Annotated in this window: 53 protein-coding genes (1 of these 53 running past the window's edge); 30 read left to right on the top strand and 23 right to left on the bottom strand. The window is 40.8% G+C overall.

Features of this window, described 5'->3' with window-relative positions:
- Positions 1 to 694 precede the first annotated feature (694 nt).
- Both J4E76_RS09180 and J4E76_RS09175 read right to left on the bottom strand, forming a co-directional pair.
- A complete protein-coding gene (locus J4E76_RS09180) occupies positions 695 to 2,101 on the bottom strand; it encodes an amidohydrolase family protein (RefSeq protein WP_208503362.1) in 1,407 nt (468 codons plus the stop codon).
- 89 nt (positions 2,102 to 2,190) lie between these two features.
- Entirely contained in the window at positions 2,191 to 3,348 is a 1,158-nt protein-coding gene (locus J4E76_RS09175; RefSeq protein ID WP_208503361.1) for an SAM-dependent methyltransferase, read from the bottom strand.
- 209 nt (positions 3,349 to 3,557) lie between these two features.
- Here J4E76_RS09175 and J4E76_RS09170 point away from each other — a divergent pair, with 209 nt between their 5' ends.
- From J4E76_RS09170 to J4E76_RS09155, 4 genes are all read left to right on the top strand, one after another.
- The gene (locus J4E76_RS09170) at positions 3,558 to 4,607 is read left to right on the top strand and encodes a PD40 domain-containing protein (RefSeq protein WP_208503360.1); all 1,050 of its coding nucleotides are present in this window, start codon (positions 3,558 to 3,560) and stop codon (positions 4,605 to 4,607) included.
- 320 nt (positions 4,608 to 4,927) lie between these two features.
- Entirely contained in the window at positions 4,928 to 5,641 is a 714-nt protein-coding gene (locus J4E76_RS09165) for a hypothetical protein (RefSeq protein WP_208503357.1), read from the top strand.
- Positions 5,642 to 5,722: 81 nt separating this feature from the next.
- Complete coding sequence (locus tag J4E76_RS09160) at positions 5,723 to 6,265, top strand: RNA polymerase sigma factor (protein WP_208503355.1); 543 nt, start codon at positions 5,723 to 5,725, stop codon at positions 6,263 to 6,265.
- Positions 6,255 to 7,439, top strand: a complete 1,185-nt coding sequence (locus J4E76_RS09155) for a hypothetical protein (protein ID WP_208503353.1) — start codon at positions 6,255 to 6,257, stop codon at positions 7,437 to 7,439. Before J4E76_RS09160 ends, J4E76_RS09155 begins: the two co-directional genes overlap by 11 nt.
- Here the strand turns inward: J4E76_RS09155 and J4E76_RS09150 are convergent.
- On the bottom strand, positions 7,436 to 8,107 hold the full coding sequence (locus tag J4E76_RS09150; protein ID WP_208503351.1) for a pyridoxamine 5'-phosphate oxidase family protein: 672 nt from the start codon (positions 8,105 to 8,107) through the stop codon (positions 7,436 to 7,438). The genes J4E76_RS09155 and J4E76_RS09150 overlap by 4 nt on opposite strands.
- 80 nt (positions 8,108 to 8,187) lie before the next feature.
- On the opposite strand from J4E76_RS09150, the gene J4E76_RS09145 reads away from it, so the two are divergent.
- From J4E76_RS09145 to J4E76_RS09120, 6 genes are all read left to right on the top strand, one after another.
- Complete coding sequence (locus tag J4E76_RS09145) at positions 8,188 to 9,663, top strand: PLP-dependent aminotransferase family protein (protein ID WP_208503350.1); 1,476 nt, start codon at positions 8,188 to 8,190, stop codon at positions 9,661 to 9,663.
- A gap of 99 nt (positions 9,664 to 9,762) precedes the next feature.
- Positions 9,763 to 10,107: a YciI family protein gene (locus J4E76_RS09140; protein ID WP_208503348.1), complete on the top strand. Its 345-nt coding sequence runs from the start codon at positions 9,763 to 9,765 to the stop codon at positions 10,105 to 10,107.
- Between the two features lie 117 nt (positions 10,108 to 10,224).
- Positions 10,225 to 11,478, top strand: coding sequence for an RNA polymerase sigma factor (locus J4E76_RS09135; RefSeq protein WP_208503346.1), 1,254 nt, complete (start codon positions 10,225 to 10,227; stop codon positions 11,476 to 11,478).
- 70 nt (positions 11,479 to 11,548) lie between these two features.
- Complete coding sequence (locus J4E76_RS09130; RefSeq protein ID WP_208503345.1) at positions 11,549 to 11,971, top strand: response regulator transcription factor; 423 nt, start codon at positions 11,549 to 11,551, stop codon at positions 11,969 to 11,971.
- 100 nt (positions 11,972 to 12,071) lie between these two features.
- Positions 12,072 to 12,596 (top strand): DUF4199 domain-containing protein, encoded by a 525-nt coding sequence (locus J4E76_RS09125; protein ID WP_208503342.1) that lies wholly within the window; start codon positions 12,072 to 12,074, stop codon positions 12,594 to 12,596.
- 5 nt (positions 12,597 to 12,601) lie between these two features.
- A complete protein-coding gene (locus J4E76_RS09120; RefSeq protein WP_208503340.1) occupies positions 12,602 to 13,210 on the top strand; it encodes a DUF1684 domain-containing protein in 609 nt (202 codons plus the stop codon).
- A gap of 2 nt (positions 13,211 to 13,212) precedes the next feature.
- Here the strand turns inward: J4E76_RS09120 and J4E76_RS09115 are convergent, their stop codons facing one another.
- Together J4E76_RS09115 and J4E76_RS09110 are read right to left on the bottom strand one after the other, a co-directional pair.
- Positions 13,213 to 13,965, bottom strand: a complete 753-nt coding sequence (locus tag J4E76_RS09115) for a DUF5995 family protein (protein WP_208503339.1) — start codon at positions 13,963 to 13,965, stop codon at positions 13,213 to 13,215.
- Between the two features lie 48 nt (positions 13,966 to 14,013).
- On the bottom strand, positions 14,014 to 15,030 hold the full coding sequence (locus J4E76_RS09110; protein ID WP_208503337.1) for a VWA domain-containing protein: 1,017 nt from the start codon (positions 15,028 to 15,030) through the stop codon (positions 14,014 to 14,016).
- 107 nt (positions 15,031 to 15,137) lie between these two features.
- Between J4E76_RS09110 and J4E76_RS09105 the strand changes: the two genes are divergently transcribed.
- Positions 15,138 to 15,539, top strand: coding sequence for an OsmC family protein (locus J4E76_RS09105; RefSeq protein ID WP_208503334.1), 402 nt, complete (start codon positions 15,138 to 15,140; stop codon positions 15,537 to 15,539).
- On the opposite strand, the gene J4E76_RS09100 is transcribed toward J4E76_RS09105, so the two are convergent.
- Complete coding sequence (locus tag J4E76_RS09100) at positions 15,536 to 17,758, bottom strand: DUF5916 domain-containing protein (RefSeq protein WP_208503332.1); 2,223 nt, start codon at positions 17,756 to 17,758, stop codon at positions 15,536 to 15,538. The genes J4E76_RS09105 and J4E76_RS09100 overlap by 4 nt on opposite strands.
- Before the next feature lie 111 nt (positions 17,759 to 17,869).
- Between J4E76_RS09100 and J4E76_RS09095 the strand changes: the two genes are divergently transcribed.
- From J4E76_RS09095 to J4E76_RS09075, 5 genes are all read left to right on the top strand, one after another.
- Positions 17,870 to 18,100 (top strand): hypothetical protein, encoded by a 231-nt coding sequence (locus J4E76_RS09095; protein WP_208503330.1) that lies wholly within the window; start codon positions 17,870 to 17,872, stop codon positions 18,098 to 18,100.
- 71 nt (positions 18,101 to 18,171) lie between these two features.
- Positions 18,172 to 20,241, top strand: coding sequence for a PAS domain-containing hybrid sensor histidine kinase/response regulator (locus J4E76_RS09090; protein ID WP_208503328.1), 2,070 nt, complete (start codon positions 18,172 to 18,174; stop codon positions 20,239 to 20,241).
- 21 nt (positions 20,242 to 20,262) lie between these two features.
- Positions 20,263 to 20,874, top strand: a complete 612-nt coding sequence (bioD, locus tag J4E76_RS09085) for a dethiobiotin synthase (protein WP_208503326.1) — start codon at positions 20,263 to 20,265, stop codon at positions 20,872 to 20,874.
- The gene (gene bioA / locus J4E76_RS09080; RefSeq protein ID WP_208503324.1) at positions 20,867 to 22,168 is read left to right on the top strand and encodes an adenosylmethionine--8-amino-7-oxononanoate transaminase; all 1,302 of its coding nucleotides are present in this window, start codon (positions 20,867 to 20,869) and stop codon (positions 22,166 to 22,168) included. The genes bioD and bioA overlap by 8 nt, the downstream gene beginning before the upstream one ends.
- Positions 22,165 to 22,908, top strand: coding sequence for a hypothetical protein (locus tag J4E76_RS09075; RefSeq protein ID WP_208503322.1), 744 nt, complete (start codon positions 22,165 to 22,167; stop codon positions 22,906 to 22,908). The genes bioA and J4E76_RS09075 overlap by 4 nt, the downstream gene beginning before the upstream one ends.
- Here J4E76_RS09075 and J4E76_RS09070 read toward each other — a convergent pair.
- Positions 22,905 to 23,708: a cupin domain-containing protein gene (locus J4E76_RS09070; protein WP_208503320.1), complete on the bottom strand. Its 804-nt coding sequence runs from the start codon at positions 23,706 to 23,708 to the stop codon at positions 22,905 to 22,907. The two genes, J4E76_RS09075 and J4E76_RS09070, sit on opposite strands and share 4 nt — an antisense overlap.
- A 225-nt stretch (positions 23,709 to 23,933) precedes the next feature.
- On the opposite strand from J4E76_RS09070, the gene J4E76_RS09065 reads away from it, so the two are divergent.
- Positions 23,934 to 26,354 carry a PKD domain-containing protein gene (locus J4E76_RS09065; protein ID WP_208503318.1) on the top strand — a complete coding sequence of 807 codons (2,421 nt, stop codon included), beginning with the start codon at positions 23,934 to 23,936 and terminating at the stop codon, positions 26,352 to 26,354.
- On the opposite strand, the gene J4E76_RS09060 is transcribed toward J4E76_RS09065, so the two are convergent.
- On the bottom strand, positions 26,348 to 27,106 hold the full coding sequence (locus tag J4E76_RS09060; RefSeq protein WP_208503316.1) for a LytTR family DNA-binding domain-containing protein: 759 nt from the start codon (positions 27,104 to 27,106) through the stop codon (positions 26,348 to 26,350). The two genes, J4E76_RS09065 and J4E76_RS09060, sit on opposite strands and share 7 nt — an antisense overlap.
- 156 nt (positions 27,107 to 27,262) lie before the next feature.
- Here J4E76_RS09060 and J4E76_RS09055 point away from each other — a divergent pair, with 156 nt between their 5' ends.
- On the top strand, positions 27,263 to 27,640 hold the full coding sequence (locus tag J4E76_RS09055) for a MotA/TolQ/ExbB proton channel family protein (RefSeq protein ID WP_208503314.1): 378 nt from the start codon (positions 27,263 to 27,265) through the stop codon (positions 27,638 to 27,640).
- Between the two features lie 43 nt (positions 27,641 to 27,683).
- Here the strand turns inward: J4E76_RS09055 and J4E76_RS09050 are convergent, their stop codons facing one another.
- The 4 genes from J4E76_RS09050 to J4E76_RS09035 all read right to left on the bottom strand — a co-directional run bounded on the left by J4E76_RS09050 (position 27,684) and on the right by J4E76_RS09035 (position 32,621).
- A complete protein-coding gene (locus J4E76_RS09050) occupies positions 27,684 to 28,571 on the bottom strand; it encodes a M48 family metallopeptidase (RefSeq protein WP_208503312.1) in 888 nt (295 codons plus the stop codon).
- A 212-nt stretch (positions 28,572 to 28,783) separates the two neighbouring features.
- Positions 28,784 to 30,103 (bottom strand): dihydrolipoamide acetyltransferase family protein, encoded by a 1,320-nt coding sequence (locus J4E76_RS09045; RefSeq protein ID WP_208503310.1) that lies wholly within the window; start codon positions 30,101 to 30,103, stop codon positions 28,784 to 28,786.
- 73 nt (positions 30,104 to 30,176) lie between these two features.
- Positions 30,177 to 31,424: a competence/damage-inducible protein A gene (locus tag J4E76_RS09040; protein WP_208503308.1), complete on the bottom strand. Its 1,248-nt coding sequence runs from the start codon at positions 31,422 to 31,424 to the stop codon at positions 30,177 to 30,179.
- 18 nt (positions 31,425 to 31,442) lie between these two features.
- Positions 31,443 to 32,621 carry an O-succinylhomoserine sulfhydrylase gene (locus J4E76_RS09035; protein WP_208503306.1) on the bottom strand — a complete coding sequence of 393 codons (1,179 nt, stop codon included), beginning with the start codon at positions 32,619 to 32,621 and terminating at the stop codon, positions 31,443 to 31,445.
- Between the two features lie 94 nt (positions 32,622 to 32,715).
- Here J4E76_RS09035 and J4E76_RS09030 point away from each other — a divergent pair, with 94 nt between their 5' ends.
- Positions 32,716 to 33,156: a DUF5004 domain-containing protein gene (locus tag J4E76_RS09030; RefSeq protein WP_208503304.1), complete on the top strand. Its 441-nt coding sequence runs from the start codon at positions 32,716 to 32,718 to the stop codon at positions 33,154 to 33,156.
- Here J4E76_RS09030 and J4E76_RS09025 read toward each other — a convergent pair.
- Positions 33,151 to 33,471, bottom strand: a complete 321-nt coding sequence (locus J4E76_RS09025; protein ID WP_208503302.1) for a hypothetical protein — start codon at positions 33,469 to 33,471, stop codon at positions 33,151 to 33,153. The two genes, J4E76_RS09030 and J4E76_RS09025, sit on opposite strands and share 6 nt — an antisense overlap.
- A 119-nt stretch (positions 33,472 to 33,590) precedes the next feature.
- On the opposite strand from J4E76_RS09025, the gene J4E76_RS09020 reads away from it, so the two are divergent.
- The 5 genes from J4E76_RS09020 (at position 33,591) to J4E76_RS09000 (ending at position 39,058) form a co-directional block, all read left to right on the top strand.
- A complete protein-coding gene (locus J4E76_RS09020) occupies positions 33,591 to 34,382 on the top strand; it encodes a DUF6503 family protein (protein ID WP_208503300.1) in 792 nt (263 codons plus the stop codon).
- A gap of 326 nt (positions 34,383 to 34,708) precedes the next feature.
- Positions 34,709 to 35,206 (top strand): nucleoid-structuring protein H-NS, encoded by a 498-nt coding sequence (locus J4E76_RS09015; RefSeq protein WP_208503298.1) that lies wholly within the window; start codon positions 34,709 to 34,711, stop codon positions 35,204 to 35,206.
- Positions 35,207 to 35,227: 21 nt separating this feature from the next.
- A complete protein-coding gene (locus tag J4E76_RS09010; RefSeq protein ID WP_208503296.1) occupies positions 35,228 to 35,809 on the top strand; it encodes a hypothetical protein in 582 nt (193 codons plus the stop codon).
- A complete protein-coding gene (locus J4E76_RS09005; RefSeq protein WP_236017352.1) occupies positions 35,806 to 36,639 on the top strand; it encodes a hypothetical protein in 834 nt (277 codons plus the stop codon). The genes J4E76_RS09010 and J4E76_RS09005 overlap by 4 nt, the downstream gene beginning before the upstream one ends.
- Positions 36,626 to 39,058, top strand: a complete 2,433-nt coding sequence (locus J4E76_RS09000) for a leucine-rich repeat domain-containing protein (RefSeq protein WP_208503293.1) — start codon at positions 36,626 to 36,628, stop codon at positions 39,056 to 39,058. Before J4E76_RS09005 ends, J4E76_RS09000 begins: the two co-directional genes overlap by 14 nt.
- Here J4E76_RS09000 and fabF read toward each other — a convergent pair.
- A complete protein-coding gene (fabF, locus tag J4E76_RS08995; RefSeq protein WP_208503291.1) occupies positions 39,055 to 40,299 on the bottom strand; it encodes a beta-ketoacyl-ACP synthase II in 1,245 nt (414 codons plus the stop codon). The two genes, J4E76_RS09000 and fabF, sit on opposite strands and share 4 nt — an antisense overlap.
- The gene (locus tag J4E76_RS08990) at positions 40,292 to 40,897 is read right to left on the bottom strand and encodes a TetR/AcrR family transcriptional regulator (protein ID WP_208503289.1); all 606 of its coding nucleotides are present in this window, start codon (positions 40,895 to 40,897) and stop codon (positions 40,292 to 40,294) included. The genes fabF and J4E76_RS08990 overlap by 8 nt, the downstream gene beginning before the upstream one ends.
- 140 nt (positions 40,898 to 41,037) lie before the next feature.
- Between J4E76_RS08990 and J4E76_RS08985 the strand changes: the two genes are divergently transcribed.
- The 4 genes from J4E76_RS08985 to J4E76_RS08970 all read left to right on the top strand — a co-directional run bounded on the left by J4E76_RS08985 (position 41,038) and on the right by J4E76_RS08970 (position 48,491).
- Complete coding sequence (locus J4E76_RS08985) at positions 41,038 to 41,592, top strand: DsrE family protein (protein ID WP_208503288.1); 555 nt, start codon at positions 41,038 to 41,040, stop codon at positions 41,590 to 41,592.
- A gap of 66 nt (positions 41,593 to 41,658) precedes the next feature.
- Positions 41,659 to 42,201: a DsrE family protein gene (locus tag J4E76_RS08980; protein WP_208503286.1), complete on the top strand. Its 543-nt coding sequence runs from the start codon at positions 41,659 to 41,661 to the stop codon at positions 42,199 to 42,201.
- Between the two features lie 62 nt (positions 42,202 to 42,263).
- The gene (locus J4E76_RS08975) at positions 42,264 to 44,651 is read left to right on the top strand and encodes an ABC transporter permease (RefSeq protein WP_208503284.1); all 2,388 of its coding nucleotides are present in this window, start codon (positions 42,264 to 42,266) and stop codon (positions 44,649 to 44,651) included.
- A gap of 153 nt (positions 44,652 to 44,804) precedes the next feature.
- Positions 44,805 to 48,491: a hypothetical protein gene (locus tag J4E76_RS08970; RefSeq protein WP_208503282.1), complete on the top strand. Its 3,687-nt coding sequence runs from the start codon at positions 44,805 to 44,807 to the stop codon at positions 48,489 to 48,491.
- Here the strand turns inward: J4E76_RS08970 and J4E76_RS08965 are convergent, their stop codons facing one another.
- Positions 48,492 to 49,529, bottom strand: a complete 1,038-nt coding sequence (locus J4E76_RS08965) for a zinc-dependent alcohol dehydrogenase family protein (RefSeq protein WP_208503280.1) — start codon at positions 49,527 to 49,529, stop codon at positions 48,492 to 48,494.
- Between the two features lie 84 nt (positions 49,530 to 49,613).
- Here J4E76_RS08965 and J4E76_RS08960 point away from each other — a divergent pair, with 84 nt between their 5' ends.
- Complete coding sequence (locus tag J4E76_RS08960; RefSeq protein WP_208503278.1) at positions 49,614 to 50,051, top strand: cytochrome B; 438 nt, start codon at positions 49,614 to 49,616, stop codon at positions 50,049 to 50,051.
- 3 nt (positions 50,052 to 50,054) lie between these two features.
- On the opposite strand, the gene J4E76_RS08955 is transcribed toward J4E76_RS08960, so the two are convergent.
- The 7 genes from J4E76_RS08955 to J4E76_RS08925 form a co-directional block, all read right to left on the bottom strand.
- The gene (locus tag J4E76_RS08955) at positions 50,055 to 50,570 is read right to left on the bottom strand and encodes a hypothetical protein (RefSeq protein ID WP_208503277.1); all 516 of its coding nucleotides are present in this window, start codon (positions 50,568 to 50,570) and stop codon (positions 50,055 to 50,057) included.
- The gene (locus tag J4E76_RS08950; protein ID WP_208503275.1) at positions 50,563 to 51,240 is read right to left on the bottom strand and encodes a hypothetical protein; all 678 of its coding nucleotides are present in this window, start codon (positions 51,238 to 51,240) and stop codon (positions 50,563 to 50,565) included. The genes J4E76_RS08955 and J4E76_RS08950 overlap by 8 nt, the downstream gene beginning before the upstream one ends.
- A gap of 33 nt (positions 51,241 to 51,273) precedes the next feature.
- Positions 51,274 to 52,728, bottom strand: a complete 1,455-nt coding sequence (locus J4E76_RS08945; protein ID WP_208503273.1) for a M20 family peptidase — start codon at positions 52,726 to 52,728, stop codon at positions 51,274 to 51,276.
- Positions 52,729 to 52,748: 20 nt separating this feature from the next.
- Positions 52,749 to 53,810, bottom strand: a complete 1,062-nt coding sequence (locus tag J4E76_RS08940; protein WP_208503271.1) for an AI-2E family transporter — start codon at positions 53,808 to 53,810, stop codon at positions 52,749 to 52,751.
- Between the two features lie 75 nt (positions 53,811 to 53,885).
- Positions 53,886 to 54,737, bottom strand: coding sequence for a ChaN family lipoprotein (locus tag J4E76_RS08935; protein WP_208503269.1), 852 nt, complete (start codon positions 54,735 to 54,737; stop codon positions 53,886 to 53,888).
- A gap of 6 nt (positions 54,738 to 54,743) precedes the next feature.
- Positions 54,744 to 55,505, bottom strand: coding sequence for a hypothetical protein (locus J4E76_RS08930; protein WP_208503266.1), 762 nt, complete (start codon positions 55,503 to 55,505; stop codon positions 54,744 to 54,746).
- A gap of 2 nt (positions 55,506 to 55,507) precedes the next feature.
- Entirely contained in the window at positions 55,508 to 55,960 is a 453-nt protein-coding gene (locus J4E76_RS08925; protein ID WP_208503264.1) for a hypothetical protein, read from the bottom strand.
- 168 nt (positions 55,961 to 56,128) lie between these two features.
- Here J4E76_RS08925 and paaN point away from each other — a divergent pair, with 168 nt between their 5' ends.
- Positions 56,129 to 57,671, top strand: partial view of a phenylacetic acid degradation protein PaaN gene (paaN, locus tag J4E76_RS08920; RefSeq protein ID WP_208503261.1) — the 5' portion only. Its footprint extends 134 nt past the window's final position; the window shows 1,543 of its 1,677 coding nt (coding positions 1–1,543); it begins with the start codon at positions 56,129 to 56,131; its stop codon lies beyond the right edge, outside the window.

Raw genomic sequence — 57,671 nt, 5'->3', positions numbered from 1 at the left:
CCAACAAGGGCGAGAGTCTGTGTATTGCCGTCATTCTGAATGAAGCGTGGCGGAATGAAAGAATCCGTCTGTTGATATCACTGCCCAAATGAACTTATAGAAGGCTTGCCACAGGGACGGATTGCCGCATCAAAATCTTTGCTGCTGTAGGATTCTCCAATCGCAATACTGAATTCAATTCAGTGGCCTTGAATTGATAGTTTGTTGGTAGTGGCTACGATCCTTGTTTATTCAAGCGAAATTTCTAATCAGTATTTGTGCTATGATCGTCAATGTGATAACGGTCACTATAATTGCCTTCTCGGAAGGAATTTTACTTTTCTTAAAAAGTAAATTTTTAGAGTCAAAGAGAGGCAAAATGAAAAATAAGAAACCACCTAATTGGAGGTATAGACCAAATGATGCTGTATTAGGGGATAAGTGCCCTAATGATGAGGTTAACGGATCAAATAATAATGAATAATTGAAGTCGAGTAGGTAGAAGAATAAACTTAAGAGGAGTATTTTTTTCTGGAGCCACCCACAAGCAAAAATGGACATAACTATTCCAGTTAAACCCAAAAACAAATCCAGCCATGCTGGTTCTGGATTAATAACACTAGATAAGGCAAAGCCTAATATTAAGATTAGCGAAGAAAGGTAGGTTATGATTTTGGATCGTTGTTCTCTAAACATTTACTTCAGATATAATAGTTTACTTTTCCATGCTATCAAGCATAGCTTTTAAGTCAGCGGAACTATAGGTTTTGGAGTGTAGGACAAGGGTGTTGATCTTTTGTGTATTTGTGATGTCATCCAACGGATTGTCATCAAGTATTAATATATCTCCTGACTTACCGACTTCTAGGCTGCCATAGAAATCTTCCACTCTCAAGAACTTTGCTCCATTAATGGTTGCTGCTTTTAGGGCTTCCAAAGGCGAGAGTCCTGCTTCCACCAAGGCGGCTAGTTCCTGATGTAATGAAATACCCTGGTAAGTATATGAATTGGAAGCACCAGAGTCTGACCCTGCCAAGAGTGAAACGCCTGCGGCACTCATTTTTGGTACTAGGTTTTTAAAAGCGGTATTCAAACGATGGCGCATGGCCACAAAGTCTTCGGAGGCTCGAGCGGCACTTCTGATTCTACCTTGGTATGTTTCAATAATGCCATTTCCGATGTACTGTAAGTATTCGTCATTGCTATGGTCATCACGATCTAGGTAGGACAGGGTGTTTCCTATATGCATCGTTGGGGTCACGTAGGTGTCATTATCCACGAGCATTTTGAAGGTTTTTTGTGCTTGTTCTTCGGAGTAAGTATCCATTAGGGTAGTCATAGATCCCCAAAAGCCAGCTTTGCGATTAATATTATCGTCTGTCACCTTTTGCTCTGCTGAGGAGGAGCCCTTCAATATATAATAGAGATGTTCGACCGAACCGAGACCTGCAGTAACGGCATCTTCTAGCATTACTGTAAAAGGCATATGTCCCGAAGTTCTAATCCCTCTTCTTTCCGCCTCTTCTAAAATCCAGATATAGGCCTCTTTAGTAATCCGGCTATCATAGAGTTTGATAAAGTCCACATTCATTTGCTCTAGCGAGTCTATCGCAATGACTGCATCTTCTTTTGTTACTACAGGAATTGAACCGGCCCATGTAGCTCTGGGCCCATCCAGTTTAGGTCCTGAAGTATAGATCTTTGGCCCGATTAGTGACCCGTTTTCTATTTCTGATTGCCATTTGAAAATTTCCGAAGTCATATCTCCACCGGCTTCACGCACCCCAGTAATTCCATTGGCAATAAATAGAGGGAGTAGGTTCTTGTTTTCTGCGATCAATTCATCACCACCTCGAAAGTGGACATGCATATCCCAAAGTCCTGGAATAACATATTTTCCGGTCGCATCAATTGTTTGCATGGCAGAGTGATTTGAACTCCCTCCACCTATATAAACGATGGAGTCGTTCCTAATCCCCAAACTCATGTCAGTACTGACTTTACCAGTATTTACATCAATGACATTAGCATGTTGAATGAGTATGTCAACTTGTTCTATCTGTTTTGAGGAACAACCGAATAGGAGTAAAGCCGAAATGATGGCAGGAATGAATCGCTTCATGGACAGCACTGTTTAAGGTATAACCTAAAAGTATCAATTCAATTGACAGAATAGAACCAGTATTTCTTTAGTGGTAACCGAGTAGAGTGTTAAACTAAGCTTTCCAAGTAATGCTGAGGAATACCGAACTGCTTTTTCAATTTGTCGATCTCCCCTAGGTATTTCTGAGGGTCTGTTGCTTGCTTCTTTCTTTGGCCTACAATCATCAGGTTCTTACCCGTGTGCTCTGTAGATATAAATTCAAAAACTTTGGTTTTATAACCATTGGCCTCCATGATCAAAGCTCTGATGGCATCGGTGACTATTTCTGCCTGACGCTCCTTTAAAATGCCATGCTGTAAGAGACTGTCAAGCCCATCGCTTTCGGTCATGGACTTTCTTATTTGCTTATGACAGCACGGTGCGCAAATGATCAACTCTGCATTAGCAGCCATCCCTTTGGCAATGGCATCGTCTGTGGCGGTGTCACAAGCATGGAGCGCAATTAAGATATTGGTCTTGTTGAGTTGATAATCTCCAATGTAACCTAGTTCAAATTGGAGCTTATCAAAACCAACTTCTTTGGCTATGCTGTTACACTTGTCAATCAAATCCTGGCGTACTTCTACACCTGATACCGATGCGTCAAGTTTTAGCTGATTGGTCAAATAGTCGTATAGCGCAAAAGTCAAATAGCCCTTGCCCGAACCCATGTCCACCACCTTGATGGAATCCTTATTAGAAACCATTTCATGGTTTTTTAAAAGACTTTCAATCACCTCTACAAACTTGTTGATTTGCTTGAACTTGTCTCCCTTGTCCTTTAAGACCCTTCCGTTTTTGTCGAGCACTCCTAGAAGTTGAAGGTATTCTACTCCTTGAATCAGATGCCTTTTTTCTTTGTCATGTCCACGATTTGGAGCGGACTTAAAAGTGGCTTCTTTCTGCTTTAATCTCGATTTGGCCCCACTTCTCTCATAGGCATAGTCCGATGCTGTGGTAAAGAGATTCGCTATTTCGAACTTATTATTCAGCAAGTCTTCTATAGTCGATAGACCGTCTTGAACCTGCTGGTTTTTCGTGACATCGTTGGTTTTGTGCCGATAGACAAATGAGAGTTGCGACTGTCTCTTTATGGTCGCCAAAGAGATAATAACTTTCTTAAGCATGTCTTTTGAATCGATCGGTTTACTCAAGGTCAATCTCACAAAAGTATCTTCTTGAATACTAGAGTTTACATGCTGAAGTAATTGGATCTCGTTGGACATAAGGCAAAGATACATTTATGCTTATTATGTGGCGGGCTGATCTGGACAATCTCGGTCCTGTTGAATACAATTGTCGAAAAAGGGTCAAAGGGTTAGCGCCTTAAGGTATCGAATGACAATCATCGTATCTTAAGTATTCATTAATCCAATTCCCTTTGAAGCGTTTTCTAGATCACGTCAGTCTATAAATGAAACAAGACTAATCTATTATGAGAAAGCTGTTAGGAACTCTATTTTTTATTGCAATCGCAATTGTTGTCTCCTGCGACTCTGATTCTGATGATCAACCATTCCAAAAAGAGAGTGATCTCGTTTATGAGCGGAGAGGGGGAATCTTTGGAATGCTGTCGAATGGATCGGATACTGTGAGGATAAGTCCGACTGATGTGAATCTTAAGATCGACATTGATGGCAGCAATCCAATTTCTCCTGATGGCTCAATGCTGATGACCATTGATGATAATAGAGGTTTAGTCTTAGTCAAATTGGATGGCTCTGGAGTTTCAACGCCAGTCAGTTCGGAAGCCTACTATGCGGGCTGGTCTCCAGATGGAAATAAAATACTTTATGTCAAGAAGGTATCTAGTTCGTCACTTTCTGATATATATGTTGTGAACTCAGATGGTACTAACCCTCAAAACATCACGCAGTCTCCGGCTAATTATCGGTCCCCTCGATGGACTAACGATGGTCGAATAGTCTTTACCGTCTCAGCTAGTAATTCGGCCTTTGAGCTTGCCATTATTAATGCAGATGGTAGCGGCCGAAGTAACATTGTAACTGGAATTGAAGCCATATCCGATTTCAGATTATCCAACTCTACAAGCAAGGTAGCGATCAATGGGCAGATGCCGAATTCGAATCAACGAGGTATTTATACGCTCAATCTTGACGGATCATCGCTCACTCTTTTAACTGAAGTGAATTCAAGAAGAATTCATGACTGGTCTCCGGACGATTCTAAGCTACTCTACACTACACAAAATGCGACAGGCGAGTTCTGGAATGTCTTTGTGATAAGTACGGATGGTAGTGGCACACCTGTTAATCTTTCCAATCGGACGGAAACTAGTGACAAAGGATGGAATCCGTCTTGGTCGATTACGGGTTCAGAGGTAGTATTCTCAATAAGAGATTTTTCGAACTTAAGAGGCTATGATATTTATAAAGCCAATGCCGATGGTTCAGGGTTGACTAACCTGACTAACTATTCTGAGCCTATCGGTGGACACTTCAGTGCTTTTTGGTGTCCGTTTTAAATATCACAAGTTAATTTCTAAGGTGCTGAAGCGTTTGGGACAAAATCAAAGTCTATAGAAGTAGAAACCATGTTGAAAGCTTACTGATTAGTCGGATGCCTTAATAATAGTGGTGATGTCCATTGCGGTTATTGGTTGATCAGAGAATGTGATGAAGATGATGGGTCATCGTCTATTTGCAATCTAGATTTTCAATACGCATTTGACTATCATGGATTAAATGTTGATAGATGAAACGCAGCCGCAATAGAAAGAGTATGTTATTAAATCATTTAATGAGACCGCTTTTTCGAATAAAGAACTGCTGTAACCTTGGATATATGAATATAAGAACGATAGCTCTTTTGTTAATACTACCTATTTTTTCGTGCGATAGATTCGCTGAAGATGCACTACCCGTATTGGATGCTCGGTTTGAAATCAATGCCAATGCAACATTCATTATTAATCCTGCGCAAATAATGAATCGCCAAATAGGAGAGGTGAGATTGGTCTCTTCGCCCTCTCAAGGAAGTGTTGAAATAATAGATGGTCAAGCGTTTTTAAAATATACTCCCAGACCAGACTTTTTAGATGGAGAAGACTTGTTTAAGATTTCAGCTACGGATCTAAATGGGTTTGTCAGAGAAGTCAATGTTGTATTGGAGGTTGATCAGAGCGTTTGTATTTACAAATCGGTCTTCGATTATGTTCCAGTAGAACGGAGTAGAAGTGTGACGGTTGATCTTTTTGAGAATGACTCCTTTTGTGGCAATGTGTTGGACGTTCAATCTGCAACAATTGTACAGTCCAACATACCGACAGCAGACTTTACTAATTTAGATTGGATTTCTTTGTCAATAGACCCAAACACGAATCAGGCACTTTTACAGGTAGATGCAGGCTTGGATGTTGGGGTTGTCAAGCTTTTGTATGAGATAGGCGTCAATTTGAAAGCGGGTAATGAGACCTATTTTGAAGGGAGTTTAGCGATTAACCCAAACTCATTTGAACACTATTTTGTAGCCGAAGTGACAGTAGAAGTTATCCGATAGAAGGTAAAATAAATATTAAACAGCTTCCATAGAGTTATGGAAGTAGTCGAGGTCATACCATTGTGTATGACTTACTGATTTATGCAGGATTTAGGCCATTTGATTGACCAATGCATCGCAGGAGAGCAGAAGTCACAGCGTGCGCTTTATGACTACCTAAAAGGTAGGTTGATGGGGATTTGTGTTCGATATCATCTTAATAAAGAGGAAGCTAATGATGTCTTTCATGATGCGATTATTCGGATTTTCAAGAATTTGGAAAAGGCTCGTGAAGTGAGAGATTTTAATGCTTGGGCTTCTAGGGTCGCTATTAATGTTGCCATAGACGCTTATAAAAAGAGAAGGTCTAACATTACCGTGTCTATAGAAGAAAGTGAAGTATGGCAGTTTAGCTCAGAAGAATTAGATGCTGTTTCTAAAATGAGTGCTAGCGAGATAATAGTCTTACTTCAGAAGTTGCCAGAGAGCCAAATGATCACCTTCAATATGTTCATAGATGGTTACTCACACAAGGAGATTGGGGAGAGGCTGGCAATTGCCGAGAGCTCTTCGCGGACCTTATTAACACGGGCAAAGAAGAAAATGATTAGGCTAATCAGCAGAAGGGAGGAAAGTGGAAAATAGCTCAGATCAGAAAGCAAGGAAAGTTTTCAATGATAAATTGAAAGGCTTTGAAGCGCCTGTCGATGGTGCCATGTGGTCTCAGGTTCAATCTCAAATCGGAGCCGTGAGTCCTGTAAGGCGGTTTTGGAAATGGTCGATATTATTGCTCATTCTTCTATTGTCAATTGGTTTTGGATCTGGTTTATTTAATCAAAAAGCAATTGATAGTAATCCAGCGGATGATGTTCAAAAGTCTATCGAACCGAATGAGTTAGTTATAGCCTCGGACACTGTTCAGAAGGAGGTACAAGAATCCATTCAACAAGATGCAATGAGTGCTGAGGGGGATTTGACTCAGCATGAGAGTGTTGTTCTTACTGAGCGTGTTCTGGAAGATGTCTCGAAAAAAGAGGAGGTCAGAGCTCAGGTGGAAAAACCTTTAATCGAACGCTCAACGGACTTCATATCCATGACATCCAATAAAAGCGTCACCTCAATGGTCATGCTTGAACGAATTTCACCATTGTATTCTCCTTTAAAAATTGAGCCGTTTGAGATGATCAATCAGCCTACGGCTGAAGAGGTTAAGACTAAAAAGGGTATTCAACTTAGACCTTTTGGGGCTGTCACTTTCAACTATCTATACTTTCAACCCAATACAAGTGACGATATATTTTTTGATAGTGAGTCTACTGCAAATACCTTCTCCATCAATAGAGTAGGACTGAGACCCGGGTTTGAAGTAACCATCCCAATAAGTGACAGGCTAAGCTTAAAAAATGATGTCTATATGAACCTGAGACAGTTTAGAGTTTCCCTGCGCTATATTGAAAATGCCTCTCAATCGGAGAACATAATTTTTGAACGTTTATCAAAAACCTACTCTCAATTTTCTCTAGGCTTGGTCTCTGGCATTAATTACCAACTAATGACTATTGCTGAAAGACGGGTTGACTTTGACCTTGGGATATCGTTTGAACGATTCTTGAAAAATGAGCTCAGCGATGAGGGCATATTGGGGTCGCCTAATGCTCTGTTTAGTGCCAATATTGGATTATCAGTTTATCCACGACCGGCAAGCAGAAGTTGGATTATACGTCCATTCGGCTTTATTTCTTTGAATAGCCGAGCAGCAGAATATCCGGTGAATATTACGCCATTCGGCTTTGGAATACAATTCTATAAAAATCGCTAATCTTGAGTACTGTGATTCGAAAAAGTGAAATTCTTCACCGATTCAGGGGTGTCAAGACCAGGTTTACAATCAGCGTTTCTGACCACTTTTCCAGGAAGTGTATCTATCTCTAAAACACCAGCCCAAACGTCCAGGTCATGGTCAGCCACCTCATCACTAGCGCCCACGTCTCTCACTTTGGCAGATGCTTCGTCAATGTCTATGGCGACTACCAAGGTACCATTCAGTTCTTTCTCATTTGGGACTCTCGCTTCTGCCCAGCGACCTGGGATTATGTTTTCGGTGATGATTTCCAGTGCCTCCATCTTGGCATCTGAATCTTCAATAAGATGTGCTTTTCCGAATACCGTGACCGAACGATAATTGATGGAATGATGAAATACCGACCGGGCTAAAACCAAACCATCCATGTGACTGACAGTCAGACTTGCTAACTCTTGATCGAGAAGAGAGAGTAACATCCTGTTTTTATTTGATCCGTGGATCAGGATTTGATCTCCCTTTCTACCATAACCAGTTGGAATAACTATCGATGTATTGCCATGGATATAGGGCACATAGCAAATGAAATGTGAATCAAGGATATCGTAAACCAGCTTTTTATCGTAGTGAGCTCTTTTTGGCCCCCTAACGATTTTATTGAGTGATGTCTTAGCAAATTCGGTCATAGTGGTAATCTTATAATCTAAATATCATGTAATATTGGACTAGCATTGTGATCCAGTTTGAGATTATTAAGTAGTCCACTATGATAGCACTGAAAAACCTAATTGAAATTGATCGGTCTGCTGATACCCCAATATATCTGCAGATTAATAATGCCCTCATTCACCTAATTAAGAATGGCATATTGGAAAGCGGCTTAAAACTTCCTGGAAGTCGGAGTCTGGCCATAGATCTAAATATTCATAGAAAGACCGTGGTAGCTGCTTATGACGAACTGATTAGTCAGGGCTGGATTGTTGCATTGCAGTCAAAAGGTACTTTTGTGAGTAATGAATTGCCCGAGGTTAATCCAGGAGGTAATCTTGAAGGAGGTAGATTTTCTAGAAACGCTCCATTTGAGTTCAACGCCATAGAAAGTCTCCACAGGTCTGAGCCAAGCCTGCCTAATGGTTTGACATTAGATGAAGGAACACCAGATATCAGAATCGCACCTGTGACAGAAATCTTTAGGCATTATAGAAGCATTATTTCCAGGAGTTACAATACAAAACACTTGGGTTATGGCTCTTTTTATGGAGATCTCTCGTTGAGAGAGGCACTTGTGAATCATTTACAAGAAACCAGAGGCTTAAGGTGCAGCGTGGATCAAATATTGATTACCAGAGGTAGTCAAATGGCCATGTATCTGTCAAGTCAATTGTTACATCGGAATGGTGGGGTTTCAATCGTTGGTGATACGAATTACATTGCCGCTAATTTGACTCTTGAACATGCTGGAGCTGAGGTTATGACTGTAGCGGTAGACGAAAAAGGGCTTGTGACAAAAGAAGTTGAAATACTATGTGAGCAACACAAAATAACCTCTGTTTATGTGACTTCTCACCATCATCACCCCACCACGGTTACCATGAGTGCTGAAAGGAGAATGCACCTTGTGGAATTGTCGAGAAAGTATGGATTTGCTATTCTGGAAGATGACTACGATTACGACTTTCACTATCAACGAGCACCGCTCTTACCTCTGATTAGCATTGCTTCCAATGGCAATGTCATCTATATGGGCGCATTGTGTAAGATTGTAGCTCCGGCAATTCGAGTAGGATATATGGTAGCTCCGAAAGATTTCATAGAATCTGCGGGCCATTTGAGGCGGGTTATCGACAGGCAGGGAGATGCAGTTATGGAACGAGTGATTGCCCAGATGATATTACATGGAGATTTGCAGAGACATAGTCGAAAAGCTTTGAGGTTATACCACACTAGACGAGATCACTTTTGCACACTACTTTCAGCCGAGCTAGGAGACTATTTGAACTTTGAAGTTCCTGAGGGTGGGATGGCAGTTTGGGCCTTACTAAATAAGAGTCTGAGTTGGACTGAAATAGCAAGAAGTGCTGAGGAGCAAGGCTTGGAAATCCCGAACTATTTAAATTACGATCGAGAAAAATTAGGTCATAATGGAATGCGACTGGGCTTCGCGTCACTTAATTTAGACGAACAAAAGCGAGTTATAGGTATTTTGAAAACATCAATTCTCGAACAAATGGCTAGTTTTTAAAAATAATTTTTGGATTTTGTCCCTATTCAAATCAAGAAGCGTCTTAAGGGTGAATCGCGATTTTTTAAACAGATTTTTTTAATTCAAAACAGAAATAAGATGCAAAAGTATTTATACCTATTTAGAGGAGGTGATGCCAGAATGGCCTCTATGTCTCCAGAAGAAGTTCAAGCGCATATGGCCGAGTGGGGTGTATGGATGCAAGGTTTAGCAGAAAAAGGTCAACTGATAGATGGATTGCCGTTGAAAGCTGAAGGTAAACAAGTTTCTAAAGGAGGTAATGTGGTGACTGACGGGCCTTTTGCTGAAGGTGCTGAAATTGTTGGTGGATATCTAATGATTAACGCCTCATCTTTGGAAGAAGCCACCGAACTGTCCAAAGGATGTCCAATTCTCGATTCAGAGGATGGACACATAGAGGTAAGAGAAATCTCTAATATGTAAGACATATCATCAGAAGAAGTCATAATCACTTGACTTCTTCTGATACTAGTTAGTGATGAATATTCACTAGGTTAGTTACTCTTTGTTTCGACACAGTCAATTGATGACTGATTTTTTATGTCCAATCCAACGGTTAATAATACACTAGATCACTTATTCAGACATGAATATGGTAAGCTGGTATCATTGTTTGTAAACCGATATTCACCGCATCTTATTGATAAGATCGAAGATTCGGTTCAAGAGGCATTATATAAAGCTGCTAAAATATGGTCATATCAGCCAATGCCCGAAAACCCTTCGGCATGGTTGTATCGGGTTGCGAACAATCAATTGATAGATTTCTTAAGAAAAGACAATAAGAATGCTGATTGGGAACATCATGAGGACAGAATCATTGAGAAGGAAACCACAGAGCTTGAATTACCAGAGAAGAAGGTGATAGTAGACGATCAGTTAAGAATGATCTTTGCCTGTTGTCATCCGGCAATGAAGCCAACCGAACAGCTAATGCTGAGCCTTAAGCTACTATGTGGTCTTTCTATCAGGGAGATCGCGCGTGCCTTACTTAAGAACGAAGAGGCAACCAAGAAGGCAATCACTAGAGCCAAGAAAAAATTCAAAGATGAAGTCGGTATGTTAAGTGTACCGAATGATGAGGAAATAACATCGCGACTAGCAGAGGTATTACAAGTAATCTACTTGCTCTTTAATGAAGGTTATAAAGCAACGGAAGGAGCCAAGCTGATAAAAACCGAACTTTGCGAAGAAGCCATCCGCTTGGCTTTTCTACTGACCAACGAGCCAAACTGTGATAAGGGAGAACTGAATGCCCTTATATCTATGATGCTATTTAAAGCAGCACGCTTTCCTGCACGGATGGATGCCGAGGGTAATTTGCTGACGTTGGAACATCAGGATAGAAAACTTTATGATGAGGAGTATATAAAGTGGGGTTGGGACTTTCTCAGACAGTCTTCGAAGTTTGAGAATACTTCAGCTTACCAATTAGAGGCGGCTATCTCTGCCTATTACACAACCGCCAGAACTTATGAAGTCACCAACTGGAAGACTATTCTTGGCTTATACAATTCATTGGTAAAAATCAAGCCAATTCCCGTTGTAAAAATGAGCAGGGTGGTTGTGCTGAGTAAGGTTGAAGGTCCTGCTAAGGCCTTGAAAGTTATGGAATCCATCGAACTGGATATTAAAGGGAATCAATCTTTTCAAGCCCTAAAAGCCGACCTGTATGCAGATTTGGGTAATTGGTCGCTAGCAAGAGTATTCCTTCAAAAAGCAATTACCCAGGCCCAGAATATTGCCGAGCGGAAGTTTCTCGAGAAGAAGCTTCAATCGTGGATTGGCAAGTAAATACATTGGTTCTGGTCAAGAATCTTGCCTCGCTCATATGGATTAAGGTCTAAATTGAATTAATTGCAACATGCTTAAGACCGTCCTCCGATTCGGTTTAATAATCATTGCTTTGCTCGTGCTTTTCCAATTGAGCAATGCCTCTCTATTTGTTCCATCAATTCCTGCGGATGTGGTGATTGGCATCACTGCTGTGATACTCATTGGCTTGGGCATATATCTTGGAGGTAATATGAAGAAGGACAGGGTGGTGGAAGTATCAGCACCAATAAGTATTGACACTGAAAAAATAATAAGTCTGGGTATTAGCGAGAGAGAGCTCGAAGTATTGCAACTCATCTCTGAGGGCCTTTCAAATCAAGAGATTGGTGAGCGACTTTTTATATCCGAAAGCACTATAAAAACACATGTATCGAGCCTTTTCGTTAAGCTAGATGTCAAGCGAAGAACCCAAGCTGTTACACGGGCCAAGGAGTGGAGAGTAATCATTTGACAGGCTCCTACTTTCGTATGATTTCGTAGATTGGTACTTAAGTATGATGTCCATACCTAGACATGTGAGTTGATTTGAGCAAATAAAACAACAATTCGATATGAAAAGGATACTTAAGATTTATTCACCCTATGTATTAGCCATTTTAGTGGGTATTCCAGTACTGTCAGGCCTGATAACTGGTTTTGGGCCAGAATCATTTAGTTCTGGCGAGATTATTGGATACTCTTCAATGATTGTGGCCATGGGCCTAATCTTTTTTGCAATTAGAAATCATAGAGATAAGGTCAATGATGGAGTTATTTCTTTTGGCGAGTCGATGAAAATCGGTTTGTCACTTTCCACTTTAGGCGGACTGGCTTGGGGATTATATAACTTTGTTTTCGTTACCTGGATCATGCCGGATTTCAACGAACAGTATGTTGCCTATGTGGAAGGACTTGAGGTTGGGACACCAGCCTTTCAAGCCAAATATGATGCACTTATGAGTGGCAGTGAAAGCTTTATGTACACCCCGATTGGAGGAACTATATTGATGTTTATGACGGTTTTCTTAATAGGTTTTGTAATTACCGTTATCAGTTCCTTGGTTTTACAATCAAAACAAAAAATGGCCGAGGCTTAACGAAAATGAAGCAATTAAAGGTTTTCTTAATCATGATATTCTTGGTTCTCCTGAGCCCTTTATTGGCTCAGGAGAATACTTTTTTAGATGAGATAGAAAAGTACCGAGAAGAACAGAATGCAGAATTCCTTAACCCTGACAAGTCACCATTGACCCCTGAACAACGAACCGAGTTTACAGGACACTCATTTTTTGAGGCTGATGCGGCCTATCGAGTCAATGCACGATTTGAGCCTACCCCTAATGATAGACCTTTCCCTTTGGGAACTAGCAAGGGCGGAACTCAGCTTTATAAACGAATCGGTATACTGCATTTTGTTCTGAAGGGTGAACCTTATACGCTCGAAGCGTATTTGCAGGTTCAGCGTTTTAGAATACCAAATCAAAAGCCTATCGTTTTTCTTCCTTTAGTTGATGCAACCACTGGAACATCAACCTACGGAGGTGGACGGTATCTTCACTACGAAGGAGTGCCTGAAGGAGAGGAGTGGATTATTGATTTTAATAAGCTTTATAATCCATACTGTGCCTATAGTGATAGATATGAATGTCCTATGGTTCCCGAACCCAATCACCTTCCAATTCCAGTTGAGGCAGGTATCAAAGGAAGTTGAGATTAGGAGATTCCTTCCAACACAGGTGCAATTCGACTTACTTTTTTCCATTCGAAGACCTTGATGAATCTGGCTATGCTCGACAGAAGAATTCCGGGGTTGGCAATGTCACTGCCCAACCATGCTATGGATGCATCACGTTTTTTTAATAGAGACGTCCTTTCATTCACATCTGCGATAGCATAAGAACAGGCAAAGTCCCAAGCACCGTCTCGAGCTAGTTGAATACTAAAGTCTACCAGCCTTTCATCCAGTCGGCCAGCGATTTTGTCCATGACGCCAATAACAGGAGATACCTTATCAATATCTGATTGGACACCATCGACCATGGAAGAGAGGATATCATTGATTTTATAGAAGTCGGCTTTAAGGCTGTCAATATTATCACCAGCGATTTCAGCGGCCGCAATGCCTAAGTCGAGGTTAATGTGTGCATTGATGCCTAGCAACAAGTGTTGTAGAACGATAGGCCAAAACCTATCTTCTTGATTGAAAGAGACAGCCCAGCATGCGCTGGGCTCTTGCCCTTCTTTAAACTGCGTATAGGCTTCTAAATACCGATTAGCGAAAACTACATCGAGTCTTTCCATACGAGGATTGTCTTCAAACTCTTTATTTTCGATAGCCACTTTAATGGCTTTAGTAACTGCTCTATAGAGAATAGGGAAGTAGGCCAGTTTCGATCCTTGATTCACTTCATCAGCCACAATTTGATCTAAAAATGAAATGACTTGGTCTATGGTTTTTGCTTGCATTGTGTGAGTATTCTCTAATGAAAATAGAGAATACTCCTGAGATTGTGACTATTGAAGTGTACAACTTCCATTAAAATCAGACGCATCGAACAAGGTGTTCGCACGACCGACCAATGTGCCTTTGGTGACTTCAATGGTTAATTGATTATTGCCCGACCTTTTTGGTGAGCAGTATTCCAACAAATAGTAGCTATTGGCTCGACCATTGATAAGGTCACCGATCTCTCTAAAACTGTCTAGGAGCTCACCAATATTCGCAGCAGAGACAAAGCTGGTCTTTCCTACTTCTCTCAATACTTGTTCGTCTATTTCACCTCCCAAACCAATGGTGTAAATGGAAATGTCTCTGTCGGCATTAGCAACGGCTCCAAGTGCCTGGCCCTTGGTATTTCTATTGGCTTGATCAGTTCCATCGGTGAAAATCACCAAGGCACTGGAAGCAATTTCATCGAGGTTTCTTGTCTGGGTCAACTTTTGATTAGCAACTTCAAGACCCTGAATTACGGCTCCATATAAATTGGTAGAGTTATCAGAACTCATTTCAGATGATATGTTGTCTATGGCGGCCTTGAGTTCTACAGCGCTTGTTGAAACGCCCTGCAATTGCTTAATGTTCTCTGCGCCATCGAACCACCAAATGTCCATTTTAATGGCTTGTGATGATGGCTCGTCACTGGATGGCACTACTTCGTCAATAAAGCTCTTCGCTGCTTGCTTTAGGCCTGCCAGGTTTTCACTTCCTAAGACACTACCACTTAAATCCAGCATCAATGTAATGTGATAATCAAAGACTTGCTCGTTAGGCTGAATCTTTCGGGTAGCTTCAAACTCGGAGATAACGGCACCATTCTCGTATATGATAAAATCGTCCTCTGTTAAACCGGCAACACCATTGCCAGCGGCATCTTCAACCCGGAAAAAAACGGAGACATTGGATGGTAGATTTATAAACTGATCTTCAATGGTTACCGCTAAGTTGACATTCTCAGCATCATCGCTACCACAGGATGTGGTTAGGCCCAATAGTAAGGCCGAGAGGAATAAAATGAATTTTGATTGTTGCATGGTTCTAAGGTTTTGAGTTCACCGCTAAAACCTTGAAACTTATTTTCATATTGTACGGTTAGCCATTTAATTCGACTAAATTTGAGTCCTGCTTATTTAATGACAATATGAAGACAACTACCACGTTACTAGGAGATTATCAATTCGAATCGGTCAATGAAAATGGCAATGTCGTGCAGATTGATATGCGTGCTCCTGAGGAAAAAGAAGCTCAGTCACCGACCGAATTAGTTTTGTCTGCGCTAGCCGGTTGCGCATCAGTAGATTTGGTACAAATGTTGAAAAAACGCAAACGAACAGTCAATAACTTAACGGTTGAGACTGAAGGTGTTAGAAGAGATGAGCATCCAAGAGGCTTTACTCAAATTTCGTTACATTTTATATTAGATTCTCCAGACGCAACTCAAGCGGAGTTCGAAAAATTAGGACATATGGCTGCAACAAAATACTGTTCTGTTGCAGGTTCTCTAAGTGCCGAGATGGATCACAAATTCACTATCAACCGCTAGAGGTTCAGCCAGTAGGTCATCTTAATTACCAGAGCCCTATTTTTGTTTACAAAGTCATCAGGGAAGTAATTGTCTGTATAGGCTATAAAAATGTCTGAGACAGGTTTAAACCTCCATTGTAGGCGCGAATTGATATTGATGTTATCAATTTGACTGTTGTATTGGATGAATGTAGTCCAGAATAGCGACTTATTGAATGTAATGTCGAATCGAGGGCCGATTAGAAAAATATCGGCATCACCATAAGGATCAGGAAGTCTAATATTATTGTAGTTGAAGTCTAGACTGACGAGTCCATAGGGTTGAAAACGATAATTGATATTTCCACCGAGGCTGTATCGATTGCCATTAAAATACTCTCCGGCACTAGCCCTTAATGTGTAGAAAAAGAACTGTCGTGTGTCTGAATTGTAGCTTGCCTCAAAATTAGTAAATGTGTAATCGGTACCTTCCGGAAGTTCCAGGTTACCTTCACGTGTAGGATCAAAATCGCCAAAGAGGTAGATGAAATTTCTTACAAAACTGGCATTGAACCTTCCTGTGTTTTTTAATTGAGTATCAACGCCCAGTCTAATTTCTGAGTCTGTAGTTCCATTGGCGTCATTTTGGAAGACCTCGTAAGAGACGAGAGGATTAAACTGCTGGAAAGGCCCTTTTTCAGGGTAGAAATTCTTTCTTACCTCCAAACTGGCAAATTCATAACCTCTTCGTCTAGCAAAACCCACTTGAGGGTTGTAATTGTCCCCGACCTTCTGAACTCTACTCTGTACCCTCCAATCTATGGTGGAGTATGCTAAACTAGCAGCAGTAGCATAACTATCATCTAGCCCCTCTTTGTCAAATGATTTATGATAGAAGATTTTTCCATTCCATACATTATCCGAAGATGCCAAGTTATAATCCACACCCACTACTCTGTTGTATTGGTCGAAGTTGGTACCATTTTCATTACGGAAATCCTGTTTGTTGATGAGGATGAAGCCAATGTTTGATCGGCTGAAGACCTTTCTTTGTAATGCCGCAACCGTATAATTGATTTGTGGGAGGTTGATATCTCTTTCCTCATCGGCTTGCATACTGAGCACGCCAATTCTCCAATTGTTATTCAGTTTGCCGCTGAGTCGAGCACCGAAATTTATCTTGTTCTGGATGTTCTGTCCGGTGGATTCGTCTCTTGATACACCAATCCTTCGAGAAAAGAAAGGCCGTAGTCCATCTTGACCAAATTGCCCGAAGAGGTCAGCGTTTTCTAAAAAGAACTGTCTCCGTTCTGGGAAGAATATTTCAAATCGATCGAGGTTTGTTACCTGTCGATCAACTTCAACTTGCGAAAAATCAGGATTGACCGTTAGGTCCAAATTCAGAGCAGGACCTATTCCTAACTTAGCGTCAAACCCGAAATTGCCTGATGATTCTGAGGTCCGAGGCAGCTCATCAGTATCTCCTGTGGGAATATATCCACCACTACCAGACGTATTTGCTGAAACATATGGAATGACAGCGATGTTGGCACCAGGGTTATCCAAAGGCTTATCCCAGATTAGTTGCCCGGTATGTGCCAATGAGTAAAGCACGAAATTTCTTGGTATTGGATTCCAGGTAGATCTTTCACCAGTATTACTATCAATTCGGTATGAATTGATATTCCAAACACTGCTGCCCTCTTTAAACCTGATACTCTTAAATGGTATGGCCATTTCCACCATCCAATAGCCATCATGTTGCGTAGCTTCACCGAACCACTTGTTTTCCCAATCTAGAGATAAGTCGCCACGACTACCGCCACCATTGGAAACTAATCCTTCACGCCTTACACCAAAGGGGTTCATGCCAAACTGAAAGGCATTGGTTTTGTCGTCAAAAGTATCGAAGTGGACAATGAACATATCATTTCCTCCACCGCGAAAATCTCTTCTTAAGGAAGGTGTTACGTATTTGGAAGGTCCCGTATTGTAGAGCTTGGCTCCGATATAGATGAATTTGTCATCATAGCTGAATTTCATCTCAGTAATGGCATTAGCTTTAACACCATCTGTTGGAAAGTTTTGCTGAAAGTCATCAGCCAAGTCGGCATTCTTCCAAGTCAGTTCATCAAGTAAGCCGTCAATCACTATCTCATCTTGTGCTTTCGCAATTTTCACTTGTTTATTGTCTTGTGCCAGTAGGCTGAGACCAGTAAAAGAGATGATGAAAGTTAAAGTAAGACTGAAGTATCGCATTTATATGGCAACAATAAACGTATTTAGAATTTCTGCAAAAAACTATATGTGCTTTGTGACGGACGGTAGTTATGTCTTAAGTCTGCTATATTTCGAAAAAATCTAAGCTCCATGCGTGTCGTCAAAGAAATAACAGGAAAGTCGTGTAAGATTACAGTCTTTTCTTGGAATGGGAAATACTTGATCAAGCTTGAAAGTGGTCCATTTGAGCAAACTTTTAAGGTGAGCGAATTGGATGTAATGGAACCTGAACTCGATGATATTCTAAACGAAACTTTTTTAGGCGAGGCGATTAAAAGATTTGACGAAATGGCACAATCCTTAAGAAGTGCATTGAATTAGAAAATACTCATTAAATTTATATGTTCAATTGGTAAGTTCATAGTCTTTGCCGTTGATCACTTGAAACACGAATGTCATTTTTTATCTACTTTTCTTTAGTATTCTGCCTTGTTGCTGTGGGCGTACTTTCCTATTATTTGATCAACTATAAGAGGAAGTATCAAAAGTTTCAGGTGAAGCTCATCGATGAGAAGAGAAGAAAGGAATCCATCACAGATACCTTTGAGCTTCTGATGGATCACTCATCTGATTTTGTATTTAGGTACAACAAGAAAGGCATGATTATCTATGCCTCGAGTAATGTTGAACGGATCCTAGGTTTCGAAAAGGAAGATAATCAAGTACACTTTACTGAGCTTCTGACACCAAACCCGATCAACGACAAAATTGCGGGCCATATGTCCGGGTTTTTTGAGGGTGATCAGACCATTCGTACACCCGTCTTTGTAGAAGTATATGATGCTGCTAAGCAGACGCACATGTTGGAGATATTTGAATTCCCATTTTCAAATGTTGATGCAGAGGTGGAGTATGTGACTTGTGTGGCAAGGAATGTGACCAGCCTTTACAAAACTGAGCTCGAACTGAAAGAAAGTGAGCATCAACAGGCTATGATTTTACAAGCTATTCCTGATGCTATGTTCACACTCGATCGCGAGTGCCGTTATATCGATTATCAAGTACACAATGAAGATAAGCTTTGGTATAGACCATCTGACTTTTTGGGAAAAAAAGTGTCAGAAATAGTTCCTGGTCCACTGGGCAAAATCTTTGAAGATGCTATAACCAATGCTTTCAAGACAGGCGAGTTACAAACCCTGGAGTATGAGTTCGGAAAGCCGGGAGCCGAGGAAAACTTTGAAGGAAGGATCATAAAATTGGATCCAGATCGAGTACTTATCATTTCAAGAAATATAAGTCCGCAAAAGAAACTGGAAATAGAGTTACGAAAAGCTAAGAATGCTGCAGAATCTGCTGCAAAGGCCAAAAGTAATTTCTTGGCTACAATGAGTCATGAAATTAGAACACCAATGAATGGCGTAATAGGTATGACCAGTTTGCTAGCAGAAACGGAGCTTAGCGAAGAGCAAAAGGACTATGTAGATACTATCCAAGCTAGTGGGGATACACTCTTAAGAATCATCAATGATATCCTTGACTATTCAAAAATCGAATCCGGAAAGCTGTCTTTTGAAGAGACAGTGTTTTCACTGGAGAAAGTTGTCTATGACTCATTTAGCCTCTTTAATTTCGAAGCGTCAAAGAAGGAGTTGTCTTTAAATTCACACATTGACGAAAACGTTCCGCCATTTATAAAGACAGACAGAGGCCGACTACGACAGATTTTACTTAATCTACTCTCTAATGCCGTGAAATTTACTGAGCGTGGATCTGTGACATTAAATGTAGAGCTTGAGAGTATGTCTGCTAAGCATGCGGTAATCTGCTTTACGATTAAAGATACGGGGATCGGTATACCACAAAATAAGCTTGGTGGCCTGTTTCAGGAATTTACTCAGGCAGATTCTTCTCATTCAAGAAGGTTCGGAGGCACGGGCCTAGGCTTGGCAATAGTCAAGCGTCTTGTGAAGTTGCTACATGGCAAGATTAGCGTGAAGAGTGAGGTTGGCGTTGGGTCTGAATTTTCATTCAATACGCGCGTAAAACTCGCTAGCAAGAAAAACCTTGGAGAGGCAATCCTCAACCAAACTGAAATTCCAAACGACAAATCTGATCAGCTCATTAGCAATGAGTTTCCTTTGAAAATATTACTAGCCGAAGACAATTCTATCAATAGAAGACTAACTACGATTTTCTTAGAAAGACTCGGCTTTATTCCTGACGTGGCGGTTGACGGTTTAGAAGTAATCAAAATGGTGAAAGAGAACGCTTATGATCTGATTCTTCTTGATGTGTCAATGCCAAAGATGGACGGTCACATGGCCGCTCAGATTATTGGCGATATGGGTATGTCATCTCCTCCATACATTATAGGGTTCTCGGCCAATGCCTTTCAGGAAGACATAGATCTTGCTTTGGAGAGTGGCATGGACGATTATTTAACCAAGCCTATTCAATTTGAAGTTTTGCGTAACAAATTGATTGCCGCAGGTCAAAGAAGGTTCCCGTTTGTGTCTTAACTTGCCTCCTCATTTTTGAGTATGAACTATTTCGTTACGGCTATCGGTACTGATAGTGGAAAAACATTGGTGTCTTCCATTCTGGTAGAAGCCTTAAAAGCTGATTATTGGAAACCAGTTCAAGCAGGTATGCCCACTGACAGTGATAGTGTCAGAGGCTGGCTTAGCAATGAGCACTCGGTTGTACATCCTGAAACGCACCTGTTAAAAATACCTGCCTCACCTCATGCGGCAGCTAAATACGAGCACTTATCTATAGTGCTCGATGACTTTGTGCTACCAGAGACTGATAATGAAGTTGTGATTGAAGGAGCAGGGGGGCTTTTAGTGCCCTTGAACGATGAAGATTTTGTGATTGACATTGCTGTTGCATTGCAGGTGCCAGTGATTTTAGTGGCTAACCTCTATTTGGGAAGTATCAACCATACTCTATTGACAATAGATTACCTCAAAAGAAATAATATAGAAGTCAAAGGTTTGGTGTTTAATGGAGAGTCAAACCCAGAAAGTGAGCGAATTATAGAGCAGCACTCGGGCTACAAAGTACTTTTGAGATTGCCAAAACTAGGTTTGGTTAACAAAGAAGTGATTCAATATTGGGCAGATGAATTAATGATGAACTGGTATGAGTGATTGGGTGAAAAGAGATGGGGATGCTATCTGGCACCCTTTTACCCCGCTAAGGGGAATGGACGAGCCCATAGTAATTGAGAAAGCCGAGGGTGTAAACCTATATACTTCAGCGGGGGGTCGAATTATAGACGCGATATCATCTTGGTGGGTGAATATCCATGGCCATAGTCATCCACATTTGGCGGATGCTATTTCCAAACAAGCCAATGCATTGGAACATGTGATTTTCGCAGGGTTCACGCATAAACCGGCTATTGAATTAGCTGAGCGCCTGTTAGAGATTTTGCCTGATAATCAGTCCAAGATATTTTATTCAGACAATGGGAGTACAGCCGTGGAGGTAGCCATTAAAATGGCTTTCCAGTACTTCTATAATCAAGGCATAGAAAGGAAGAAAATTATCGCCATTGACGGAGCTTATCATGGAGATACGTTTGGTGCAATGTCTGTGGGAGAACGAGGCCCATTTACCGACCCGTTTGATCCTTACCTTTTTAATGTAGAGTTCCTTGATTTCCCGTCACCAGAAAAAGAGGAAGAAGTATGGCAGCGTTTTCAAACCCTGATTGCTGAGGGAGAAGTAGCATCATTCATTTTCGAACCTATTATTCAGGGTGCTTCTGGAATGCGAATTTATTCTAAATCACTTCTAGACAAGATGATCAAACTGGCTCAAGCCAATGATGTTATCTGTATTGCGGACGAGGTGATGACGGGTTTTGGTAGGACAGGAGGTCTCTTTGCTTCAGATTTGTTAGCATCCAACCCTGATATTTTCTGTCTTTCGAAAGGCCTTACAGGAGGTGCTCTTGCCATGGGGGTAACTAGTTGTACCGATAAAATCCAAGAAGCCTATCGCAGTAATGACCTCATGAAAACATTTTTCCATGGTCATTCTTTCACTGGTAACCCAATGACTTGTGCAGTGGCTAATGCCTCTTTAGATCTTCTTTTGACCAAGGAATGCGAGGAGAATAGAGCAAGAATCAATAACCGACATAGAGCCTTCGAACAAGATTTAATTGGACAAGATTTGGTCAGAAACACGAGGGTTTTAGGTACCATTATAGCATTTGAACTTAATACCGAAAGGGATACATCCTACTTTAATGAAGCCAGACATCATTTGTATCCATACTTTATTGATAAGGGCATTCTGATAAGGCCACTGGGTAACGTGATTTACCTAATTCCGCCTTATGTCATATCCGATGAGGATTTAGACTTCATTTATAGAACTATCCTTAACTTTCTAAACGAATATCCATCACTAATTAAAAATCAAGAGTTATGAAAAGGTGTTTTTTGACCTTGTTGGTTGTTTTTACATTTTCCAACTGTGAAGCCCAACAGGCGAACGATGTTTACTATAAGGTTATCACTATGCGTGCCACCCCTGGTAAACTTCTTGACTTGATTGATGTGATTAAGGTGGATTTGAAGAACTATGAAAGGGCTGGTGTCGAGAAGCCTTTCTTAATGAGACATTCTCAAGGGGATCAATGGGACTTACTGTTGATGTATCCTATAAAAGACTTAAGTAAGCATTTCTCGGAAAATGAGATGACCAAGAGAAGGGAGAACTCAGCTACTTTGGATCAGGGGTATGGAAGGCCATATTATAACTTGGTGTCGTGGCAAGAAGAGTCGATTGTTGAAGGCCCATCATTGAAGGAGTTCAACGATCGTTTTACGGAGTTTGATTATTACCATGTAGAAATGTTCCAAGCATTGGCCGGTAAGCAAGAGGAGCTCCTCAGACAGCGTGAGATGGAGAATGTTTATCTGACAGAAATTGGTAGGGACACCAATCTAATCTTCACCAAGATTTTCGGAGGCGAGGTCGATATCTTCACTCTGGGGTTCTATCGAGACATCAAACACTTTGCTGAAAGTGCAGATATTCCAATTGAAACAGAGAATGCTGCGGCTAAGAAAGCTGGTTTTGAAAGTGTTTATACTATTGGAAGCTACCTACGCTCTTTATTGCTTGAGCATCATGATACGCTAGCCGGAGCCGTTAGAAACGACTAAGCAGTTTTTTCTGTCACTAAGTATTTGACAATGCCGTGTCCTTTGCTTTGCCAATTCCCGGTAAAGCCTTTTGGTATTAGAAAGAAGTCTCCTGTGTAAAAGGTGTGTAACTCTCCGATACTGTCAGTGATGTCTATTTGGCCAGAAAGCAGATGAATCAGTTTTTCACTCATGGGACCAGATGACTTCAAAGATCTGGGTGCCTCTGCCATAAGCTTAACAGTCAATTCAACGCCTTTGGTAAGGACATGCTCATAAATACCTTGCTCATTGATTTCTATCTCGATGCCTGATAGTTTGTCTTTATCCAATAATTCTGGAACTGTCTTTGCTGAATTTGCAGATGACGCTCTCTCCGTAGTAATAATTGATAATTCGTAGTGGTAATTGTCATTGGCCACTATCTGCCAACTGCCGGTATATCCCTTAGGGATAAAGAAAAACTCGTTTGACTGAAATGCCATTTCTTTACCACCATTGGGAGTGATTTTGGCCTTCCCATTGAGCATGTATACCACTTCATCAATACCGAAGTTATCCATGCGAGTTGTCCACGACTGACTAGAAACTACATAAACGCTTAAATCTTCTCCCCTTAGTAATCTTCTTTGGAAGAATTTACGTTCAGGCTCAGCATTCAGAGTTACCTTTTCGAGACCCACTCCCGACAAGGCCGATTTATCTAGAAGAATTGGTTTTAATGTATTGCCCTGAGCAATTAGTAAGTCGTTTGGTAGAAAAAAAAGTAATAAGAGGGTAGGTGCGATTAGTCTACTTAGGAGTGTTCTTTTGGCTGACATAGCTTGAATTTGATGAAAAAAGAGCAGTTTATTCTAGAGGATCGACAGAGTCGATGAATTCACAGACCATTTACTAATCGGGATAGACGAATTTCAATATTCGCCACGTATTGCTTATTTAAAGGGGGTGCCCAGCTTTGTACAAGTAGGGTCTTTGCTATCAAAGGGTTATCATTACTACTTGGGAAGATTAGAGTCCTCTCAAGTAGGCCAAAACATAGAAAGATGAAAAAGTTAACTAACACCAAACTTTTTACTTTCACCTTTTTTATACTACTAACTCAACTCTCGCTGGCTCAAGTCCAAAAGCCAGTTAAAGCGTATGATATGCGCTTTGGTGGCTCCGCACGTGATACGGATGTCAGCTCCATAAGAACCAATGATGGTGGTTTCCTACTTACTGCTAGTTCCCTCTCAGGAATTAGTGGCAACAAAACGACACCTAACCAAGGTGATGATGATTGGTGGGTGGTTAAAACCGATGCTGATGGAAATATTCAGTGGGACTTTAATTTTGGAGGAACCTCAGAAGAAGGCTTTGAGGCAGGTGCTGTGCAAACAGCCGATGGTAATTTTGTACTGGCAGGAAGAACCCGATCAGGTATTTCAGGAGATATTGATTCTCCATCAATGGGTTCTGATGATATCCTACTTATAAAAATTTCAGCTGCAGATCGCAGTGTAATTTGGCAAACGAGGGTAGGTGGTAATGGTGCCGATTGGGCCTTTGATCTTAAAGAAACTTCTGGTGGCCACATTATAGTCGGTGGCTATACAACGTCAACTGACCTTGTTGGCATTAGCCCGATGGGCTCTCTAGACTTGTATTTAGTGAAAATAAATTCGGTAACAGGAGATAAGATATGGGAGAGAACTTACGGAGGTAGTGGTTTCGAATCTGCCGATGAACTATTGCCCAATGTCGATGGTGGAGTGGTGGTAGGAGCTTATTCTGCCTCTGCCGATCTGGGACAGGCAAATAATGGAAGCTTTGATTACTGGATATTCTCCACTGATGGAAATGGTGATGTACTTTGGGAAGACCTATATGGAGGACCTGGTTTAGACGCTGTTCGGTCTATGGCTCAAATGCCTGATGGAGGTTTTGTATTTGCAGGCCAAAGTGGCTCTGGTGCAGGAGGAGATAAGTCTGAAGGAAATAAAGGCTTTGATGATATTTGGGTGGTAAGAACCAATAGCATTGGTGAGTTACTCTGGGAAAAGACAATTGGAGGTGCAGGTTATGATTGGGGACAGGCGGCCTATGCTTTGCAAGACGGGTCAGTAATTGTTGGCGGTTTTTCAAATTCTCCATCGGGAGGAGATAAGTTAAGTGATAACATAAATGCCTCTCTAGACATTTGGTTCTTTAACCTTGATGTTGCTGGGAACTTGATATGGCAGGCTGATTTCGGTGGAGCAGGCTCTGACGGAGAGCTGAATATTCCATTTTACGATGAGCTGAATCACGAAGTCTATTTATCAGGAGGTACTCAATCTGGACAAGGTTATTATCTCTCTACACCAAATTTTGGAGGGTCTAATACTGACCTGTGGTTGTCTAAATTCAAGCTTCATTCAATAGAAAAGACAAGCCTAAATGTCTGTGATGGTCAATCTGCAAATGTGTTATTGGAAGGTACTCTCCATACTGGAAGTAATAACAGACGATATGAGTTAAGAAACCCTGATGGGTCTTTGAACGGAGTGAGTATATCAGGAGAATCACCAGAAGTGAATTTACTAAGTGGGACGGTAGTCAATGACACGACCTTAACTGTTTATGCCCTGAGTGATGTTGGTGATGGAAGTATTTTAGAAGAGTTCATCGGGGAAGTCAATATTGCTGTAGGAGATGAACTGCTCAATGGAGCTAAAGAGACAGAGATAGTTTTTGAAGAGAATATCTGCTACAATAAACGGGCGAAATTATTTGTTACTTCCTCTGAGATTGGCGTCATGTATTCATTAATAGATGGCGAAGGTAATGTTCTAGTTGCGAAGGAGGGCAGCGGAGGAGAATTGGTTCTAAGAAGCCCTAGGCTGAAGGAATCGACTTTTTTAAGCCTCAAACTTGACAATATGGCGACAGGCTGTTCTGTGATTCATGACACTCCCGTTACTATTGAAGTCGAAGATAAGATCACCGCAAAAATGTCCTTTGACCGAAATGATATTCAGATCAATGAACCAGTTTCTTTTTCGGTAATTGATGATGATGGCATTGTATCATGGGAATGGACCTTCAATAAGAAGAAAGAAGTGTCAGGAAGGGATGTGTTTCACACTTTCAAAAGGCCAGGTGTACATTGGATAAAACTGAAGGTTACCAATGAGAATGGTTGTACTAAGGAGATCAGAAAAAAGATTCTGATTAAGCGTAAAATATTCTTTGGAGTACCGGGTGTTTTTTGGCCTTGTACCAATCAAGGCCCCTTCAAAGCGAAGTTAAAGCATACCAAGAAGGAACGTCTTGTGATTGTCAACGGCCGTGGTAAGGTTGTTTTCTCTGGCAAGAACGAATGGCATGGTTTCGATAAAAGAAGAAGGCTTGTTCCTGCAGGTAGGTATTATTACCGAATAATGGCTACGACTGTAGATGGAAAGCCATTCCAGAAAAGAGGTTCTTTTTACGTTTCTTATTGATTTACCTCTGTCAGCTTAATCTTTGATAAAGCCTCTTTCTTGTACTTTCTGCCTAAAGGAAGTTTCTCAGCGTTTACCTGCATAAAGTCATGTCCGTATGCTTCCAACTTATGCTGGTTTATCAAAAATGATCGGTGTATACGAAGAAACCAATCGGGTAAGGATGACTCAAGGAAGCTAATTTTCTCTTTGGTTATAATCGTGTCAGACTCTCTGTGGATTTTGACATAGTCGGCAAGGCTTTCGATATAGAGGATGTCATTCACAGCCACTGGAATTGACTTCCTATTTGACTTTATATTGATAATCTCCTGACGGTTTTTATGTTTGAGTGTATCCAGTTTTTCTTGGTTCAACTCATTGGCCTTATAGGTATGCATAAATGAGAAAAGAATGGCAATGAAATAGATAACTACTACCATCTGGAATAGATCAGCTGAAACAGGATTCATTTGGTCCCACTGCAAGTCCGCAAGAGTAATAAATGAAAACATGGAGATAACGGCTGTCAAGAAAGCTGAAATGATAATTGTGTAGACAGTGTAAAGCCCAAATTGGAAGTGTTTTCCTTTTGACAAATACTTTGGTACTAAAAATAGATTGAAGAAGTAAGAGCTGCCTACTGCCACGGGCATAAGCATAGATGAGTAGTAGAAAGACTCAACATAATTGCCCCATCTTATACCGAATAAGATATTCAAAAAACCGAATATCACGATCCAGAAAATTATTTGATGTGATGTTTTGATCATAGACTAATCTCAATGAATTACTTCCCTAATCTCTTCATTTTTTAGCTATTTTAAAGGAATTGTCGATTAACGACAAGTCTGGTGGGGGATATGACCTGTACATTGGTCCGGCTGGTTAATAGCTTTGAAATTAAGTTTTAACCTAAAGAAGTACATATGTTAGATTTAATTAATGAAGGTGGTCCATTTTTTATGGGACTACTCTCCATAATAGGAGCTGGTATGATAGCACTGGCAATTTTCAACACCTACTCTATTTTCAAAAGCAGCGAAAGTCAAAAGGCTAATGCTAAAATTACTCAAGTGAGGGAAATTGGCTTGCTTGCTTTAGTTATGGGAATCTTAGGCACCACCGTTAATCTTTTAGGAGCATTTCAAGCAATTGAAGCTGCGGGCGATGTGTCTATGAGTTTATTGGCAGGTGGGCTCAAGTATTCTACCTATACTATCATCTATGGAATGGTGATTTACGTTCTATCGCTGTTGGTTTCAATAGTCCTCAGGTGGCGATTGAATAGCATGGTATCAGCGTGACAATACTTATTCAAGGAGTGCTTTAGGTGCTCCTTTATTAAGACTATTTGTTGTCAGTTTCTAGCTCTTGAAGTCTGCGATTGGCATTCTCATATTTAGGGTCTAGCTCAATCACTCTCTTAAATGCCCGAATGGCACCTGCTTTGTCCTCATTGAGCAATAGTCCTTCGCCATAGCTGTTAAACACTCTCGGTGAATGTGGGTAAATAATGGTATTGAATTGGAAGGTGAGTAGGGCCTCCTGTATTCTATTGGAGCGCAGGAATACATAGCCCAAGGTGTTTAGCTCTCTATCCTTGCCTACCAAATGGTTGACTTTGTTTAAGTGATTACGAACATCTTTTATGATGTCTTCCATAGATTCATTTTCAAAGAGCTCTAATAAGTAGGTGGCCGCTCGATAATTAGGCTCTGAAGCATAACCAACTGCAATCTGGGCAAGGTCAAGCTCCAAATCATTTCTGGGATATTCGACAATTCTCGCATACTCTTTTCCTTCTTCTTTGAAGATAAAAGTTGGGACACGATGAATTCTTAAACCTTTTTCTTCCCCATTAGGACCTTGTTTGTACTTTTCTACACCATCATAAAGCGCAGTGAAGTTCAGTTTGTCTTGATCTAAACCAAGGTCATTCCACATTTTGATAAATTGAGGAACCCACCTTTTACTATCTCCGCACCAAGTACCGAGATATATATCTACCTCAGTGTTCTCTAGGTTCTTCTTCCAGTCTGTTGGTGTACCTTTTAATGAAAATAACTTCCAATTTTCCTCGAACCATACGCCATAGATAGAATCTGCTTTCAGTACTTCAAGGTTAAAAGGGCCGGCAAGGTGTTTTTCTGCTCTTGCATTGAGATAGGTTTGTGGCGTCTGGGCAATAGCTAAATGACCAAAGAGTAAGGTTATAAGTAGGAGGTGCTTTTTCATGTGTGAAAGAGAGTTGTCAGATATCTGACTAAATATAAATGCAATATTAGAGAACAACCAACCCAATCAATGACTGACCAAAAAAAGTTAGCCAGTGTAGGGTTTGGTTCAACCAACGACCAGTTGATTGTTCAATTGGATTGTAACAGGTTGACAATAAAAAAGCCTCATATCAACTAAGATATGAGGCTTATAAAATTGTCAGTTAACTATCAGATAGTCATCGAAGGATCGAAGCGTTCCAAATAATCGGCAACTCTTCTCACGAACATTCCTCCAAGTGATCCATCAACCACTCTGTGGTCGTATGAATGAGATAAGAACATCTTATGTCTGATCGCAATAGCATCTCCTGTTGGCGTTTCAACAACTGCTGGCTTCTTCACAACAGCACCAAGGGCAAGAATACCTACTTGAGGCTGCATAATGATCGGGGTTCCCATTACATTACCGAAAGACCCAACATTAGAGATAGTGTAAGTACCACCTTGAAGGTCGTCAGGAGTCAGTTTGTTTTCTCGTGCTCTACGGGCTAAATCATTCACCTTTTTGGTCAAGCCTACAAGATTGTATTGGTCAGTGTTATGGATTACTGGAACAATCAAGTTACCACTAGGTAAGGCAACAGCCATGCCTACGTTGATCGCTTTCTTTTTTACGATGTTGTTACCGTCTACCTGAATGTTCATCATTGGATAGTCTTTCAGTGCGTTCACAACAGCCTCCATAAAGATCGGAGTGAATGTGATTGGCTCACCTTCTCTCTCTTTGAAAGATTGCTTAATTCTGTTTCTCCAGTGAACGATGTTGGTAACATCTGCTTCAACAAAAGACGTAACGTGTGGAGAGATTCTCTTCGAATCTACCATACGCTCAGCAATCATTTTACGCATGCGGTCCATCTCGATGATTTCATCCTCACCAGATACCGAGACTGGCATTGGCTTCGGTGCACTTGCCGATGGAGGTACAATCGCTGGTGCAGGCGTAGCGGCCGGAGCTTGAACACCACCTGCAGGCCTATTTTTCAAATAGGCCATAATGTCTTTCTTGGTAACACGGCCTTCGCGACCAGTACCAGGTACTAGCTCCAATTCGGCCATAGGGATACTCTCCTGACGTGCGATGTTCATCACTAGCGGAGAATAGAACCTATCAGATGCAGGCTTCTCTAATACAGCATGTCCATTTGCAGCTACTGGGGCAGGAGTTTCATTGGCTTGACCATTGACAGCTGCTGGCTTTTCAGCGGGAGGAGCAGAAGTTTCGGGTGTAGATACTTCAACCGCAGCATCCGTTTCAATTTTTGCAATTGGAGCACCTACAGGTACAACGTCTCCCTCTTGCACAAGAATTTCCTTTAATGTTCCGCCATGTGTGGCAGGAACTTCAGTGTCTACCTTGTCGGTTGCAACCTCAAGTACGGATTCATCCGCTTCAATAGTTTCACCTTCTTGCTTTAACCAAGATAGTACAGTACCCTCCATGATACTTTCTCCCATCTTCGGCATTACCATTTCTACTATAGCCATAACTAAATACTAATGATTAAAACGATTGCATTGAACCACAAAAGTACGTCTTTTACCAAATATTATCAATGTTTTAACCCTTCAAACTTTTTCTAACCAAATTTAGTACTGATATTTCTGTTAATTCAATATTTAATATTCTGTTTTGGGTCAATTGCAGCTTTTTTGCTACGGTTTGTTCTCCATCTGCGTAGGCTATCCAAACTGTTCCGACAGGCTTGTCTGGGGTTCCTCCTCCGGGGCCAGCTATTCCACTGCTAGCAGCACCAATATCGGCTTTAAACAGCTTTCGTACGCCTTCAGCCATTTCTTTCACACAGGCTTCGCTTACCGCTCCATGTGTCTCCAGAGTTTGTGGCTTAACGCCTAAAACGTTGATCTTATGATCGTTGTGGTAGGGTACTACTCCCCCTTGAAAGTAAGATGAAGAACCAGCGATTGTTGTGAGTTTATGTTGAACATACCCTCCCGAACAACTCTCTGCCAAAGCCAATGTTTTGCCTTCTTCCAATAGCATTTCGCCAATGGCTTTTTCAAGTGTTGTCTCGTCATAGCCGTAGACATATTTGCCTACAAGCTGCAGAAGGTCTTCAATAAGCGATTGTACCTCTTGCTTCAACGATTCTCTGTCATCACCTACAGCTGTAAGTCTTAGTTTGACATGCCCAATGCTAGGCAGGTAGGCAAGAGAAATGTGCTCAGGTAGCCCATCTTCCCAAGATTTGATTTTATCTGCTAGGAAGGATTCACCTATACCGACTGTTTTAATGAGTTTGTGATAGATGACTGGGGTTTGGAAAAACTCTCTGAGCTTGGGTATCACGAGTTTCTTCATGAGGTTTTTCATCTCATGCGGTACGCCTGGCATGGAAACGAATATTTTTCCATTACGCTCGTACCAAGTTCCAGGAGCTGTCCCCAGATCATTATGTAGAACCTCAGCAATTTCTGGAACGAGTGCTTGCCTGCGGTTTAGTTCCGTGAAGACTCTGCCTCTGCGTTCAAAGAAATCTTGAACATGATTGAGTACATCTTCATTCATAACGATTTCGCTGCCGAAATAATGGGCTAACATGGGCATGGTAAGATCGTCATTGGTAGGGCCTAAACCTCCTGTTATTAAGACTATGTCCGCTCTTTCTTCAGCTTGAGAAAAAGCTTCAAGAATATCTAATTCTGTATCCCCGACTGTAGTTTTTCGAATTACTTTGACTCCAAGTTCATCGAGCTCCGCACTCATCCATTGGGAATTGGTGTCAGTGATTTGACCGTAAAGAATTTCGTCTCCTATGGTGAGAATTTCTGCGAGTACTTTCTTCATTCAATGAATTGTAAAACCTTAAATACTGAGATCGAGAGCTTGTCGAATATCTGCAATGATATCATCAACATGCTCTAAACCTACCGAGATGCGAATAAGTTCTGGAGTAATGCCAACTTTTTGCCGCTCTTCTTCACTGAGTTTGGCGTGGGTCGTTGACGAAGGGTGGGTAACGATTGTCCTACTGTCACCGAGGTTAGCGGTTAAGGAGCACATTTTGATCTGATTTAAAAATCGCTTTCCACGCGCTAAACCTCCTTTAATACCGAATGAGACCACTCCACCTCCGGCAGACATTTGCTCAATCGCTATTTTATGCTGTGGGTGTGAAGGCAGAAAAGGATATTTTACCCATTCGATCTGATCATTTGATTCTAGGAATTGAGCAACTTTCAACGCATTGTCACAGTGCCTATCCATTCTAACTGCCAGCGTTTCTAGACTTTTCGATAGTACCCAAGCATTGAAGGGAGACATTGCAGGGCCAGTACTTCGACTGAAAGCATAAATCTCATCAATCAGTTCCTTTCTTCCCACGGTTACACCCCCGAGTACCCTGCCTTGTCCATCTATGAATTTGGTAGCGGAATGAATAACGAGATCAGCACCATGCTTGATGGGTTGCTGTAAATAGGGGGTTGCAAAGCAGTTATCAACTACTAAAATTAGATTGTTCTTTTTGGCGAAATCTCCCAGCCAATTTAAATCAACCAAATCAACACCAGGGTTGGTTGGTGTCTCCACATAAATCATTTTGGTATTGGCTGTAACAACCTTTTCCCAAGAAGCAGTGTCCTTAAGATCGACATAGGTTGTTGAAATGTTCCATTTCGGGAGAATCTTGTTAAATACAGTGTGTGTAGAGCCAAATATCGATCGGCAAGAGAGAATGTGGTCTCCTGCTGATAGTAGTGAGGCAAATGTTGAAAAGACTGCAGCCATACCCGAGGCAAAAGCATAACCTGCTTCGGCCTGTTCCATGGCGCAGATTTTATTGACAAACTCTTCAGTATTTGGATTGCTGAAACGGCTATAGATATTTTTATCTATCTCACCAGCGAATGCGGCTCTCATTTCCTCTGCATCTTCATAAGTGAAGCTTGAGGTAAGATAAAGTGGTGTTGAATGCTCTTGCGCATGTGTTGTTCCGATTTGCTGTCGGATGGCTTGAGTTTCAAATTTTTGAGCTTTGTCCATGTCAATTAATTGTTGACCAAAGATAATTGCTCTTCTCGCTAGTGGATAGCCAGTCTTGGAAAAGTTTGTAAATGATTAAATAGAAATAATGAAAATGGAAAGATCAATACTAAAGAGAATAGGCGGACTTCTTTTGATTGTCCTTTTAATAAATGCCTGTGATAATGAACCAAGCACCACACCAGAAGATGACGGCAGCGAATTGGTTGGTGTTTGGACAGTCACCTCTGCCGTGGCAGCGAATTGTGATGATGCAAATGAGAATGGATCGTTTGGTACAGTTTGCACCACCACTGATTGTCTGAAAGTTGAATTTAAGTCTGACGGAACATTTGTCAGCACAGACTTGGAAGATGGTGTTACCGTCAATAATAATGGTACTTATTCGGTATCAGGTGATCAACTTACTATCACCGAAGGAATGGATGTTCAGGTGGCTACATTTGAGATACAGAATGGAACATTGACTCTTCAAGGTAATGAGACTGAAACTGGCTGTGATGTTGCTACTACCTTGGCCAAAGATTCTTTATAGGCTTTTTGACATCTTCTGATAAGCGATTTCGGCAAGTAATACCCATTTGTCAGAAGATGTCTCTGCTATTACAAACCAATCTTTTAAAGGTGGTTTGTTTTTGAATGGGTTTAGTAGTTCGTACTTATGAATACCCTCCGAGCTCGGGTCAAAATCTCTTCCGAGCTTAAATACCATCTTATCTCCCCACAGAAAAGCAAAGTTTTTGCCTTTGTATTGAATACCAGAGGATGACATCATTTTGCCCTCGGCTACTTCCGGGTGCATTGATAAATCTGATAGAATGCTTTTGAATATTTTTTCTGAAGCTGTCATCGCTAAGTTATTTTAGTGGCATATTTCTTTGGGAGCTGTGTATTAGGTTTGCCAATACGTAATGCTGCTGACAAAAGATAAGGCCTTACAAGTGAATCTTTGTCCTAAAATTGTCAAACATGAAAAAATTATTATTCCTCAGTCTATTGACGATCTTAATGGCCTGTGAAGGGAAAAAAAGTGAATCAAAAATAAAGAGTGAGCCAGAAGTCATAGAGACTTCAAATGCTGATCACCATACTGTATCTATTTCGAAAGTGTTCGAGGCCCATGGTGGTTTCGAGAACTGGAGTGCTTTGAAAACGCTGTCATATGACAACGGTGGGCAACATACCATAGTGGAACTTCAGAATAGGTACACCCGCATTGAATCAGAAAATCAAACAGTTGGATTTGATGGTGAGAAAGTTTGGGTCAACCCACCAAGTGAGAATGCTTCCAGACAAAGAATGAGGTACAATCTTATGTTCTACTTCTACTCTTTTCCTTTTGTAGTAGGTGATCCTGGTATTACTTATGAGGATTTGGAGCCAATTGAATTGCAAGGCAAGAGCTATAATGCCGTAAAAGTTTCTTATGGCGATGGCATTGGTGATTCTCCTAAAGACAACTATATCGTATTATCCGATCCTGAGACTAACCAAATGAATTGGTTGATGTATACGGCTACTTTTGGTAGAACTGAATCGAGTGATCGTTTTAGTTTGATAAGATATGAAGGTTGGAAGGAATATGAAGGGGTTGTATTGCCGAGTTCTCTACAGTGGTATCAATACACTGATGGCGTTGTTGGGGAGCCAAGAGGAGGAGCACGAGTATTCGAAAATATTAACGTGTCAAAGGAGTATCCGTCCATGGATAATTTCAACATGCCAGAGGGTGCCCAGGATGTTACCAACCCTGCTACGTAAGAGACTTAAAAAGATTGATTTTGAAGCCTTGATCGATGAGATTGAGGCTTTTTTAGTTTTTGACCTTCAATTTTAGTTGACTTTTTCTTAAAAGATCAAAAAAAACACGTTTTTGGGTTGCCGTTCGGTCTATCTATTACAACAGTTTCAGATTAAACCCGTAACTTTAAACATCAGTTTAAAAACTGATAAACCTATCTCAACCCTATGAGGCATGATTGCTGATCTGGGTTATCGTCTACATTTCTTGTAGATAACTCACTGTATAGCGTATTATTAATTGAAACATGGATTAGCCAAAGAGGCCTATTCAAAACTTATAACAGATGAAAATTAAAAGAACTCTACTTTTTAATTCCCTCAAGGGTTTGGCCTTTGTGGGAGCCATTATTTTAACAACAGCTTCTTGTAAAAGTCAGAAGGCACTAGCTGATGTAGCTCCGGAGACTCCTGAAGAGGTCGTGGTTGTGGAGACGCCTGAACCAGAGCCTGAACCAGAGCCAGTAGTAAAGCCTAAAGAACCAAGTGCAGAGGAAAGAATTACTAGCAGTCTGAATTCCTACTTCTCTGGTATTGCCAATGCATCATCTACAAGTGCTGCTAACAGTAGCATTCAAGAAGCGCTCCGTATGTTCGGTAGCTCAGAGGCACCAGTGCTTATTATTTTTTATGCCGCAAATGGCCAAGAAGATTTTGACGAGCCTACTACGATTTCGAAATACTTGAATTACCTAAAAGACCAAGGAAAGAACCCTCATAAGGTGAAAGAATTAGTAATGGACGCTCAGGGTAAAGTCAAAGAACTAGTTCTCGTTAAAAAGTAATTCACCTTTATTGAAGACATTATGAAAAAGTATATAACAAGACTATCTATTACGCTTGCAATCATCTGTTTCTTGGGTATCAATCTTTCGGCCCAGACAGCTGTAGATCCAAATAGAGAAAAAGCAATTGACTCTTTGGCGCTTGAAAAAGTAAAGGATCTCGGTAAGTACATCAGTATTATTGGTAACAAAGACACCCCTTTTTCTGAAGCGACCAGAGTGATGGATCGTGCTGAAGAGCTTTTTGCTCCAGGGAGTGAAATGGGAGTTTCCTCTTTAGCGTCAGAAGAGATTGAGTATTATAAAGTCCGTGAATACTTCAAGCGATTAATGGCCCTGAACTATGACAAGGTGACCATTGAATGGTATGACGTTCAGTACATTTCTGATTTGGAAAGACAGCCTGACGGAAAATATGTTGGGGTCGTGACCGTTTACCAAAAGTTCGAAGGAAGAAGTGGTGACTTACTGAAGTATAAGGATACTACCAAAAAGGACATTACAATCTATGTTGAAAAGAAGTCGACCCAAATTGCTGGTAGAACAGTTGAGTTCTGGGATGTTATTTTAGGAGACATAAGAGTATCAGAAACCTCTGTATGATTCAGAAATTAAGCTTATTTATAGTATTACTTTGTGGCGTTGTCAGTGTTGGCAACGCCCAAGTGCTTGATGACGATTATGACATTGAGCAACAATTATTAGCGAGTACCAAACAGCTCAATCAGTTCTTTAAGCGATTTAATGGTGAGGAGAATAACAAGGGTGTTGAATTCGAACCTGGCGATCGACAGTATCGCAATGCAAGATTGAGAAAGAGGTATTTGAGTATGCTCTTCGATGAGGAATATGCTCAAATCTCGAAAGACCTTAAAACACGGTTTATATCCGATGCTACCAAGTCTGACAGTCCACAATTCTTAGGGCTGAGATCAGACGAGTGGTTTGCTGTTGTCAATACCACCTTTGAGTATGAGGGAAGAGAAGAGGCAATAACATTATATATGGAGATGCAACAGGAAGGCCTCGGTTATGAGTGGGTCATTTCGAAAGTTTCTTTCGGCCGATATAAGCAAATGTTTGACAAACAACGTGGAGAGACCAAAGAATTCCTTCATCCCATGAGTCATGAATTGGATTTCATGAATTTGAGAAAAGCTCTGGTGAAAAATGGAAGCCCTGAATCTTATACACTCGCAGATTATGAGCCAGATTACTTAACGCTATTCATTTATGAAGTGAAAAAGGGTCTGCTAAAATTCAACACTGTCAACCGAATTAAATTTCACTTCTTCAGCCTTGATGGTTGGTACTTTGCACTTAACAACTTTAACAGAGCCGGTTATAATACTGGATGGTTAATCTCTGACCTGACAGCAATCAATAAGCCCCAAAAGGAACAGCTATTGAAGATAATCTATGATCAGAACTAGAGTATTTCTTCCTCTTATCATACTTTGTTTTTCAGTCTGTGCCATTGCCCAAACTGAAAATCCAACAGACACTTTGCCCGATCCGGAAAAGGAACAGGCTATGGCTATGGTGGAGGCTGTTGAGTACTACTTCAATTTGCTAGGTTCTAAGCGGACCAAAACACGCGAGAAGGAAACAATTATTAATGAGAGCTACAAAAAGCTCTTTTTGGATGATCGCGTTCAGGTGGAAGATGATCTGCAAGAGAACCGTTCCACTCAGATATTCAAAGACATTCAAGCTTACTTAAAGGATATTGATTTCTTCTTTAAGGAGGTGGTTTTTGATTTTGAAATCAACTCAGTAGAGCGGCTCTACACTGCCGATAGTGTCCCTTATTTTAAGGCCGATATTACTAGAAACCTTAATGCTATAGGTATAGCTGATGATACATTGAAAATCTCTGGACAGCGGTTTATAGAGTTGAATTTTGATGGACCGCAGAGAGAGATCAAAGTCGCTAGTATATACACTAATAAGATTAATCGCGAGAGACAGCTGAAGGCTTGGTGGCTTAATCTTTCAGTGGGGTGGAAGCAGATTTTTCAGGATGAGATCGGTATATACGATGATAGTCTCACGGTGGATGAGCTTACGCGAATTGCGGGGATGGACTCCTTAGATTTATCCGGTAACGATCAGGTAGTTAATCTTGATCCAATTTATGTCTTGACCGATTTATCATACCTGAAGCTCTCAGATTCTTTTATAACCGATTTGAGCCCATTGCTTTCTATTAATCGCTTGAGAACTCTCGATATTTCCCAAACATCGGTACACGATTTAAATGCATTGAAGTATCATACGGATATAGAGCATATGATTTTGCATGATAGTCACGTAACTGATTTCTCCGTGTTGGGCTTTTTTGAAAAACTCAAACGGCTTGATCTAATGGGCTCACAGTTTGAGGATTTGTCTTTCATTTCAAGCCTGAAAACGCTCACAGAACTCAATTTGGCTAGCGCAACGGGAACCAATACCATTGACTACTCTCAACTAATAAACCTTCAGCACCTGAGCCTTCAGCAAAGTGATCTTAATGGTTTGAATGGGTTTGAGGGAATGGTTGAACTCAAAGAACTCAATATTCAATTTACTTCAGTTGATAGTGTCGAAAATTTAGGTGGGCTTAAGAGCCTTGTTTTACTGACCATTTCGGACACCAATGTCAGTGATATAAGCCCGCTGATAAGTGTCGGTTCTTTGAGCAAGCTATATGTAGATGGGTTGAGTTTAGAGAATAGTCAGATAGACAGTTTTGTCGAGAATAATGACGCCCTGCTTATCCGTGATATAGCAGCACTTAAGGCTTGGTGGGATTCACTTTCCCCTGAATGGAAGACGCTTCTGGTCACTCAACTCAACAGGCAGAACCCAGCAACAGAAGAGTTGGTGCCACTGCTTAACCTTGCCGAATTGAACGCAGGTAATTCTGGTATTAAGACGTTAGAACCACTAGTAATGCTCAAAAAGCTATCTAAACTCAATGTTAGCGACAATATTATTACCAGCCTCAAGGGAGTGGAACAACTTGCCTACTTAGTAGAGATCAAATTAAATAATACGAATGTAAATGATTTGAGACCTTTAAAAGGATTGGTTAACCTTCAAGTGATCGAAGCAGAAAATACTAGAGCCCGAGAAGTGAAATCCCTAACCAGTCTATCAAAATTGACATATCTCAACGTTGATGGATCTTCAGTAACCAAAAGAGATGCTCGAACCTTAATGGATGCTATACCTCATCTGAAGCTACGTTTTCAAACAGGATCCTTGATGAGTTGGTGGACAGGATTAAGTGGAGACATGCAGACTATTTTACGTCAAAACGCAAATGTTTCGACTAGGCCTAGTTCTGATGAGTTGCATGCATTGGTCGACATTGAAGCATTAGAAGTTAATGGACCGATTGATCCGAGTGACCTAACTACACTCGATGAATTCGTCAACTTGAAATCTCTTAAGCTTATTAGAACCGGTTTAACCAGTTTGACTGAGCTTCCGGATATTCAGACCTTGACTAGCCTTAGTATTACCCAAACTCCTTTCGAGGACTTGAATTCTTTGTTGCGGTTTGAAAACATTACGAACCTGGACATCAGTAATACAGCTATCACTGACCTGAGCGATCTATCAGTGATGATAAAGCTGAAAGAGTTGAACTTCTCAGGGACTACTGTCAAAAGGCTAAGAGGGCTTGACAGGTTGGTGAACCTCGAAACAGTAGACTGTTCTAATACACGAGTATCAAGGCTCGATGATCTATTTCTGCTCCCGGAATTGAAGCAAGTCATTTGCTTCAATAGCAAGTTGAACGGAAAGGATATTGAGTCGCTCAAAGGGTCCCAACCAAAGGTGAAAGTCGTCTTCTACTAAGCTTTGTACTTCTTGAAGATTGCCGTAGCAATATGGCCACCAAAGCCGAAGGTATTGCTCATGGCGTAATTAACTGTCCTGTTCTTCGCTGTTCCAAGAGTCAAATCATATTTGTCTGCCCAATCTGGTTCAACATCTTTAGTATTGATGGTAGGAGGGATGATGTCGTCTATCGTTGCCATAATGCTGGCAATGGCCTCAATAGCTCCAGCGGCACCTAGTAAGTGGCCTGTCATGGATTTAGTGGCACTGATGTTTAGATCTGGATTCTCACCAAACACCCTTGCTATAGCTTTAAGTTCGCTAACATCGCCCATAGGAGTAGAGGTAGCATGCATGTTGATATAGTCAATATCTTCCGGCTTAATTTCCGCTTCTCTGAGGGCTTCATTCATGCCCAGGTAAGCACCTTCGCCATCAGGGTGTGTACCAGTAAGGTGGTAAGCATCTGCCGCCATACCACCACCAACTACTTCTCCATAGATGTGGGCTCCGCGAGCCTGTGCATGCTCCAACGATTCTAAAATCAGAGCACCAGCTCCCTCGCCCATAACAAATCCATCTCGGTTAACATCGAAAGGCTTAGAGGCACCAGCGGCATCTTCATTGTTAGTGGATAATGCTCTAGAGGCATTGAATCCTCCAAGACCTGCGATGGTAATTGGAGCCTCGGACCCGCCCGTGACAATCATATCCGCCTTGCCCCAACGAATGTGATTAAAGGAATCTATAATGGCAGTAGTGGAGGTAGCACATGCTGATATTGTCGTGAAATTTGGGCCTCTGAGCCCATATTTAATCGAGATGATACCTGAAGCAATGTCAGCAATGATTTTCGGAATGAAGAAAGGATTGAAACGAGGAGTCTCACCATTCTTAACAAAGTCGATCATTTCTTCCGTGAAGGTTTCAATACCTCCATTACCAGAACCCCAAATGACGCCCACACGATTTCTATCGAGGGTTTCAAAATCAATCCCACCATTTTTGATCGCTTCTTCAACAGCCACCAAGGCATAAGAAGTAAATCTGTCATAACGTCTTGACTCGCTCTTTGGAATGTGCTCGTTGAGATCAAAATCTTTCAACTCACAAGCAAAATGTGTCTTGAATTTAGAGGTGTCGAATCTGGTGATCTCGGCCGCACCACTTTGACCGGCTTTTAAGTTTGTCCAAAAACTTTCCAGATTATTTCCAACTGGAGTCAGTGCTCCCATTCCCGTAACAACTACTCTACGCATGATCGTTTTGTGCTAAGTTCGATTCAATAAATTTCTGTAAACTATTTGTAACCTCATTAAAGTATTCTGGTGCATTCAATGTTTTTGAGACCAGAATACCGCCCTCAAGAAGTGCAATGAAAGTGTTTGCAAAGCTTGATGGATCAACCATCGGACTCACCTCCATCTTACGCTGACTATCTATAACGATGGTTATAATTTCCTTACGCCAAAGATCGAAAGTCGTTTGCACCTTTTCCTTTAACAGTGGATGTGCATCATCAGTTTCAATGGCACTATTCATTAATGGGCATCCTCCGTTCTCAGCAACATCTCTATAGTGATGTTGATAGAAGGTGACTAGGGCAGATAGCTTGTCGATGGCATTGCCGTTAATGGCGATCGATTTATAGAGGCCCTTTTGAAGGAAGCGTAGGTTGAATTCGAAACAAGCCATTGCCAAGGCGTCCTTACTCCCAAAGTTGCCATAAATGGCACCTTTGGTAAGGCCTGTGGCGGATGTCATGTCTGAAAGACTGGTGCCATACACTCCTTTTTTATTAAAGATGGGAGCTACTTTTTCTATTATGAAAGCTTTCGTTCTATCCGCTTTTTTCATCTTATAATAAAATTATACCAATCGGTATATTAATCCAAGGAAAACATGATCTAATAAGTACCGTTAAACACCGTGGTTTTCCATAGTCGGTTTGATATCGAAATGGATTATCTCGTATTTAATCTTTCTAAACCGGTACCATGAAGTTCAAAACGCTTATTCTTACAACTTTTATTCTTTCAATTGTTAACCTTTCATTTGCGCAAGACAAGCCTTGGGCCAATCCCATTATTAAGGATTATGGAAGAATTCTAGACCTAGAAAATGTAGCCGTGACCCCCGATCCGAATATGGAGTATAAGATTCTGATCGAGATCGTACACGATATGAAAAAACCAGGGCGTTTGAATTTCTACGCCAATAACGTGGCTCGTTTAATTAACCTTCATGCCATTGGGGGTGTTAAACCCGAAAACCTCAACGTGACTGTTGTCATCCATGCGGCAGCTACTAATTCAGTAATCAATGCGGAGGCATATGAAAAGAAGTACAAAGTGGAAAGCCCGTATGTCAAGTTTTACGAGGCATTGGATGAGGCTGGAGTGGAGATGATTGTCTGTGGTCAATCCTTGAACATGTTTGGGCACCAACCAGAAGACGTGGTGCCTCAAATTAAGATTGCCACTTCTGCACTGACTGTTATGAGTACTTATCAACTCAAAGGGTACTCATTTTTTAAGATGGGCGGATCTTGAAAAAGAATGATTGACTAAGTCTTGAAAATTCACTCTATTGAGGAATCAAGATAAATCAATCCTCTCATGATCAATATTAAGCGTTTTATTCCCGTACTATTCGTTTTATTCCTAGCCAATACCGCTCTTTCTCAAGAGATGGTGAACCCGGTAATCAAAAGTTACGGAGGCATATTTGATGCCCCACATGCCACTGAAAAGCCTGACCCTAATATGGAGTATAAGGTGATTATAGATGTCGCTACGGGATCATCAAAAATGGATGACCCTTTTTACTCCATTTCTAATGTAGCTCGACTTATGAACTTACATGCAATGGGTGGAGTGAAGAAGGAAAACATGAAGGTAGTTCTGGCTATTCATGGTGGTGCGGTTTGGTCTGTATTAAATAATGATAAGTACAAGGAGAAGTATGGCATTGATAATCCACATATCCCTCTTTTTAAAGAGCTTCAAGAAGCTGGTGTGAAGATTTTCGTTTGTTCTCAATCAATGATGGGTAGAAATATCGATCACACGAAACTTGCGCCTGGTCTAGAAACCGCTACATCTATGCTTACTACCATGACCACTTATCAACTGAAAGGATATGCAGCATTGAAGTTTTAGTTTTGGATACAACTTTTTTTGTCGAAGGACCATCGTAATAGAAAGAAAACCTCTCTCAAACTATGAAACATCATTTCAAATTCGCCTTAAGACAATTATTCAGAAATAAACTCATTGCCTTTGGCAGCTTGACGAGTATGGTGGTGGGGGTATTAAGTGCCTGTCTCATTTATGTTTGGGTCGATAATGAGTTGTCTACCGACCGATTGCACAAAAACGTAGACAATATCTACTTGACCGTATTCCAGCAGAGCCCAATTGATCAAGTCAGCCCTATTGGAGCGAGACTTTTTTTCAAGGTCAATTACGGAGACTATCCACAAGTCAAAAGTGTTCTCAGTACTGCCTTATACAATGAGAATCGCATTAAGTTGGTGAAGGGCGAAGTGGAATATCGAGGGCGAGGCCTTGTAACAGATAGTACCTTCTTTGACTTCTTCGATTTTGAATTGCTGGAGGGTGACCGGGAAAATGTCATGAAAGACCCGACAAGCCTTGTGATTACTGAGTCAATGGCCAAGAAGATTTTCGGAGATCAGGACCCTATAGGAGAGACGCTTTATCTAGAATGTGACAGAACCGGATACTTTGAAGTCAGGGCCATCATGAAAGATATTCCTTCCAATAGCTCAATTAGCTTTGATTTTATGGTGCCTTCTCATATGCATAAGTTCTGGGGCATCGCATCTCAGGAATTCTTACTTGTGGAAGAAGGTTTTGACAAAGCTGCCTTTGACGAATCCTTCAAACATGTGGGTAGAAATCACCCTCAGTTTAAGGAGAGTATACTTTCCACAGTTGCATTCACTAACATCTATTTTGACTACCGATTCTCACAAGATCTCTTCGTTAAATTCGGTAATAGAGATGAGGTCAATACCTTGATTTTGGTAGCGTTGGTTGTGCTGTTTGTCAGCATTTTCAATTTCACTAATCTCCAGACTACTCTAACGATATCACAACTTAAAACTCGGGGTATTAAGCAAGTTAATGGCGCTAGTAAGACTGATTTTACTTTAGAACTTTTTGTTAACAGGTTTATTTATGCTGGCACATGCATCGTAGTCACTTTTTTATGCTTTGAATTGATCAAACCTTATTACTTGAACTTTCTTGGTATAGGTCAAAACTTCACTACCCTCGAACTATTATTGACACTTCTAATAGGGATAAGTGTATTCGTAATGTTATCTGCTCTTATTACACTTTTTCAAACCTCTAGTGTTGTCACTTCTCAAGCCTTGATGGGCAATCTTAATAAGAGCAAAAAGTCCAATGCAGGTAAGTTTCTCACAACAGTTCAATATGTTTTTGCTATAACCTTGATCATTGTGACAGGGGTTGTTTTTAAGCAGTTCAATTACATGCAAAACAAGTCTTTGGGTTATGAGGAAGAGAATGTAGTGGGTATCAACTTTTTCGAAAGGGTGCCTTATAACTTCGATAATCCAGAGATTACAAGACAACAAGAACTGAAGCAAAGAGAAGACTATAAGTTGGTCAAAAGTGAGTTGCTCAAGATACCAGGAGTTGTTTCCTTTTCGCAAGGGCCGCTGCCAGTAGATGGTAGTGCTTCTTCCATGGCATGGAAATTGGCAAATAGTGAGTACGAATATACGGATGTGAACCTGATGACTTTAGAACCGACTTATCAAGAAATACTAGGCCTCGAAGTGGTAAAAGGAAGGTTCTTTTCGGACTCGCTAGATCGTTCTAGGCAGCATAAAGTAGTTATCAATGAGGCAGCTATGAAATATTGGAACATCGATGACGTAGAAGATGCGAAAATAGCCAGCAGCTCATGGAGTGGAGAAGATGATCCATGGCAGGTGATTGGTGTAGTTAAAGATTTTCACTTTGAGCATTTGTCGAAGAAGGTAGAGCCTCTGGTTATGACTTTCTTCAATGATGTTGAGAAGGAATTTTTAATTAGACTTAATGGAGAGAGATTCCAAGAAACGATCTCGGAGGTGAAGACACTTTTTGGTCAAGTCAACCCAAAGAGGATTTTTGAATATACATTGTTAGAAAACAAAGTACAGGCTCAGTACGACCGTGAGAAGAAGCTTTCTCAAATCTTTATTCTATTTACATTGGTTGGTCTGGCACTGTCATCTATTGGTCTATTCACATTCGCACTTTACGAAACTCGGAAGAGGATCAAGGAGATTGGTATCCGGAAAGTTGTTGGTGCTAATGTATCAGAGGTTGTAAGGCTGCTGAGTGTGTCGTTTGTGAAGTGGGTCTTGCTCGCCTTTGTGATAGCCTGTCCGCTTGGGTGGTATTTTATGAATGGATGGTTAGCCAATTTTGCCAATCAGACCACACTCAGTTGGTGGTTATTTGGAGGGGCAGGCCTGTTGACCTTAATACTAGCATTGCTGACAGTGATAGGCCAAACCTATGTTGCCGCAAGAAGGAATCCTGTTGATTCGCTCAGGTATGAGTAGGGCGATCAATGTTCGGTCGGTGTCTATTTATTTTTGGACAAACTGACCTTCTAGTCTTGGAGCTTGGCTAATTGGTATTATTTGAATATCTAATTATATTCAATGCGTTGTTTTGACGAGCAACGACCAAAACCAACCGTCAACCTGACACACATGCCACTTTCAAAACGGACCAAAAGGGCTTCGAAAAAAGTCAATTGGCTTTTTTGGGGCGTCTTTGCACTTGTAGGATTAGCATACGCCTATTATTTCCTTATTTATATAGAGGATAACGAAAGGCTACTCAATCAACAGAGTGCACATGAACTGCAACAGTTTATGCAAGGTATTGAGGCCAGAGACCAATTCTTTAAAACTGTTGCAGAGAGTAATTCCCAGACAAGTTGTGAGTACTTGGATCAAAGTTTTGATTCTAAATTCAACTGTTCTACACCTGATTCAACTAGGAGGGTTGATCACCTAGACACGGTGGGATTTTACCACAAGGGTGAAGAATTCTCATTAAAATATATTGCAAAAACAGCCAACCTGTCTACATCGAAGCCGCTTTCCTTCTTCATTTCGGTGAATGATTTTTTTCACACACTCACAGAGGAACATGAATTCTTCGATCGATACCTCATACTGGATGAAGAGAATGTCTACTATAGCCAATCATATTTTCAGATCAGTAGGCCCGAGCTAATCATCGCAAATCTAGACTCAGCGGATGGCTTCGAAGTTAGAACAACGGAAATGGTCTTCAAGCAGGTGGATTACAAAGTATTTATTTCGAGTTTTCACCTTAAAGGAAAACGATATAGCCTTTTAGGTTTCAAGGAAAAGACCGAATGGCTGGCAAAAAAGCGATCTGTTGACCCCATGTTATCTATAGGGTTTTTGATCGGGGTGATTTTATTGATTTCGCTTGTGCCACATATCAAAGTGAACAACCTAAGTTATACAGAAAGGCTGAGTCATAAGGACATTTTCAGAGTATCATCAACTCTCTTTTTTATTGTTGGTTTTCTAACAATCACCACTTATTTCATACTTAGCTTTGTCCAAATACGCTTTAAATCACATGAGCAGTTAGAAAAAAACGGAACATTAATTGCGAAATCATTTAATAAATCAATTGAGTCATATGATGATTTTCTCAATGATTCCAAGACTTTTGCAGAAGATGTAGCCGGGATAAATGAACTATTTTGGACTTCGGTTGATGGTGAAGTGCAAAGCATTATTATTTGGCGAGGAGATCGATCCGCTAACGTTGTCAATAATGCTGAAAAAGAGCTTAAGGGGAACTCACTTGGACACAGAGATTATATTAAGCGTGCGAATCAGTATAGTCCAATATCAAAAAATCCGATTTACCTGGAATTCGTAAAGTCGATCACAAGTTCTAATACTGAACTTGCTCTTTCTAAACGCAGGTCTCTTGATGCAATTAACATAGTCACGGCAACACCCGCTGGTTTGACTAGAACAAATGAGGATAGTCGTTTCTTCTATCAAATAATAGACGATCAGGGTAATATTTACTTTGATTCTAGGCCTGTAAACATCAGTGGTACGCTGATCGATTACACCTTCAATGATGAGCACTTGGTGGGCTTTCTCAATAGTGGTGAGGAGCAGTCCGAAGTGATGAATATTAATTTTGAAGACCAAAATTGCTATTTAAACCTTCAACGATTGAACATTACGAGTGCTGACAATCAGATTATTCCCGTTAGGGATTACTATGTTGCAGCCTTTTACAGTTTCGATCAGGCTAATCAATTTTTGGCAGCGAGTTCAAGCGTCACCTTCATTTCGAATCTTTTATTATTTCTTCTCCTCATTACAATTGGCTGGCTCATCCGAAAGATGTATCACAGGAAAAGTGCTTTGGCGAAGAAGCGCTTTGGTTTTCCATGGTTGCTTCCCAGCAATGGTAGAGATGGCGAATACTATTTGCTGGGATTGTTATTTATCCTCTATTCATGTTTTCAGGTATATCTATTAGTAGCTCATGAGTCTATAAGCTTTGCAACTTTATTGATAATCCAGTTAGTAGTGGTGTTATTGACGTGTGTCGCAAGTTTTCTCGTCTTGACTAGTCATGGCAATCAAGATGAAGGCGGGCGATTTGCGATGAATAAATTTATTCTGCCTTTAATCTCCGTTTTGCTACTCAGCTTAATGCTAGTATTCAAACTGGACTTAAAGTATACTATTCCTTCTTGTCTGCTTTTGTTTTTGACCATGCTGACCATCCTTAATAAGGATATGCTCATTAAGAAAATTGAAAATGGGCGTATGTATATAAAATACAGATCCTTGATCTATGGCTTTTTCATGACCAGTTGGATCATAGCGGTTTCGTTTTTGCCGTCTATTACCTTCTCCTATGTCTCTGGTGCTTATGAAAACAAGCTGGTCAATTGGTCTACAATACCATTACCAGAGAAGGCAATGATTTCAGCCGACCCTGTCTATGATTTGCTTAGAGTGGGCGTGTTAACTGACTTGGGTGATACCCCTATAATATTTGATATCAATTGGTCCATAAAGAATTCACCCAATAAGGAGAGTATGTCCCACAGTGGTATGAAACCATTGAATACATACATTGGCTCGCAAGGAGAGTTTGAACATACTTATTGGTGGGTATTATTATTGTTTGTAGCAGTGGTGCCTTGTATATGGCTATATATAAACGTCATTCGGTCGAGGCTCTTCTTTTACAAATACAACTATCCGACCAACCATGGAGACCTTGGTTTAGAAGTGGCTCATATAATGAAGTATCTTAAAAAAGGTAGTAATTGTATGTTAGTGGGCTTACCATTTTCTGGTAAAAACAAGTTGATTGAATCTGTTTGTGAGGCTTATCCAGAGGATAAGGTCAAGTCTTTTGATGTTATGGGTATGAACTTGGCCACCGATCATAAACAAGATTTTAAGATTGATGGTAGTCCGGAGATTATCATTGTAAAACAACTTGGCTATAAGGTAGAGGATGAAGAGGCGAACCGAGTGAAATTAAGTTTACTCACGAAAATCAAACATCATATTTATGATAGTCCGAGCGGTAAAAAACCTGTTGTTCTGATCACTTCCTCAGTTGATATTATCCATATTCTAGAAAACTATGACCAGGAGATTAAGGAAGGAGACGCCAGTACGGCATTTACCTTAGATCGAGCCTTATGGCAATCACTTCTCTATGATTTTTATGTGTTCCGAGTAGCTTTGAAAGAAGATGTGGAATTTTCTGAAAAGGCTTCAAACATGGAAGACTTCTTGAAGATAGAGCTTATGCATGGTCGGTATTTAAAAGGTCTCTACACGGATTTTTATGCAGAAAGGAAGAAGATATACGGGGACTTGTTCAACCAGAATGTACGAGAGAATTTGATCCTGAAAATTCAGGAGATTGCAACACCATATTATTTATCACTATGGAAAAATTGTGGTAAAGAAGAGCGACTGGTACTGTATGATTCGGCTGAGGATGGCTACCTCAATTCATCGAATAGAGCTGTAATTAATCGTTTACTAAAATCAGGTCTGCTTATTGTCGGAGAAAGAGGTCCGAAATTGATGAATGAAAGCTTCGGAAATTTCATCCTTTCAATGGCCAATAGCGATGAGGTACTAAAGGTTGAGTTGGAAGCCAACAGAAAGGGGCGCTGGAGCACGTACCGAATGATTACTATACTTATCATTCTTTCACTCTTGTTGTTTTTGACCCTGGCAGAGCAACATATGGTGGATAAAGCACTTGCTATCTTAACAGCAGTCATTGCTATCGTTCCAGCAATTGTAAATGGTGCGAAGAACTTTTTATTTAATAAATCAACTACTTGATCAGAACTGATTGATTACAGTCACTCCATTGCTTTTGAACTCGTTCATTCTGGGCAGTAGTTCTGCCCCTCGTTCTAGTGAGATTAAGTCGCCAATAAGTTTGTCTGGTGTTAAATCCCCCGTTTTGATCATGTCGAGCATTTCTGGGTAAACATGAGCTTGCATGCCATGGCTACCAATCACTTCCAGTTCGTTAGCGACAACCAGATGCATTGGGATTTTTGGATCATAGTCATCTCCAGCCATTAAGCCAACCTGAATATGCTTACCTCTTTTTCTAAGGCTGGCTATAGAATTGTAACAAGTGGTCTTATTTCCGAGGGCGTCTAATGAAACATGAGCTCCACCTGCAGATAGTTCCTTGATTGCTCCTACAGGATCTATTTCAATAGCATTAACACAGTGATCGGCACCGATGGATTGGGCCATTTTGAGTACCTCTTCATTAATATCTACGGCAATGACTTTTGCCCCTTTTGCCTTTGCAATCATAATTGCTGAAAGCCCAACGCCACCACAGCCATGAATCGCTACCCACTGATCTGGTTTTACTTGCCCCTGATAAACGACCGCTCGATATGAGGTAATGAATCGGCATCCCAAACTAGCAGCTGTTTCAAAAGTCACCTCTTGAGGTAGACGTACCAGATTGATGTCCGCATAATGAATACCAACATATTCCGCAAAGCTACCCCAATGGGTAAAGCCAGGTTGAAACTGATTATCACAGACCTGATGATTGCCTGAAGCACATTCTGGACATTTACCACAACCCCCAACAAAAGGTACCGTGACACGATCGCCTACTTTAAATCTGGTAATGTCCTTCCCAAGTTCAACAACTGTTCCAGCCAATTCATGTCCTGGTACGTGAGGCAGTTCAATGTCACTGTCATGTCCCATCCATCCATGCCAATCAGATCTACACAAGCCGGTGGCCTCGACTTTTAGCACTACTTCACCTGCTACAGGTGCTGGGTCAGGAAGAGTTTCAATCGTAACGGGACCTTGAAACTTTGAATAAAGGGCAGCTTTCATTTTTTGTGACGATTCTGAACTGAACCTAAATAAGCAAACAATTATCATTTTTCTGTGCTTTATTTGTGGAACAAACTTAAAGCTATGTACAACGGACTTTTACACATGCACTCGGGCCTAAGGTGGGTCGTATTGGTATTATTAATAGCAGCAATCTTCAATGCATTCTCAAAGAAAAAAGGAGGAGCTTGGACCGCTAAGGATAAGAAAATCACACTTTTCGCGATGGTCTTTACACATATTCAATTGTTAGCGGGCCTTGCCCTCTACTTTATTAGTGAGAAAGTTCAGTTTGTCGAGGGCTTTATGAAGAATCCTGTCTATCGATTCTATGCGGTTGAACACATCTTGCTAATGCTTATCGCTATTGCACTGATCACAGTGGGTTATAGCAAAGCTAAGAGAGCTGCCAGTGATGCTAAGAAGTTTGGTGCTGTAGCAACTTTCTATCTGATCGGTTTAATTCTAATTCTGGCGTCTATTCCTTGGCCATTTAGAAACCTGGGAGCAGGTTGGTTTTAGAGTCTAAAAAATACATTTATGCTCTTCATGGCACACCTTTTTACCTTCATCACTGGGTTCACAGCCATGTGGGCCAATTGGAGGGTTGTGATTTGAGCACAAGGCTAGTGCAACAGCCCTCGACCGTGTTGTTAGTTGAAAGTTCTTCACAACTTCTCCCTGTTGATCTAATAGTTTGATTGTTTCTGCTGAGGGAATATTAAGTCCAAAGGTAAAATTGTACTGTAGTATTAAACCATTCCTAGATTGGTTGATCTGTATTTTGCCATCTTCCTCCATTTTAGCTGTATAGCTCGGATCGATAATAAATACGTTCCCAACCTGTTGACCTACTTTTAGAACGTCATCTATACTCTTCACGATTAGTGTTCCTTTTTTATTCAACTGATTGCTATTCAAAATCTTACGGCTCGATCCAATTTTATAATTGAATTGGTAAAGCGAATTTTTCTCAATGCCTTGTGAATAGGATGTAAATGAGATAACAAAGAGCGAGAGTACTAAACCTAATCTATTCATTTTTGAAAGTGGATTTGAATGTTGCCTCTAACCTTTTGAAAAATGTCTCTGAAAAGATACCAGCAAAAAGGCTGAGGAACATAAGTGTGGTGCTATTGATTTCAATGGACGATGATGATAAGAAATTTGGAAGGATGTAAGAAACACCGACAACGATAATGCCCATCATTACTCCCATTAAAACGTATTGAAATTGTTTCTGAATCGTTTGCTTCTGGCCAATTATTGATGCTCTTGTGAGCCTTATGATCCCTCCTACAATTCCGAACGCACAAGAAGTCAAGAAGTAGACCAAGTCAGTGGGCAATCCATATAACCAGGAGAATACATTTTTTAACTTGTTGAGTTGCAATTCAACATCATAATGTTCAAGGTTGAGGTAACTTGATATTCCTATGAAGAATTCATCGTCATCATATGAGCTATATACCTCGTACTTTTTCACACTGATAAGAGAGTCAAGACTGTTTGAAGTGGGTAACTGACTAAGTATTTTAATTTCATTGTTTATATCGTTTCGCTTTCGACTCTTTATTCTTTTCAGACGTTCAAATTCGGCATGTTCTGCACTGTATCCTTCATACTTTGTAAGCATAAAGCCTCCGGTACCCAGATAAAGTCCTCCAGCAAAAAGGAGGATAATTGTAATTGAGAAGAATATTTTGCTCATAATGTGAGTAATAAGGTATCTCTTTTATGAGAATTAATCAAGACTAGATTTGATTAATTGGTGATAGAATCGAATCGCATCTTTATAGTCTTCAACGGGAATATGTTCATCAACCCCGTGAAATGTATTGATATTGTCTTCATTGATGTGATAGGGGACAAAGCGGTAGATGTTTGAACTCACACTTCCGAAATGCCTAGAATCTGTTGCGGCAATCACCAAATTGGGAGCAGTCAAGGCATTGTCAAATACTTGCTTGATCGTTTTGTTAATGGATTTGTACCCATGGCTATCAATGGGAGATACCTTGGATGGGTTGGTGTTGAATCCATAGAACTTTGGTTTGACCCTCCCATCATCGATTACCGTTTTGACATGAGTCATTACATCGTCAGCCGTTTGCCTTGGGATGATCCTGAAGTTCACGACTGACCTGGCATAAGTGGGAATTACATTTTCTTTAATTCCTGCTTCAAAGATAGTTGGAGAGGTAGTGGTTCTTACCAGCGCATTGCCTGCCCCGCTAGCATTTTCATAGGTACTAATGATCATGCCCTTGAACAGATTCCGATTGGCAAATGCCATCTTATTAACAAAACCCATTTCAGGTCCAAGTTGATCCATAAAGCCTTGCATGGGCTCTGATAATGTGGGTTCTAAGGGATTGGCTTTAAGTTTAGCCATGGCATTGGAAAGCACATCAATAGCTGTCTCTTTGGCGGGTTGTGAAGAATGACCGCCTTCCATATCAACAGTAAATTCTATCGTGGTCGAGCCTTTTTCAGCTATCCCAATAAGTGCAGCGTCAGGCTGAATACCGGGTATGAGTTTCTGGGTAATGGCATACCCTTCATCTAAGACAAATTCTGCTTCAACGCCTTGTCGAGTCAAATATTCAGCAATCAAGACAGCGCCCTTATCACCGCCTATTTCCTCATCATGACCAAAGGAAAGATAGACAGTCCTTTTGGGTTCGAAACCATCAGTCAAGAGCATTTCTGTAGCTTCTAGAATCCCGATTACTGAAAACTTATCGTCAATGGTACCACGGCCCCAAATCTTGCCGTCCTTTATTTCTCCGGCAAAGGGATCGACTGTCCACTTGTCTGGAGATGCAATTGGCACCACATCTATATGACCCATTAAGACGATGGGTTTGAGTGTCGCATCGGAACCCTGCCATTTGTATAAATGACTGTATTGACTAAATACTTTGTGCTCGAGAAGCGAATCGATCAGGGGGTAGTTTTCTTGCAACAACCGGTTGAAAGCTTCGAAGCCAGTAGAGTCGAACTCACTTTCATTCTCGAACGAGATCGTCTTCAGCCGTAGTGCTTGTTGCAAATGACCTATGGCAGCTTCCGGGATAGTAATTTTTTCAATGACATCAACCTTTAGTTGACTGGAGGTGAAAGTCAAAGTTTTCACCAAAATGAATCCAACGAAAAGTAAAACAATGACGAGTAAGGCGAGAAAAGATTTCTTCATAAATCGTAAAGCAATGGGCCTTACAATTTACCGATTTTCACTTTAATCCCTTCGGAATTTCCTGCCATCAGACCTGAAATGATTTTTGTACTCGGAAACTGATCGAATAGGATTTTAAGAAAGACAGTGATGGGAATGGACATAATTAAACCTGGTATTCCCCAGACAAAACCCCAAAGCATGAGCATAACCAAGATTGTGATCACATTGATGGAGAAAGATTTCCCCATGAATATCGGTTCAAGTATTCCACCAAATAACACCTGAACACCTGTGATGGTAATAACAAAGAAGAGGAGGTAAGAAGCGGCTTCAATTTCTACAAAGGAGAAAACCGCGAGTAGAATGACGCTAATTACTGAACCCACCAATTGAAGGAAGTTGATAGCGAAGGCAAAGAGTCCCCAGAATACAGGGAAGCTAACGCCAAAACCCCAACAGGCCAGTCCTATACCAATGCCTGTGAAGAGGCTAATAAAGAACTTTACCTTGATGAATTTGATCAAGTCTTTCTCAATTTTCATAAAGGTTTTGACAGAGGAAAACTGCTTTTTGAAGATTGTATTTTGCAACACTTTTTGAATGTCAACTGAACCAGCGAGGAGCAAGATGACCATAAAAGCTGAGGACAGTGTCATGGTCAATGTGTCGGTAATAAAGCCAACTGTTGGTGCAAAGTTTTTGCTTAAAGTCTCTTTGTTGATGAGAGAGGCTAAGGCATTTTCGTCCTGAAGGAAATCGACACCGAAGAAGGATTCAACCGAGAAAATAAGAGAGGCAATTTTCACTTTGGCCTTGTCAAAGTATGCATTATCTGTTGAGAGAATCTCTTTGCTTGAGAGCTGGATAAGTTCACCCCCAAGTTTAAAGAAGACGGCAATAATGAGTATGACAATGATTAGGCTCAGTGCTTTTGGACTGCCTTTCTTTTTTAGCCACCGCATTAACGGCAAAAAGAGTAAGGCAATGAACATTGCAGAAATAAGTGGAATGAAGATAAACGACAGAGTCTTCAGCATATAGAATACTAAAGGAATCACAATAATAAGAAGTAGAAGATTGGTCGTTCTGCGATCGTTCATTCAAATGAATTTGCTGCCGCAAAGGTATACCGATTATGGGTAACTAATGTTTTGAGAATCACTATTTTTTGTCCGTTAGTAGGTCTTCGTCATATTCGCATCAACGCAGATAATGAAGTCAGCTTTCCCAATGTGATCGGCCGAGAGCTTGGTGATGTCATCCTGCTCCACAGTTGATATCGTCAGTACTTTGGCTGATGGATTCAGCCTATTGAGATACCATAAAATTCCTTCATGATAATCAGAGTGGTATGCGCCATTGTAGTGGATAAATAGTTTTCCTGATGGGTGATTCTCATTAATAAAATATGCCATGGTAGCGTCCTTTGAAGCTTGGGATTTAACCAAGTTAGGTGTGCCATGATCGCCCATCATTGTAAGAATGTTTATATAACGAGGAAGGTCGGGATCGAAAGCAATCGGTAAAGGTGCTATCCATGATTTCTCTTCATCTGTGAGACCTTCCAATACTTCAAAGCCCTTTTGGTAGACCATATTGGCATATCTTCTTGGAATATTTGTTCCTACAAAGTCTAGGTTATTCTGCTTCGCGAAATTCACGAGAGGTGCATAGTCTGTTTGGTGGTTTTTCCATAGTCGAGCCAGTGTATCTAATCCTTTCGCGTCAATTTTACCCCCGAGGTAATTCCTGAGTTCATCTTGATTATCAGCTTCAATCATTTCAGCACCCAGAACCAAATCTCTTTTCTTGTGTAGCGCTGCAGTTACCTCAAATTGTAGCCAGTGGGCTATTGGGTTATTGTGCTGTTCACCAAAGAAGATTACATCTGGTTTTTCAAGTTGTTTGAGCATCTTTTTATATGAGACCTTTTTGCCTTTAGCATTATAGATTACATAAGGACCATTTTGCTGGGCTAAGATTGGAGCCGTAAAAAGTAAGAGGCTAAGGGCTAATAAAAATCGCATGCTCAATTAATTAGATACTCTGAAATTTAACTGATCTACACCTGTATTCTTAGACCGAGGGTGATAGGCGGTAATTATTACTTCATGGCTACCGGTTTGCTCAAGAGCGAGCTGTGCAGTAAAGGTATTGGCCTCTGAAATTGACATGGGTATCGTTTTCCAATATCTGCTATTGACGTATATCATTGCTTCTACTTCTATCTCTTCAGAATCCCACAAGCCCCCTTTAGAAATAGTACACCCACACATCATGACCATATTGGCCTTGATTTCTACCGTTTTATCTTTTTCAAGCGAAAGTCCCTGATGGGTTTGTGGATAGAGACCATCGACAACGAAACCGGGAATCTCTAGGGTGATACCTGCTCCATCCATATGTTTTCCAGGAATCATCCAGACTTGTGTTTGGGCAAAGATTCGAGCTTCCTCATGGTTAAGTGGAGATAAGGCTTGAATGGTAATATACTGTGGTTTGCTTAAGTAAAGACTCGCCTCATAGAAGGCAGCACCAGTTGTGATATCGGTGTTTCTTTCATGAGCAGTTTTCATAATGAGGTCGGTATCACCTGTTCCACCTGAAGTGAGGCCCTTAGCTAGAACTTCATCCGTTAGTGCATCTCTCAGTACTATCATAGAACCACCCATACTAGTACCAATGAATTTAGCGTCCTTGGCCTTGGTCCGAACAATGATTTTTGTCCTTTTATCTTCTTGAGAGAAGGCGGAGAAGCAAGAGAAAAGGAAAAGAGTGATCAGGAAGTTTTTCATAGTCATTTATTTGGTAGTTCAAAGTACTGATATTGTCTCTTTTTGAATTCTTTTAAAACCTCATCAAAGTCAATCAGTCGAAAGTCTTTCATAAAAACTTGATCATTGATCTTAATTAATCGATAGGTGATATCAGACTTTGATTTCAAATTAATCTTGAGGTTTTCGTGATCTTGTACTTTTATTTTTTCGACTAGTTCTGTTTTTCCGAATTCATCGAGAGCTTTATTATAAGACTGTTCATATATCAACTCATTCCCTGAAATCCTCGTTACCCATGTCTCAATTTGTCCTTGAGAGTTCAACCAAATGACTAAGGTATCACTTACCCAGCGCTCATAATACTCACCATCGTCTACTAACACTTGCCATTTACCATTAAGATCATCGTGACTTATTTCGGCACAGCTAATTATTAGTAGTGTTAGCAATAAGGAGAGTGCCATTTTTTTCATGCTTGAATTTAATAGACTTACTCCAATAAGGAAGTGTGTAATGCAGACAAGGGGTTCAAGTTTGTAATAAAGAATGCTTCTTTTCTTATTGGTGGTCTAACAATAGCAATACATGTCTGTTAATTCTCAAACCAATATCTTAATTTCGAAACCAAACAAACGTTAGTTATGGGATTGACATCTTCACAAAAAGAGATCTTAGACAAGGCCATTGAAGCCTTGCATACTCGTGTTTTTCATGCACAATATCCAGAGCATCCATCTCCAAAAATTTATGGAGAAACAGCGGATGAGGATGGTAAAAATGCCTTTAAAGCCTTAAGAAAAGGCAACTTCGAAGAACTAAAGCAAGAAGGAGCAAGCGAATGGATTGGCGAGGAGGATTCTCCCTATTTTGCAGAGCCTGTAGGTACTAAGTACCCGGCTTTTTCTGTCGATACTTTAATTGAACGTGCAGAAGGTGCATTTCACTCTTGGAGAAAGGTCTCTAAAGATGACAGAGCATCTGTGTTGATCGATTCTCTTGAAAGATTTTCTAAGCGCTTCTTCGAGAACGCTTATGCCACAATGCACACAACCGGGCAAGGTTATATGATGGCTTTTCAGGCCTCAGGCCCACATGCTGCAGATAGAGCATTAGAAGCTATTGCTGCGGGTTATGAAGAGCTAGGTCGCTTCCCTGAGTCTACTGTTTGGGACAAGCCAATGGGCAAATACAACCTTGTGATTAATAAAGAATGGAGAGCTGTTCCTAAGGGCATTGGCCTTGTGATCGGTTGTTCTACTTTCCCAACATGGAATTCCGTACCGGGTGTCTATGCCGATTTGATGATGGGTAACTCTGTGATTGTCAAGCCACATCCAGGTGCGATTTTACCAATGGCAATTGTTGTTGCCGAGATAAGAAATGCCTTAAGAGATGCTGGTTTTGACCCTGAGGTATGTCAATTAGCGGTTGATACGCAAAGCAAGCCTCTAGCCAAAGAGTTAGCGGAGCATTCTAAAGTTAAGGTCGTGGACTTTACTGGAAACTCAGAGTTTGGGTCGTATTTGGAGTCATTGCCCAAAGCTGTTTTCACTGAGAAAACAGGAGTAAATTCTATCATTCTCGATTCTGTTGAAAACATTGACAAAGTAATTCAGAACATTACTTTCTCTGTGGCCCTTTACTCTGGACAGATGTGTACTGCTCCACAGAACTTCTTTATTCCTGAAGGAGGAGTTAAAACTCCTGACGGGATCGTTTCATTCGATGAAGTGGCACAGAAGTTTGCGGACTTTACGGATGGTTTGATTAACAACCCTAAGGCCGGACCATTTGTGGCAGGTACTATCCAAAATCCTGCTACCGCAGAAAGAACTGTTGGTGCTTCTAAAGCAATTGGTGGAAAGACTTGGTTAGAAACTAGAAATATCGAACAGAGCATTCCTTATTTTAAGAATGCTAGAACACAGACACCTACAGTAATTGAATTGACAGCAGGTGATAAGGACAAGTTCTCAAAAGAGATGTTCGGCCCGATCGCTTTCTTGATCAAAACGAAAGACACGAAAGAGTCTGTCGCTTTAGCTAAAGAAATGGCTGAGTCTTATGGCGCTATTTCTTGTGGTGCCTATACTACCGATGCTGAAATGAAGGAATACATTGCTGACGAGATGTCTCTGGCTGCAACACCGGTTTCTTTCAACTTGGTAGGACAGATATTCGTGA

This window comes from Roseivirga sp. E12, assembly GCF_017592825.1.
GTDB lineage: Bacteria > Bacteroidota > Bacteroidia > Cytophagales > Cyclobacteriaceae > Roseivirga.
The sequence above is the reverse complement of the archived record's forward strand: the minus strand, read 5'-3'. Positions and strand labels throughout refer to the sequence as shown.

Excerpts from the sequence above, each read along its gene's own strand:
- J4E76_RS09180 (WP_208503362.1), bottom strand. The coding sequence starts at position 2,101 with ATGAAGCGATTCATTCCTGCCATCATTTCGGCTTTACTCCTATTCGGT.
- J4E76_RS09175 (WP_208503361.1), bottom strand. The coding sequence starts at position 3,348 with ATGTCCAACGAGATCCAATTACTTCAGCATGTAAACTCTAGTATTCAA.
- J4E76_RS09170 (WP_208503360.1), top strand. The coding sequence starts at position 3,558 with ATGAGAAAGCTGTTAGGAACTCTATTTTTTATTGCAATCGCAATTGTT.
- J4E76_RS09165 (WP_208503357.1), top strand. The coding sequence starts at position 4,928 with ATGAATATAAGAACGATAGCTCTTTTGTTAATACTACCTATTTTTTCG.
- J4E76_RS09160 (WP_208503355.1), top strand. The coding sequence starts at position 5,723 with ATGCAGGATTTAGGCCATTTGATTGACCAATGCATCGCAGGAGAGCAG.
- J4E76_RS09150 (WP_208503351.1), bottom strand. The coding sequence starts at position 8,107 with ATGACCGAATTTGCTAAGACATCACTCAATAAAATCGTTAGGGGGCCA.
- J4E76_RS09145 (WP_208503350.1), top strand. The coding sequence starts at position 8,188 with ATGATAGCACTGAAAAACCTAATTGAAATTGATCGGTCTGCTGATACC.
- J4E76_RS09140 (WP_208503348.1), top strand. The coding sequence starts at position 9,763 with ATGCAAAAGTATTTATACCTATTTAGAGGAGGTGATGCCAGAATGGCC.
- J4E76_RS09135 (WP_208503346.1), top strand. The coding sequence starts at position 10,225 with ATGTCCAATCCAACGGTTAATAATACACTAGATCACTTATTCAGACAT.
- J4E76_RS09130 (WP_208503345.1), top strand. The coding sequence starts at position 11,549 with ATGCTTAAGACCGTCCTCCGATTCGGTTTAATAATCATTGCTTTGCTC.
- J4E76_RS09125 (WP_208503342.1), top strand. The coding sequence starts at position 12,072 with ATGAAAAGGATACTTAAGATTTATTCACCCTATGTATTAGCCATTTTA.
- J4E76_RS09120 (WP_208503340.1), top strand. The coding sequence starts at position 12,602 with ATGAAGCAATTAAAGGTTTTCTTAATCATGATATTCTTGGTTCTCCTG.
- J4E76_RS09115 (WP_208503339.1), bottom strand. The coding sequence starts at position 13,965 with ATGCAAGCAAAAACCATAGACCAAGTCATTTCATTTTTAGATCAAATT.
- J4E76_RS09110 (WP_208503337.1), bottom strand. The coding sequence starts at position 15,030 with ATGCAACAATCAAAATTCATTTTATTCCTCTCGGCCTTACTATTGGGC.
- J4E76_RS09105 (WP_208503334.1), top strand. The coding sequence starts at position 15,138 with ATGAAGACAACTACCACGTTACTAGGAGATTATCAATTCGAATCGGTC.
- J4E76_RS09100 (WP_208503332.1), bottom strand. The coding sequence starts at position 17,758 with ATGCGATACTTCAGTCTTACTTTAACTTTCATCATCTCTTTTACTGGT.
- J4E76_RS09095 (WP_208503330.1), top strand. The coding sequence starts at position 17,870 with ATGCGTGTCGTCAAAGAAATAACAGGAAAGTCGTGTAAGATTACAGTC.
- J4E76_RS09090 (WP_208503328.1), top strand. The coding sequence starts at position 18,172 with ATGTCATTTTTTATCTACTTTTCTTTAGTATTCTGCCTTGTTGCTGTG.
- bioD (WP_208503326.1), top strand. The coding sequence starts at position 20,263 with ATGAACTATTTCGTTACGGCTATCGGTACTGATAGTGGAAAAACATTG.
- bioA (WP_208503324.1), top strand. The coding sequence starts at position 20,867 with ATGAGTGATTGGGTGAAAAGAGATGGGGATGCTATCTGGCACCCTTTT.
- J4E76_RS09075 (WP_208503322.1), top strand. The coding sequence starts at position 22,165 with ATGAAAAGGTGTTTTTTGACCTTGTTGGTTGTTTTTACATTTTCCAAC.
- J4E76_RS09070 (WP_208503320.1), bottom strand. The coding sequence starts at position 23,708 with ATGTCAGCCAAAAGAACACTCCTAAGTAGACTAATCGCACCTACCCTC.
- J4E76_RS09065 (WP_208503318.1), top strand. The coding sequence starts at position 23,934 with ATGAAAAAGTTAACTAACACCAAACTTTTTACTTTCACCTTTTTTATA.
- J4E76_RS09060 (WP_208503316.1), bottom strand. The coding sequence starts at position 27,106 with ATGATCAAAACATCACATCAAATAATTTTCTGGATCGTGATATTCGGT.
- J4E76_RS09055 (WP_208503314.1), top strand. The coding sequence starts at position 27,263 with ATGTTAGATTTAATTAATGAAGGTGGTCCATTTTTTATGGGACTACTC.
- J4E76_RS09050 (WP_208503312.1), bottom strand. The coding sequence starts at position 28,571 with ATGAAAAAGCACCTCCTACTTATAACCTTACTCTTTGGTCATTTAGCT.
- J4E76_RS09045 (WP_208503310.1), bottom strand. The coding sequence starts at position 30,103 with ATGGCTATAGTAGAAATGGTAATGCCGAAGATGGGAGAAAGTATCATG.
- J4E76_RS09040 (WP_208503308.1), bottom strand. The coding sequence starts at position 31,424 with ATGAAGAAAGTACTCGCAGAAATTCTCACCATAGGAGACGAAATTCTT.
- J4E76_RS09035 (WP_208503306.1), bottom strand. The coding sequence starts at position 32,621 with ATGGACAAAGCTCAAAAATTTGAAACTCAAGCCATCCGACAGCAAATC.
- J4E76_RS09030 (WP_208503304.1), top strand. The coding sequence starts at position 32,716 with ATGGAAAGATCAATACTAAAGAGAATAGGCGGACTTCTTTTGATTGTC.
- J4E76_RS09025 (WP_208503302.1), bottom strand. The coding sequence starts at position 33,471 with ATGACAGCTTCAGAAAAAATATTCAAAAGCATTCTATCAGATTTATCA.
- J4E76_RS09020 (WP_208503300.1), top strand. The coding sequence starts at position 33,591 with ATGAAAAAATTATTATTCCTCAGTCTATTGACGATCTTAATGGCCTGT.
- J4E76_RS09015 (WP_208503298.1), top strand. The coding sequence starts at position 34,709 with ATGAAAATTAAAAGAACTCTACTTTTTAATTCCCTCAAGGGTTTGGCC.
- J4E76_RS09010 (WP_208503296.1), top strand. The coding sequence starts at position 35,228 with ATGAAAAAGTATATAACAAGACTATCTATTACGCTTGCAATCATCTGT.
- J4E76_RS09005 (WP_236017352.1), top strand. The coding sequence starts at position 35,806 with ATGATTCAGAAATTAAGCTTATTTATAGTATTACTTTGTGGCGTTGTC.
- J4E76_RS09000 (WP_208503293.1), top strand. The coding sequence starts at position 36,626 with ATGATCAGAACTAGAGTATTTCTTCCTCTTATCATACTTTGTTTTTCA.
- fabF (WP_208503291.1), bottom strand. The coding sequence starts at position 40,299 with ATGCGTAGAGTAGTTGTTACGGGAATGGGAGCACTGACTCCAGTTGGA.
- J4E76_RS08990 (WP_208503289.1), bottom strand. The coding sequence starts at position 40,897 with ATGAAAAAAGCGGATAGAACGAAAGCTTTCATAATAGAAAAAGTAGCT.
- J4E76_RS08985 (WP_208503288.1), top strand. The coding sequence starts at position 41,038 with ATGAAGTTCAAAACGCTTATTCTTACAACTTTTATTCTTTCAATTGTT.
- J4E76_RS08980 (WP_208503286.1), top strand. The coding sequence starts at position 41,659 with ATGATCAATATTAAGCGTTTTATTCCCGTACTATTCGTTTTATTCCTA.
- J4E76_RS08975 (WP_208503284.1), top strand. The coding sequence starts at position 42,264 with ATGAAACATCATTTCAAATTCGCCTTAAGACAATTATTCAGAAATAAA.
- J4E76_RS08970 (WP_208503282.1), top strand. The coding sequence starts at position 44,805 with ATGCCACTTTCAAAACGGACCAAAAGGGCTTCGAAAAAAGTCAATTGG.
- J4E76_RS08965 (WP_208503280.1), bottom strand. The coding sequence starts at position 49,529 with ATGAAAGCTGCCCTTTATTCAAAGTTTCAAGGTCCCGTTACGATTGAA.
- J4E76_RS08960 (WP_208503278.1), top strand. The coding sequence starts at position 49,614 with ATGTACAACGGACTTTTACACATGCACTCGGGCCTAAGGTGGGTCGTA.
- J4E76_RS08955 (WP_208503277.1), bottom strand. The coding sequence starts at position 50,570 with ATGAATAGATTAGGTTTAGTACTCTCGCTCTTTGTTATCTCATTTACA.
- J4E76_RS08950 (WP_208503275.1), bottom strand. The coding sequence starts at position 51,240 with ATGAGCAAAATATTCTTCTCAATTACAATTATCCTCCTTTTTGCTGGA.
- J4E76_RS08945 (WP_208503273.1), bottom strand. The coding sequence starts at position 52,728 with ATGAAGAAATCTTTTCTCGCCTTACTCGTCATTGTTTTACTTTTCGTT.
- J4E76_RS08940 (WP_208503271.1), bottom strand. The coding sequence starts at position 53,810 with ATGAACGATCGCAGAACGACCAATCTTCTACTTCTTATTATTGTGATT.
- J4E76_RS08935 (WP_208503269.1), bottom strand. The coding sequence starts at position 54,737 with ATGCGATTTTTATTAGCCCTTAGCCTCTTACTTTTTACGGCTCCAATC.
- J4E76_RS08930 (WP_208503266.1), bottom strand. The coding sequence starts at position 55,505 with ATGAAAAACTTCCTGATCACTCTTTTCCTTTTCTCTTGCTTCTCCGCC.
- J4E76_RS08925 (WP_208503264.1), bottom strand. The coding sequence starts at position 55,960 with ATGAAAAAAATGGCACTCTCCTTATTGCTAACACTACTAATAATTAGC.